Annotated in this window: 36 protein-coding genes, 3 tRNA genes and 4 pseudogenes (1 of these 43 running past the window's edge); 12 read left to right on the top strand and 31 right to left on the bottom strand. The window is 49.3% G+C overall.

Features of this window, described 5'->3' with window-relative positions; translation table 11 throughout:
• Nucleotides 1-5: 5 nt before the first annotated feature.
• From IO95_RS14890 to pncC, 8 genes are all read right to left on the bottom strand, one after another.
• Nucleotides 6-82 (bottom strand) — tRNA-Arg (locus IO95_RS14890).
• 67 nt (nucleotides 83-149) lie between these two features.
• A tRNA-Arg gene (locus IO95_RS14885) sits at nucleotides 150-226 on the bottom strand.
• A 3-nt stretch (nucleotides 227-229) separates the two neighbouring features.
• Nucleotides 230-322: transfer RNA gene (locus tag IO95_RS14880), tRNA-Ser, on the bottom strand.
• 293 nt (nucleotides 323-615) lie between these two features.
• Entirely contained in the window at nucleotides 616-801 is a 186-nt protein-coding gene (gene csrA / locus IO95_RS14875; protein ID WP_002209449.1) for a carbon storage regulator CsrA, read from the bottom strand.
• Between the two features lie 450 nt (nucleotides 802-1,251).
• Nucleotides 1,252-3,879, bottom strand: coding sequence for an alanine--tRNA ligase (gene alaS, locus IO95_RS14870; RefSeq protein ID WP_023492759.1), 2,628 nt, complete (start codon nucleotides 3,877-3,879; stop codon nucleotides 1,252-1,254).
• A 135-nt stretch (nucleotides 3,880-4,014) separates the two neighbouring features.
• The gene (recX, locus tag IO95_RS14865) at nucleotides 4,015-4,545 is read right to left on the bottom strand and encodes a recombination regulator RecX (RefSeq protein WP_023492758.1); all 531 of its coding nucleotides are present in this window, start codon (nucleotides 4,543-4,545) and stop codon (nucleotides 4,015-4,017) included.
• Nucleotides 4,546-4,740: 195 nt separating this feature from the next.
• Nucleotides 4,741-5,811 (bottom strand): recombinase RecA, encoded by a 1,071-nt coding sequence (gene recA / locus IO95_RS14860; RefSeq protein WP_023492757.1) that lies wholly within the window; start codon nucleotides 5,809-5,811, stop codon nucleotides 4,741-4,743.
• Nucleotides 5,812-6,010: 199 nt separating this feature from the next.
• On the bottom strand, nucleotides 6,011-6,505 hold the full coding sequence (gene pncC, locus IO95_RS14855; protein WP_023492756.1) for a nicotinamide-nucleotide amidase: 495 nt from the start codon (nucleotides 6,503-6,505) through the stop codon (nucleotides 6,011-6,013).
• Between the two features lie 309 nt (nucleotides 6,506-6,814).
• Between pncC and IO95_RS14850 the strand changes: the two genes are divergently transcribed.
• Nucleotides 6,815-8,101, top strand: coding sequence for an MFS transporter (locus IO95_RS14850; RefSeq protein ID WP_023492760.1), 1,287 nt, complete (start codon nucleotides 6,815-6,817; stop codon nucleotides 8,099-8,101).
• A gap of 44 nt (nucleotides 8,102-8,145) precedes the next feature.
• On the opposite strand, the gene mltB is transcribed toward IO95_RS14850, so the two are convergent.
• A complete protein-coding gene (gene mltB / locus IO95_RS14845) occupies nucleotides 8,146-9,231 on the bottom strand; it encodes a lytic murein transglycosylase B (protein ID WP_023492761.1) in 1,086 nt (361 codons plus the stop codon).
• A gap of 393 nt (nucleotides 9,232-9,624) precedes the next feature.
• Here mltB and IO95_RS14840 point away from each other — a divergent pair, with 393 nt between their 5' ends.
• Nucleotides 9,625-10,362 (top strand): carbonic anhydrase, encoded by a 738-nt coding sequence (locus tag IO95_RS14840; protein WP_023490584.1) that lies wholly within the window; start codon nucleotides 9,625-9,627, stop codon nucleotides 10,360-10,362.
• Nucleotides 10,363-10,483: 121 nt separating this feature from the next.
• On the opposite strand, the gene IO95_RS14835 is transcribed toward IO95_RS14840, so the two are convergent.
• Both IO95_RS14835 and IO95_RS14830 read right to left on the bottom strand, forming a co-directional pair.
• Entirely contained in the window at nucleotides 10,484-11,830 is a 1,347-nt protein-coding gene (locus IO95_RS14835; protein ID WP_037385942.1) for a sigma-54-dependent Fis family transcriptional regulator, read from the bottom strand.
• Nucleotides 11,831-11,839: 9 nt separating this feature from the next.
• Nucleotides 11,840-13,609, bottom strand: coding sequence for an ATP-binding protein (locus tag IO95_RS14830; RefSeq protein ID WP_037385967.1), 1,770 nt, complete (start codon nucleotides 13,607-13,609; stop codon nucleotides 11,840-11,842).
• Between the two features lie 323 nt (nucleotides 13,610-13,932).
• Between IO95_RS14830 and IO95_RS14825 the strand changes: the two genes are divergently transcribed.
• The 5 genes from IO95_RS14825 to mutS all read left to right on the top strand — a co-directional run bounded on the left by IO95_RS14825 (nucleotide 13,933) and on the right by mutS (nucleotide 20,492).
• Complete coding sequence (locus IO95_RS14825; RefSeq protein ID WP_023491765.1) at nucleotides 13,933-14,412, top strand: periplasmic heavy metal sensor; 480 nt, start codon at nucleotides 13,933-13,935, stop codon at nucleotides 14,410-14,412.
• A gap of 434 nt (nucleotides 14,413-14,846) precedes the next feature.
• The gene (locus IO95_RS14820) at nucleotides 14,847-15,314 is read left to right on the top strand and encodes a glycine zipper 2TM domain-containing protein (protein ID WP_023491766.1); all 468 of its coding nucleotides are present in this window, start codon (nucleotides 14,847-14,849) and stop codon (nucleotides 15,312-15,314) included.
• A gap of 267 nt (nucleotides 15,315-15,581) precedes the next feature.
• Complete coding sequence (locus tag IO95_RS14815; RefSeq protein ID WP_023491767.1) at nucleotides 15,582-17,036, top strand: carboxylesterase; 1,455 nt, start codon at nucleotides 15,582-15,584, stop codon at nucleotides 17,034-17,036.
• A gap of 152 nt (nucleotides 17,037-17,188) precedes the next feature.
• Nucleotides 17,189-17,593 carry a hypothetical protein gene (locus IO95_RS14810; protein WP_023491768.1) on the top strand — a complete coding sequence of 135 codons (405 nt, stop codon included), beginning with the start codon at nucleotides 17,189-17,191 and terminating at the stop codon, nucleotides 17,591-17,593.
• Nucleotides 17,594-17,930: 337 nt separating this feature from the next.
• Nucleotides 17,931-20,492 (top strand): DNA mismatch repair protein MutS, encoded by a 2,562-nt coding sequence (mutS, locus tag IO95_RS14805; RefSeq protein WP_023491769.1) that lies wholly within the window; start codon nucleotides 17,931-17,933, stop codon nucleotides 20,490-20,492.
• A 176-nt stretch (nucleotides 20,493-20,668) separates the two neighbouring features.
• On the opposite strand, the gene rpoS is transcribed toward mutS, so the two are convergent.
• The 4 genes from rpoS to surE form a co-directional block, all read right to left on the bottom strand.
• Complete coding sequence (gene rpoS, locus IO95_RS14800) at nucleotides 20,669-21,664, bottom strand: RNA polymerase sigma factor RpoS (protein ID WP_023491770.1); 996 nt, start codon at nucleotides 21,662-21,664, stop codon at nucleotides 20,669-20,671.
• A gap of 54 nt (nucleotides 21,665-21,718) precedes the next feature.
• Nucleotides 21,719-22,696: a murein hydrolase activator NlpD gene (gene nlpD, locus IO95_RS14795; RefSeq protein WP_023491771.1), complete on the bottom strand. Its 978-nt coding sequence runs from the start codon at nucleotides 22,694-22,696 to the stop codon at nucleotides 21,719-21,721.
• 455 nt (nucleotides 22,697-23,151) lie between these two features.
• Nucleotides 23,152-23,778 carry a protein-L-isoaspartate(D-aspartate) O-methyltransferase gene (locus IO95_RS14790; protein WP_023491284.1) on the bottom strand — a complete coding sequence of 209 codons (627 nt, stop codon included), beginning with the start codon at nucleotides 23,776-23,778 and terminating at the stop codon, nucleotides 23,152-23,154.
• Nucleotides 23,772-24,533: a 5'/3'-nucleotidase SurE gene (gene surE, locus IO95_RS14785; RefSeq protein ID WP_037385964.1), complete on the bottom strand. Its 762-nt coding sequence runs from the start codon at nucleotides 24,531-24,533 to the stop codon at nucleotides 23,772-23,774. The genes IO95_RS14790 and surE overlap by 7 nt, the downstream gene beginning before the upstream one ends.
• Before the next feature lie 258 nt (nucleotides 24,534-24,791).
• Between surE and IO95_RS14780 the strand changes: the two are divergent.
• Nucleotides 24,792-25,052, top strand: a pseudogene (locus IO95_RS14780) (transposase); the annotation flags it as partial.
• A 34-nt stretch (nucleotides 25,053-25,086) separates the two neighbouring features.
• Here IO95_RS14780 and IO95_RS24830 read toward each other — a convergent pair.
• The 5 genes and pseudogenes from IO95_RS24830 to IO95_RS25655 form a co-directional block, all read right to left on the bottom strand.
• Nucleotides 25,087-25,918, bottom strand: a pseudogene (locus IO95_RS24830) (IS66 family transposase); the annotation flags it as partial.
• A gap of 53 nt (nucleotides 25,919-25,971) precedes the next feature.
• Nucleotides 25,972-26,196, bottom strand: a pseudogene (locus IO95_RS26125) (hypothetical protein); the annotation flags it as partial.
• Nucleotides 26,197-26,242: 46 nt separating this feature from the next.
• Entirely contained in the window at nucleotides 26,243-26,611 is a 369-nt protein-coding gene (tnpB, locus tag IO95_RS14770) for an IS66 family insertion sequence element accessory protein TnpB (protein WP_023492875.1), read from the bottom strand.
• Entirely contained in the window at nucleotides 26,611-26,772 is a 162-nt protein-coding gene (locus IO95_RS25660) for a hypothetical protein (protein ID WP_160165624.1), read from the bottom strand. The genes tnpB and IO95_RS25660 overlap by 1 nt, the downstream gene beginning before the upstream one ends.
• Nucleotides 26,769-26,909 carry a hypothetical protein gene (locus IO95_RS25655; RefSeq protein ID WP_023492876.1) on the bottom strand — a complete coding sequence of 47 codons (141 nt, stop codon included), beginning with the start codon at nucleotides 26,907-26,909 and terminating at the stop codon, nucleotides 26,769-26,771. The genes IO95_RS25660 and IO95_RS25655 overlap by 4 nt, the downstream gene beginning before the upstream one ends.
• 77 nt (nucleotides 26,910-26,986) lie before the next feature.
• On the opposite strand from IO95_RS25655, the gene IO95_RS14760 reads away from it, so the two are divergent.
• Nucleotides 26,987-27,307, top strand: coding sequence for a SymE family type I addiction module toxin (locus IO95_RS14760; protein ID WP_023492877.1), 321 nt, complete (start codon nucleotides 26,987-26,989; stop codon nucleotides 27,305-27,307).
• A gap of 37 nt (nucleotides 27,308-27,344) precedes the next feature.
• Here the strand turns inward: IO95_RS14760 and IO95_RS14755 are convergent, their stop codons facing one another.
• The 10 genes and pseudogenes from IO95_RS14755 to ftsB form a co-directional block, all read right to left on the bottom strand.
• Complete coding sequence (locus IO95_RS14755; RefSeq protein WP_037385939.1) at nucleotides 27,345-27,785, bottom strand: SMI1/KNR4 family protein; 441 nt, start codon at nucleotides 27,783-27,785, stop codon at nucleotides 27,345-27,347.
• Nucleotides 27,786-27,792: 7 nt separating this feature from the next.
• Nucleotides 27,793-31,926, bottom strand: a complete 4,134-nt coding sequence (locus IO95_RS14750) for an RHS repeat-associated core domain-containing protein (RefSeq protein ID WP_051791253.1) — start codon at nucleotides 31,924-31,926, stop codon at nucleotides 27,793-27,795.
• Nucleotides 31,927-31,948: 22 nt separating this feature from the next.
• Nucleotides 31,949-32,083 carry a hypothetical protein gene (locus IO95_RS26335; protein ID WP_023492048.1) on the bottom strand — a complete coding sequence of 45 codons (135 nt, stop codon included), beginning with the start codon at nucleotides 32,081-32,083 and terminating at the stop codon, nucleotides 31,949-31,951.
• A complete protein-coding gene (locus tag IO95_RS14745) occupies nucleotides 32,080-33,669 on the bottom strand; it encodes a hypothetical protein (RefSeq protein WP_023492047.1) in 1,590 nt (529 codons plus the stop codon). The genes IO95_RS26335 and IO95_RS14745 overlap by 4 nt, the downstream gene beginning before the upstream one ends.
• 16 nt (nucleotides 33,670-33,685) lie before the next feature.
• Entirely contained in the window at nucleotides 33,686-35,935 is a 2,250-nt protein-coding gene (locus IO95_RS14740) for a type VI secretion system Vgr family protein (protein WP_037385929.1), read from the bottom strand.
• A 386-nt stretch (nucleotides 35,936-36,321) separates the two neighbouring features.
• A pseudogene (locus tag IO95_RS14735) lies at nucleotides 36,322-36,564 on the bottom strand (transposase); the annotation flags it as partial.
• 86 nt (nucleotides 36,565-36,650) lie between these two features.
• Nucleotides 36,651-37,697: a tRNA pseudouridine(13) synthase TruD gene (truD, locus tag IO95_RS14730; protein ID WP_023490920.1), complete on the bottom strand. Its 1,047-nt coding sequence runs from the start codon at nucleotides 37,695-37,697 to the stop codon at nucleotides 36,651-36,653.
• 6 nt (nucleotides 37,698-37,703) lie between these two features.
• On the bottom strand, nucleotides 37,704-38,177 hold the full coding sequence (ispF, locus tag IO95_RS14725) for a 2-C-methyl-D-erythritol 2,4-cyclodiphosphate synthase (protein ID WP_023490922.1): 474 nt from the start codon (nucleotides 38,175-38,177) through the stop codon (nucleotides 37,704-37,706).
• A gap of 10 nt (nucleotides 38,178-38,187) precedes the next feature.
• The gene (gene ispD / locus IO95_RS14720) at nucleotides 38,188-38,895 is read right to left on the bottom strand and encodes a 2-C-methyl-D-erythritol 4-phosphate cytidylyltransferase (protein WP_037385926.1); all 708 of its coding nucleotides are present in this window, start codon (nucleotides 38,893-38,895) and stop codon (nucleotides 38,188-38,190) included.
• Nucleotides 38,896-38,901: 6 nt separating this feature from the next.
• Complete coding sequence (gene ftsB, locus IO95_RS14715; RefSeq protein ID WP_023490925.1) at nucleotides 38,902-39,222, bottom strand: cell division protein FtsB; 321 nt, start codon at nucleotides 39,220-39,222, stop codon at nucleotides 38,902-38,904.
• Nucleotides 39,223-39,599: 377 nt separating this feature from the next.
• Here ftsB and IO95_RS14710 point away from each other — a divergent pair, with 377 nt between their 5' ends.
• From IO95_RS14710 to IO95_RS14700, 3 genes are all read left to right on the top strand, one after another.
• Nucleotides 39,600-40,373: a basic amino acid ABC transporter substrate-binding protein gene (locus IO95_RS14710; protein WP_023490927.1), complete on the top strand. Its 774-nt coding sequence runs from the start codon at nucleotides 39,600-39,602 to the stop codon at nucleotides 40,371-40,373.
• A gap of 174 nt (nucleotides 40,374-40,547) precedes the next feature.
• Entirely contained in the window at nucleotides 40,548-41,267 is a 720-nt protein-coding gene (locus IO95_RS14705; RefSeq protein WP_051791252.1) for an amino acid ABC transporter permease, read from the top strand.
• Nucleotides 41,251-41,973 carry an amino acid ABC transporter ATP-binding protein gene (locus IO95_RS14700; protein ID WP_023490931.1) on the top strand — a complete coding sequence of 241 codons (723 nt, stop codon included), beginning with the start codon at nucleotides 41,251-41,253 and terminating at the stop codon, nucleotides 41,971-41,973. The genes IO95_RS14705 and IO95_RS14700 overlap by 17 nt, the downstream gene beginning before the upstream one ends.
• A 51-nt stretch (nucleotides 41,974-42,024) precedes the next feature.
• Here the strand turns inward: IO95_RS14700 and IO95_RS14695 are convergent, their stop codons facing one another.
• On the bottom strand, nucleotides 42,025-42,037 hold the 3' end of the coding sequence (locus IO95_RS14695) for a DUF3561 family protein (protein ID WP_037385925.1). 311 nt of this gene lie beyond the right edge of the window; 13 of the gene's 324 nt are visible here — the last part of the coding sequence; the start codon falls outside the window, past its right edge; it ends in the stop codon at nucleotides 42,025-42,027.

The raw sequence follows: 42,037 nt of genomic DNA, 5'->3' as shown, positions 1-42,037 counted from the left end.
TAAAATGGTGCATCCAGGAGGATTCGAACCTCCGACCGCTCGGTTCGTAGCCGAGTACTCTATCCAGCTGAGCTATGGATGCATAGAACTATTACTGATACTGCTGATACCCCAGGGTCAACCTTGATAACACGACCATGTGGCTAAAATGGTGCATCCAGGAGGATTCGAACCTCCGACCGCTCGGTTCGTAGCCGAGTACTCTATCCAGCTGAGCTATGGATGCAAATGGCGGTGAGGCGGGGATTCGAACCCCGGATGCAGCTATTAACCGCATACTCCCTTAGCAGGGGAGCGCCTTCAGCCTCTCGGCCACCTCACCACTCGCTTCTTTCGAATTGTGCCTGATCTGCTTTTTAGAGAAGCACATTGGCACTGCGTGGCGCACATATTACTTTCCCCGACTTATAAGTCAAACAATTTTTCCTAACTGATGTGCGTTTGCACAAATCACAGCCAAGATGGATGATTTGACGGCAAAAAAAGCACGTATTCACCCTCTCATCAGGTGATCTCAGACAAAAAAATGAGTCAGAACGTAAAGGTTATCAGGAGAAATATTTGAAGAGGGGGGAGGGAGAGCGTCTCGCTATTTAACGAGACGCTATTGAGAAATCAATAAGTCGTCGGTTGAGACTTTTCGGCCTGGATACGCTGATAGATTTCTTCCCGGTGGACGGACACCTCTTTGGGTGCATTCACACCAATACGGACTTGGTTGCCCTTAACACCTAGCACAGTAACTGTGACCTCATCACCAATCATGAGGGTTTCACCAACTCGACGAGTCAGAATTAACATTCTTTGCTCCTTGAAAGATTAAAAGAGTCGGGTCACTCAGTTTCCCGGCTATTATCCATGATATACAGTGAAAACGTAAGTCAATGGACAACAATAAATGTAAATATACCCATTATCATGTAAGGTACCGAGAAGTTATCTGTGCTTAGTTATTAACCTCATCCATAAGTCCCAACCAGAACTATCGCAAGTCACACTCGCCTCAGCTCAAGATTGATTTAATCCAATAAATCAATAGATTACGAAAACCTACTGGGATATATACCTTTGCCTTCTACCTATAACTTAAATGAACTTGGGCATAGACTTGCTATCACACCAGACTAATGAATAAGTTTAGCCAACCTAAAAAACTTTGTGCCGATAATTATAACAACATTGCGTTAGCACGCTAATAAATGCCATATCATACAATACGTTATGGCATTTATTGATACTAATTTTTTATAGTCACAGTTTTGAAACCACCCAGGCTTCTATACTGTTTAAAGCCGCAGGAAGGCCACTGATATCGCTTCCCCCTGCCATTGCCATATCCGGGCGGCCACCACCTTTACCACCGACTTGTTGAGCAACATGACCCACTAGGTCACCCGCTTTAACCCGGTCCGTCAGATCTTTGGTTACGCCCGCGATTAGGCTGACTTTACCTTCGTCATGCGTTGCCAATACGATGATCGCCGAACCCAGTTGATTTTTAAGGTCGTCGACCATAGTACGTAATATCTTCGGCTCAACATTATCCAACTGGCTAACCAGCAACTTGACGCCACTAACCAGTTTCGCTTTGCTCGACAGAGAAGCACTTTCTAAGGCGGCTTGTTGATCTTTCAACTGCTGCAGTTCTTTTTCCAAAGCACGGGTACGATCAAGCACTGCACGAACTTTATCGCTCAGGTTATTACTATCACCTTTCACCAGATTTGCAATATTTTGTAACAAATCACTTTGCTGGTGTAGGGTAGCTATCGCCCTTTCCCCGGACACCGCTTCGATACGGCGAATGCCTGCGGCAGTACCAGACTCACTCTGAATCCGGAATAAGCCAATGTCCCCCGTACGACTCGCATGGGTGCCACCACACAGCTCAGTAGAGAAATCCCCCATGGTTAGCACGCGAACATGCTCATCGTACTTCTCGCCAAACAGCGCCATCGCACCCTTTTGCTTGGCATCATCCAGCGCCATGACTTCGGTCTGTATAAGTAAATTACCGCGAACTTGCTGGTTAACCAGATCTTCTACCGCACGAATTTCTTCTGGCTTCATGGCTTCAGAATGTGAAAAATCGAAACGTAGATACTTATCATTAACCAATGAACCTTTCTGCGCCACGTGCTCACCCAAGACCTGGCGCAAGGCCGCATGTAACAGATGAGTTGCCGAATGGTTCAGACGAATGCAATTGCGGCGTGCGCTATCGACCAGCGCATCAACCCCCTGATTCAATTTCAGCGAGCCGGAGAGCAATTTGCCCAGATGCCCAATAGCTTGACCATATTTCTGTGTGTCACTCACGACAAATTCAAGACCCGCTGCTTTCAGCACGCCCTTGTCGCCAACCTGACCACCTGACTCTGCGTAGAATGGCGTTTCATCTAATACCACGACCGCTTCTTCACCGGCCTTAAGCTCATCGACGGGTTTACCATCACGGAATAGTGCCGTTACTTTCGCCAGTTGCTCTACATGCTCATAGCCATTAAATTTACTGGCACCGTCAATGCGGATCATACTGTTGTAGTCCGCACCAAAACCGCTCGATTCACGAGCACGGCGGCGCTGAGCTTCCATCGCCAGTTCAAAACCAGCTTCGTCAATCTTCAGACCACGCTCCCGGCAAACATCAGCAGTAAGATCTGCTGGGAAGCCGTAAGTATCATACAAACGGAATACCGTTTCGCCATCCAGGGTATCCCCTTGCAGCTTAGCCAACTCATCATCCAACAGCGTCAAACCACGTTCCAAAGTACGAGCAAATTGCTCCTCTTCGGTTTTCAAAACCTGCTCGACTTGTGCCTGCTGTCGCTTCAACTCATCAGCGGCAGGCCCCATGACTTCAATCAACGGAGCAACAAGTTTATAGAAGAAGGTCTCTTTCGCACCCAGCATATTACCGTGACGGATCGCGCGACGAATGATACGGCGCAGCACATAACCCCGATTTTCATTTGAAGGAATGACACCATCGGCAATCAGAAATGCACATGAACGGATATGATCAGCGATAACCCGCAAGGATTTGTTGCCAAGATCAGTGGCGTCAGTCAGTTTGGCTACCGCCGCAATCAGGGTACTGAACAAATCAATATCGTAGTTAGAATTCACATGCTGCAATACCGCGGCAATACGCTCGAGCCCCATGCCCGTATCCACAGAAGGCTTAGGCAGCGGCAGCATGGTGCCATCGGACTGGCGATTGAACTGCATGAACACGACATTCCAGATCTCAATATAACGATCGCCATCTTCCTCTGGGCTACCAGGAGGTCCTCCCCAGAGATGATCACCGTGATCAAAAAAGATCTCAGTACAAGGACCACATGGCCCGGTATCGCCCATCTGCCAGAAGTTGTCAGAGGCAAAAGGTGCCCCTTTATTATCACCAATACGGATAATACGCTCTGCAGGCACCCCAATCTGTTTTTGCCAGATATCGAAAGCTTCGTCATCAGTCTCATAGACTGTTACCCACAACTTCTCTTTTGGTAGGTTGAACCAGTTTTCACCCGTTAACAGTTCCCATGCATAGCTGATAGCGTCATGCTTGAAGTAATCGCCAAAGCTGAAGTTGCCCAACATCTCAAAGAAAGTGTGGTGGCGAGCGGTGTAACCCACATTTTCTAGATCGTTATGCTTACCACCAGCACGCACACAACGTTGTGACGTGGTTGCACGGGAGTAAGCTCGTTTGTCCAATCCCAGGAAAACATCCTTGAATTGGTTCATTCCGGCATTGGTAAACAGCAATGTCGGATCATTGTTAGGAACCAGAGAGCTGCTTGCTACAACCTGATGACCTTTACTATGAAAGAAATCGAGAAACGCTTGACGGATCTCAGCGGTACTCTTGCTCATAATTTTCCTGGAAAGACTAGAGAATGATGCGTGAACCAGAGGAACAACACCCAGACGCTTTCATCGGGTTCACGAACTAAATGTGGGGATAAGATAAATTTTCTTCAGTTGGAAGTAAAATACCGAGTGCGCAGATCAGACAAAATCACGGTAAATTGACTGAATTTCTTCTTGAAAGAAACCTCGATAGAGCAAATAACGCAACACTTTGGCCTTCTCTTTCCACTCTACTGGTAGTGGATCACCAAATTTATGCAGCGCAACCTTCCTGGCCAATTCACACCAGTCGATTGGGCATTCAGCCAATGCAGCTTGCACAATTTCCTTCTCAACACCTTTTTGTACAAGTTCTGAGACGATACGTTGTGCACCATATCCCTTACGGCTACGGCTGGCGATAAAGCTATCGGCAAAACGCCGATCGTCCAGCCAATTATGTTGATAACAATAGGCTATCAGCCGTTCGATCATTGCGGGGTCAATGGGAGCTGTCGGTTCAACGGGACGTTTGGCCGCACCAAACCTGAGGTTTTCTACACCTGGCGGCACCGCAAGTTTGCGACGCAGTTCAGCTTCACTGTGATCTCGCTGTGATAACCAGCGCATCACTCTGCTTATTAATATATTTTCTTTCTTATCGAAAAGTTGGGGAGTAACTTCATTCATCTACTCTCTCCCGCGACTTCAAGCAATATTGCGTCAAACAATATTGACTCAAACAACACCGCGTCAAACGACACTGAGTCAAACAATAATAATATTGTTAGCAGTTTCAGGCGCCCTGACTACGTAACGCAGTCAGGGACGAGTGAAGATCTATTGAGCAGCTATATACAACTTGAGCATAACGACCAGCCAGAATTAAAACTCTTCGCTGGTTTCTGCCTCATTGTCGTCTACCACTACCGTATTAGCATGAGCTAACACCGGCACGCCATTGTTGTGCAACAGCAAATCACGCAATCTCTTATCCAGCTCAGTAGCAATTGCAGTGTTTTCTTTCAGGAAGTTACAGGCATTAGCCTTACCCTGGCCAATCTTTTCACCGTTGTAACTGTACCAGGCACCGGCTTTTTCGATCATTTTGTGTTTAACACCCAGATCGACCAATTCGCCACAACTGTTGATCCCTTCACCATAGAGGATTTGGAATTCAGCTTGTTTAAACGGTGCGGCAACCTTGTTCTTCACTACTTTTACCCGGGTTTCGCTGCCGACCACCTCGTCACCTTCTTTGATCGCACCAATACGGCGGATATCCAGGCGGACAGAAGCATAGAATTTTAGTGCGTTACCACCGGTAGTGGTTTCCGGGTTACCAAACATCACACCAATCTTCATACGGATCTGGTTTATAAAGATCAGCAGAGTGTTGGCATTCTTTAAATTACCGGCCAACTTACGCATTGCCTGGCTCATCATACGAGCCGCCAAGCCCATATGTGAGTCACCGATTTCACCCTCAATTTCCGCTTTTGGTGTCAAGGCCGCCACCGAGTCGACAATGATGACATCAACCGCACCAGAGCGAGTCAATGCATCACAGATTTCCAGGGCTTGTTCACCGGTATCTGGCTGGGAACAAAGCAAATTGTCGATATCCACACCCAGCTTCTTGGCATAAATTGGGTCCAACGCATGCTCGGCATCAATAAACGCACAGGTTTTCCCTTCGCGCTGAGCAGAGGCAATCACTTGCAAGGTCAAGGTTGTCTTACCTGATGATTCTGGGCCATAAATCTCGACGATACGGCCCATCGGCAGACCACCTGCACCCAATGCAATATCAAGTGACAGAGAACCAGTGGAGATCGTTTCTACGTCCATAGAACGGTCTTCACCCAAACGCATGATGGAGCCTTTGCCGAACTGTTTCTCAATCTGGCCCAGTGCCGCAGCTAACGCCTTTTGTTTGTTCTCATCAATAGCCATTTTTGCTCCTTTTTTGCCATGTCGGGTTGACCCACATCGCCACAGAATGTATACCCGTCGCCATTCAAGCTGCTAGGGATTAGTTCAGTTACTGCTACCTATTACCACCTACGACTGCTAGCTGAACGTTACTACAACCAGGGAATAGGTTAAGCAGGGAATGCATCTAATTATACTGTATGCTCATACAGTATCAAGGTTAATTTTGCAAAAATTCCTCAAGTACTCTTTGCAGCGAGAAAATCGTTGCTTGCAAGCGGACCGCATCACGATCGCCAGCAAATTGTTTCCTACACGCCAGTACCCGACCACCACGTTCAGCGAAACCAAACCAGACCGTACCAACCGGTTTTTGCTCACTGCCCCCATCCGGACCAGCAATACCACTGACAGAAAGCGCAAGGTCAGCCTTGGCGGCAGATAAAGCACCCAGCGCCATCTCGCATACCACCTGTTCACTGACCGCGCCATAAACCTCTAAGGTTTCTTTTTCTACCCCTAACAATTCGTGTTTGGCCGTATTGCTATAGGTGACAAAACCACGGTCAAAATAGGCTGAGCTACCGGCAATATCAGTAATCGCCTTGGCTATGCCTCCCCCCGTGCAAGACTCGGCACAAGTGATCCACTGGCCACGGTGTTTTAATCTCTGCCCAACAGTAATACTGAGCTTATGTAGTTGGTTCTCACTCATCATCGCTCCTTGGAGAATCAGGGGATAACCCGGTCATTATTCAAGTTGCAAAGTGTTGTTCAGCGCTTGCAAAGACAGGGATATATGTGCCTGATTGTAACATTTATCAAGCACTGCTGGTGACTCTGTTAAAGAAATGCATAATGCTTCGCAGGAATGCCGTTTCAAACTACCGTTCTAAATGTCAGGCTGATATAACGCAGCCAATATCGCTGCAGCTTGAAAGGTTCCAAGGATAAATTAATGTGGAAACAGACCCGCCAGCCCACTCTATAATGGGTTGCGCTTGAGCAAAAACAGGAAGGCTGAGTGAAAAAAACATTAGGGGTATTCTTTCCACTGTATACCACCACGTTGTTAATGCTACTGGGCGCAGGGTTACTGACAACCTATATATCCTTGCGACTAGCCTCTATCAATGTCAGTGGTACTTTGATTGGTGCCATTGTTGCAGCCAACTATCTTGGCCTGGTGATCGGCGGCAAGGTGGGGCACTTTCTGATTGCCCGAGTGGGTCACATCCGAGCTTATGTTTCCTGTGCGGGTATCATTACCGCCGCCGTACTGGCCCATGGTTTGACGGAATACATTCCAGTATGGGTCGTATTGCGGCTGATTATTGGCCTATGCATGATGTGTCAGTACATGGTTTTAGAGAGCTGGCTGAATGATCAATCCGAGTCCAATCAACGTGGTATGGTATTCGGGTTTTATATGGCGGCATCTTACCTTGGCATGTCACTAGGGCAACTCGTCCTGATGCTGCAAACGAGCCTGGGCATCAGTACGCTATTGCTGATCGCGTTGTGTTTTTCCCTCTGTCTGGTCCCCATCGCGCTGACTACCCGCACTAATGCACGCCACCTGTCACCAGCCCCTATGGAACTACGCTATTTTGTCAGCGCCATCCCCAGAGTACTGGCAGCGATGTTGTTCATCGGCATGGCAGTAGGGGCCTTTTATGGGCTAGCACCGGTTTATACCAGTAAACAGGGACTGAGTACCCAACAAACCGGCCTATTTATGGCCATTGCTATTTTTGCCGGATTGGTGGCGCAGCTTCCGCTAAGTTGGTTGTCAGACCACTATAATCGAACCAGACTTATGCAGATTAACGCATTTTTATTGATTATTGCCGCCTTACCGCTAGCACTGCTACCACAAATTGATTTTCATATGCTGCTGATGCTTGGCTTTATTGTCAGCATGCTGCAATTCACGCTTTATCCATTGGCAGTGGCTCTCGCCAATGACCTAATAGAACCAAAGCGTCGTGTTTCGCTTGCTGCTTGCCTGCTGATGGCATTTGGCGTCGGAGCCAGTATTGGGCCATTAATCGTGGGGGCACTTATCCCGTTTTTGGACGGCAATATCCTCTACGCCTTTATCGCTGTATGCGGCATGTTGATTATGACCTGCGGCAAAAATACGCCAAAAGCGGGCTCTCAAGGGGTGCCGGATGCACCAGTACCCCATTGCGCGATGCCAGGCAGCCAATCCAACGCACCACTTTCTCCGTCATCACAACCAACCTTTAATGAGCCAATCATTCACGAAACAATAACGACGACAAAACAGACCCCACTTGAGCAGTGAGGCCTGCTAAAAGAGCAGGCCATTAAAGGCAAAATTCATTGGGCTCAATGCCCACGCCGCGCTCGGCCAACGGCCTCGCCTAATTGCCATACCGCCATAGCGTAGTGGACACTGTGGTTATAGCGAGTAATGGTGTAAAAATTAGGTAATCCGTACCAATATTCATATCGGTTGCCCATATCCAGACGCAACAGGCTGGCTTGCTGATTTCCTTCCAATGACCCGCGAGGCGTCAAGCCAGCCGCCGCCAATGTAGCAACCGAGTATTTTGTCTTAAACCCGAAGTCCAGCCCCGGTGCTTGGCCGCTGGCTGGAACGGCGACTGTTGCGCCATGCGTCCAACCGTGAGATTTAAAATAATTCGCTACGCTGCCAATAGCATCCACCGGATCCCAGAGGTTTATGTGACCATCGCCATTAAAATCAACCGCGTAACGTTTAAATGACGACGGCATAAATTGACCATATCCCATCGCCCCCGCGTAAGAGCCTTGCAAAGAAAGCGGATCATCACCTTCTGCACGTGCCATCAGCAAGAAAGTTTCTAACTCACCACTAAAGTATTCAGCACGACGCGGATAGTTAAACGACAATGTCGCCAAGGCATCAATAATGCGAGTTTTACCCATTACCCGGCCCCAACCGGTTTCTACTCCTATTATGCCAACAATAATTTCCGGTGATACACCATAAACTTGCTCAGCACGCTGTAGTGTTGCTTCATGCTGATTCCAGAACATGACGCCTTTTTGGATATTGTCCGGCGTTATAAATTTGCTGCGATAACGGATCCAGGCACCATTTGGACGAGTTGATGGTTGACCAACAGGCGCTTGTTTATCCATCAGAGTCACAACCCAATCCAATTGACGAGCCTGTGCCAAAACATCATGCAATTGCTGGCGCTCAAAACCATGCTCGCGCACCATTTTGTCAATAAAACGCGCCGTCGCCGGATTATCAGCAAAATCACCACTTAATGGATGTATGGCATGTTGCGGTGCTAGCACAAAACCACTTTGTGAAATCGAGTTATTAGCAGGAACAACAGGTTCTGCAACAGGCTTAGGTTGACTGCTGCAAGCAGCCAGTAAAGAAAAAAGAGGTAAAAAGGTGACCAGGCAGCGCATTGGATATCCATATAAACCAAGTAAAAGGGATACCTACTATGTTAGAACATTGTCCAACATCGACAAATAGGAATATGCACTCGACCAAGCGACTCAGCTCGCCAATTGAACGTCACAAACCCAACCTACATCACAATTCAAACTAAGGAATGATTCACTTTCCACCAATATGACATTAAATAGTGAGAAAAATAATCTTAGCGGGATATTATATTGCCATAATCCACTAAAATGATTGAGGAATTACCATACTCACCCAGTGAGCGCACTATAATTAATTCGTATTAGGGGATAAATCATCTCCTTTTTTTATCGGCAAAATCGTTACTGTTGCAGCCAAGATCACTGCTGCTTATCAGATCACCGTATACTCTAAATAACACGAGAGGCATTATGAGTAAGCATCTGTTACCTGAACCATCGCGCCGCACGCTATTAAAACGTACTGCAGCCGTTTCTGCATTAGCCATCACCGGAATTGCCGGCATTACCCTGCCGTCTGTAGCCTTTTCCGCCGCGATGACCAAAGAAGAACGCGATAAAATGACACCGGATGAAATCATTGATAGCTTTAAAAAAGGTAATATCAGATTTCGTGAGGGAAAAATGCAGCAACATGATTATGTTGCTCAAAAGCAAGCCAGCCAGCATGGGCAATTTCCCGCTGCAGTAATTTTAAGTTGTATTGACTCACGTGCTCCTGCAGAGATCCTGCTAGATGTTGGTATCGGCGAAACCTTTAATGCTCGGGTTGCCGGTAATATTCAAAATACTGATATTCTCGGAAGTATGGAGTTTGCTTGTGCCGTTGCAGGGGCCAAAGTGGTACTGGTTATGGGCCATACTGCCTGCGGTGCGGTTAAAGGCGCAATTGATCATGCCGAACTGGGTAACCTGACATCCCTGCTCCACAAGATCAAACCCGCTATCGATAAAACCGAGTATAAAGGAGAGCGTACCGGTAGCAATTATGACTTTGTCGATGCTGTCGCCAAAACCAACGTTCAAATGACCATTGAAGATATTCGCAAAAACAGCCCGGTACTGAAAAAGCTGGAAGATGAAGGGAAAATAAAGATTGTTGGCAGTATGTACCACTTAAATGGCGGCAGAGTAGAGTTTCTCGCCTAAGCGTCGCCTGATTGGTGCGGGTGCCATTATACCGCCAAACGCCATTCATCACGGAATGATATCTGCCCCAAGGATGGGACTTTATGCCCCCCAATAACTTGAGTCACATCAGGCCGCTCTCCTATTTATGCAATTTGGCTAATAATGTTTTGCGGGTAATACCCAACTGCCTGGCCGCTTCAGTTTTGTTACCTGCCGTCTTTTCCAATGCAGCTAAAATCGCCTCTTTCTCTAACTGTTCCAGTGGTTGAATTAACAGCTGTTTTTCAGACTGAATAGGCAGTGGCTCCGCGCACTGGCTAATGCTCAGCGGCAACTCTTTTTCACTAATAAAATCCCCTGTTAGCAGGATCACCCCCCGCTCAATGCTATTCTCAAGCTCACGAACATTACCTGGCCAGGGGTATTTCACCAGTAGATCCATGGCTTGCGGTGTAAAGCCTTTCACCTTCTTGCGATTACGCTCGGCAAACTTGGTCAGAAAATGCATCGCCAGCAAAGGAATATCTTCCCCACGTTGACGTAATGGTGGGAGTTCCACCGTCACCACATTCAGCCGGTAGTAAAGATCCTGGCGAAATTTACCTGCTTCCACATCAGCCAACAGGTCCCTATTAGTGGCGGCAATTAAGCGCACATCCACCGATAATGTTTGGTTACTACCCACCCGCTGGATCTCTCGTTCCTGAATGGCTCTCAGCAATTTCACCTGCATCAATGGTGAAATCTCGCCAATCTCATCCAGAAACAAAGTGCCGCCATTAGCCACCATAAAACGCCCTTCGCGACGCTTATCGGCCCCAGTGAAAGCCCCTTTCTCATGACCAAACAGCTCTGACTCCAAAAGAGATTCACTCAATGCAGCACAGTTGACACTGACTAACGGCTGTTCCTTACGCAGACTATTCGCATGCACGACTTTGGCGATTAACTCTTTACCTGTACCCGATTCACCGCTGATTAACACAGTCGCCTCAGAAGGGGCAATCATGGCAATCATCTCCATCAACTGGCGCATGGGTTTGCTGCGGCCGATCATATTCTGATCATCAAACAGTAAACGTTGCTTCAACGCGAGATTCTCAGTTTTCAGTGAGGTATGTTCCAGTGCTCGCTCAAGCGTCAACCGCAGCATGTCGAAATCCAACGGCTTGGTGAGATAATCATAAGCACCGGCTTTAATCGCCTCCACCGCAGACTCAACATTAGAATAAGCCGTCATAATCAATATGGGTATCGCAGGATTGTAAGCCTTGATGACCTTGAGTAGTGCGATTCCATCCATTTCAGCCATGCGTACATCACTCAATACCAGATCAAACGGCTGACTTTTCACTTTCTCGACCGCCTCGAGACCATGATGAGCCACACTGACTCGATATCCCCACCCCGTCATCAATGCCTGTAAAATCGTGCAATGACTGAGGTCATCCTCTACCAGAAGAATTTGTGCGCAAGGCGTTACCATATATTTTCCCTACTGTTCTTTATGTTTGAGCGGGATAATCATTTCAAAACAGGTGCCCAATTGGGGATGGCTGGTCACCGAGATCGTCCCTTGGTGCTCCTCAATCACTTTTTGCACTATCGTCAACCCTAGGCCAGTTCCCGTCGCTTTAGTGGTAAAATAGGGGTTAAAGATTTTTGCCAGTTCATCTGGTGGTATACCACGCCCTGAATCACTCACGGTAATATGTAGTTCCCTATCACCCACCGTTTCAACCCCGACTTCAAGCACACCTTCAGTTCCCATTGCCTGAATAGCATTGAGGTATAAATTCAACAACGCTTGAGTGAAATGATCAGGATCGATCTCCACACTGGGTAATGGGCTATGACAACGGTAGCGTAGAGTGATGTTTTTTTGCTGCGCATCCTGATGAATTAATAACAATGAATGCTCAATCACGGCATTAATGTCTGTCGGTTTCAGGCATAAATCGCTAGGACGTACCAATGCCAACAATTCGCTAATCACCCGATTAAGACGGTCTACTTCTTTCGCCATGACGTTGGCAAGCTCTTGCTCCTCACTTCCCGGCAATGAACGGGCGGCAAAATAACAGGCAAAGCCTTTAATCGAAGAGAGTGGATTACGGATCTCGTGAGCCACACCGGCAGCTAAATCCCCAATCGCAGCCAGTTTTTCTTTACGGCGAATTTCCTCTTGCAGTTGGCGTACTTCTCGCAAATCACGAAAGATAAAAACGTTTCCTAGAAAATGCCCCTGCTGGCTGAGGATATTGGTCACACTAACACTCAACGGCAACATCTGCCCGTCAGGCAATCGGTACTCCATTTCCTGCTCAATAACCGCTAGCCCTTGAGCATTTTTTTCCACCCACTGGTTCCACTCGATGGGCAGGGCCTGCTGGCTTTTCTGACCAACCAAACCTACTGCATCATACCCTAGCATACGCTCAGCCACCGGGTTCACTACTCGGATTTGGTGTTGTTCATTGGTGGTAATCAGGCCAATTGGTAAATTGCTGATAATCTCGCTGGCAAAAGCCTTTGAAGCCTGCAATTGCTGGTTAGAACGTTGATAACGCCGGGCCAAGAACAGCGCAAGTAGACTGACCACACTGAGTAATAATAAAATCGTCAGCAGGATAACGGTATTCCGCATCCCCCTTTCTTGAGCGGCATCCAGCGCCGCAGTATCAAAAGCAACAAAAATGATCGATTGCTGGTCATCTTTAAGTTCATTAACCTCTCTCTGCGCCAGGTGGCGCCCATTCATCATATGACCCGCACGCCCATTATTCCCCCTTAATGGTTTGAAAAAACGATAGGCCTCAAAAGCATTCTGTGGATTATGTTGCGAATTGACCAACGTCGTCATATGCCACTGTTCTGAACCCGTTACGTTAAGTGCAGCGAGCTGTTGTGGGGTATACAACTGACTACCAATGCGTTGAGGATCACTATGTGCCAGGATACGCCCGCTACCATCTGTCATCGCGATATAGAGCACCCCTGGCTGATAGGCCATCTCTTCCAGCAGAGTCTGTCGCTGATCCTGGTGCCAACGCATCCCCATCCCGGCCCGCGCTCCAGATTCAAAAGAGCGAATCAATACCGCACTTTTTTCACGCAATGTCTGCAGCTCAATATCTCGCCCACGCTGTAGATCTTTAAAAGCCAATGTGATGATGATCGCGACTAACATTAGCAGTGACCCCATCACCATCCAGCCGGGCAGCGTCGCCAATAACTTCAACTTATTTTTAAATTCTGTTGCCATTAGCGCCTCTTCCCCTAAGGGGCTCAATGGGTAAATATTACCCATGCTAGCCATATTACGAGTAAAAATTACCCACTTTCTTTGAAGTAATCGCCTGGCAAGGAGCGATTGCCCTGTGGCTCATGTTTATTCTTGCCGTCAGACTATCACTGAACTTCCCTTTATAACGCTGCTTGCCTAGCAAAACCGCCATCAATAACGACGCTATAACCATACAATTCCTATGCCAGTCTGATCATGGCACGCGTGTTGCAATACATGTTGTAACACGCATGCAAATGCATCCCTTGATAATCATTGGTACTCAACAGAAGGAATAAATCATGAAACTGAAAAAAGCTTCTTTGGCCGCTATCATTTCTATCGCCATGTTGGCAGGGTTAAGTCAGGCTGCAATGGCACAAAATGGTAACCGTGGGCAAAATATGGCCAATCAACAAGGTATGAACCAAGGTGCAGGTTATCAACCCGGCTATATGGCGAACCTGACGCCTGAGCAACAGACCATCCGTCAGAAAGCATTTAATGACTTCCAGCTTAAAACGGTTAATTTGCGCCAACAACTGATCGCCAAGAAAGCTGAATACAATGCGCTTTTAACCAGTAAGCCCCTTGATGAACAGAAAGCGTTAGCGGTCAGCAAAGAAATTTCTGCGCTACATGACCAGCTGTATCAGCAACGTGTTGCCTTAGATACTGAATTGGCCAAAGCCGGTCTCCCTGCCATGGGTCACCGAGGAGGTATGGGTGGAATGGGTGGAATGGGCGGAGGGGGTATGAATAGTGGCCGCGGATGTCGCTAAGTGCCCATTATCATTCAAGAACTAGCGTGAGTTTAAGTTGGCGGGTGAATGATCAATCGGTCTAATGAACCTTACGGATGAGGTTCATCATCCCCCCAGAGGCTGCTAACCCTAATGGCAGGCAGCTATGAACCTACTGCCTGCTACGCCAATTATTTTACCTATCGAAATCCTAGCGTGGCGCGAAAACCACCTCATCCCATCATTCCTATTTTTTATTTTATAATCAATTAATTAAGCAATAACACGCCATCAATAAAAGCGGTCAGTCCAACAAAAAAACGCCCGATAACATACGAAAAATCCGAGTCTTTATACTGACACCCTGATATAATTTTTTCTTATGCTACCTGAATAAAATCAAGTTGCTGCCATACTAACTACTAACGGAGCAATCATTGTTCCTTGGTAAAATCAACCTGTTTGGAGTTTATATGACTAAAACAATCGTTGGCATTGCTATTGCTGTTGCTGTTCTTAGTGGGTGTGCCACTAACCAGACCTCTTCTGGCGATACGTTTACTGCATCACAAGCCAGGCAGGCTCATATCGTGACTTATGGCACTTTGGTAACAGTGCGTCCTGTGACTATCCAAGGTGGCAACGGTAATAATACTGCTGGAGCTATAGGTGGTGCTGTGGTGGGTGGGCTGCTGGGTAATACCGTGGGTGGCGGTTCTGGGCGCAATCTGGCAACCGGAGCAGGAGCCGTGGGTGGTGCCATGGTAGGTTCAAATGTGCAAGGTGCCATGAATCGCAGTGCGGGTGTCGAGCTAGAAGTCCGTCGTGATGATGGCGTCAACATCGTGGTGGTTCAGGCGCAAGGTTCAACGCAGTTTCGTGTTGGCCAACGTGTCGCCCTGGTGACTAATGGCAGTACCACTACCGTATCACCGCGTTAACCGTCTGAGCTATACGCCACAATTTTGATCTGGTTGATGCAAGTTATCGCCCACAAAAATCACAAGGAGGTGATTTCCAGCCGATTCGCGCAGTAGCAGTCGTTGCGCAGGCCCATCAGCTCAATATCATGGAGCAACTCAATCCCCCTGCCGCTTGAATGATGACAGGTATATGATGGTTCAGGATAGCAAAGTGATCCTGCCTTACGGAATAATCGCGAGTGATCCGGCTCGTTCATTACAATAAAAAAACGGAGTTAGCGTTAAATGTTTATCAAATGGATTAAACGAATTGTCCTGCTGATGGTGCTGTTACTCATCGGGGCACTAGCCGGGCGTATTTATGACACCCAACGTGGGCCATCGCTGCAACTTTGGCACACCTTCGTTCCACATGAAATGCGCGCCAGTGAAATCGACAAAGCCAGTTGGGCTGACTACCTTAAGGTTGAAGACAATCTATTCAAAGAAGTAAAACTGAATGTGACTGACAAACTGGACAGCAGTAAACAAACACCACTGAATCGCTACTATTCTGGTAGCCCAATCTACCCCGAAAAATTTGCCACTAACTGGAACCGTTCCTACACCATGATGCCGGAAGGCAAACCAAAGGGTGTGGTGGTGTTGTTGCATGGCTTGACCGATACCCCTTATAGCCTGCGGCATATTGCTAATAATTACCGTCAGTATGGCTATGCAGCAGTGGGTATTCGTTTACCGGCCCATGGCACCGTGCCTGGAGCCCTGACTGATGTCGCGTGGGAGGACTGGCTGGCCGCGACCCGCCTAGCCGTCCGTGAAGCTAAACGTCTTGCTGGTGATGATGTCCCGCTACATATCGTTGGATTTTCCAACGGTGGTGCACTGGCGATGAAATATACCCTGGATACCCTTGACGATCCGACGCTGGCAAAACCGCAACGTGTGGTACTGATCTCCCCGATGATTGGTGTAACCAGTTTTGCCCGTTTTGCTGGATTTGCTGGTTGGCCTGCCATTTTCCCCGCTTTTGCCAAGGCAGCCTGGTTAGGGATTGTGCCTGAGTTCAACCCATTCAAGTTCAACTCGTTTCCGGTGAATGCTGCACGTCAATCTTTCCAACTGACTCAAGTATTGCAAAATCAGATCGCCACCGATTCACGCAATAACAAGATGAATGAATTACCACCGATACTGACATTCCAATCCGTGATGGACTCGACGGTCAGTACCCGCGCGGTAATTACTTCACTGTACAACCACCTGCCAGCCAATGGTAGCGAAGTGGTCCTGTTCGATTTGAACCAGGCCGTGGCTTTCGGTCCGCTGCTCAGAACCACTTCCTATACTGCACTGCCTCGGTTGTTACCTGCACCACCACGCAACTATAAGGCGACCATTGTCACTAACGTGACCTCAGAGACCACCGATACGGAAGCCCGTACCGTGGCAGCAGGGCAAACCGCAGAAACCAGAGAAGCGCTGGGTATCACCTATTTGCCAGATATTTTCTCACTGTCACACGTGGCGCTCCCCTTCCCTCTAAGTGATTCGCTATATGGGCGCTACCCGGATCCGCGCAATCAATATGGTATCAGCTTGGGTACTTTTGCTGCTCGAGGGGAACGTGCCGTTCTGGTGGTCGGGCTGGATTCGCTAATGCGTCTCTCCTCTAACCCCTTCTTCCCTTATATGATCCAACGCATTGATGAGAACATAGGCACCATGCCGGAGAAGTAAGGCTGTCAGTGATAATGACCCGTTCACAAACGGGTCATTATCCGGTGCTCGACCCCACTTGATATCCCCAAATGGATAAATTTTTGCCAAGAATGGCGTTAAAACTCACAAACTAAAAAAATTTCATTAGCAATTAACCTTGGGGCCATAACATGAATTTTTATCATCTGCGAATTGCCCGCCCTGTCACCAATCTGGATAAAAGTTGTGAAATGTATTGCCGTGGATTGAACCTGCAAAAAATAGGGGGGTTTGAAAATCACAGCGGGTTCAGCGGCTATATGCTAGGACGCGCCGATATTCCATGGCATCTGGAATTTACCGCTTGTCTTGACCATCCGACCTCCCCCATCCCTTCCGTAGAAGATCTTTTGGTTTTGTATATCCCCGATGACATTGAGTGGCAAACAGTTTGCGATAACATGATTGAAGCAGGGTTTTTATGCATTCCCGCTTTTAACCCTTATTGGGATAATCATGGCCGAACATTTGTTGACCACGATGGCTACAGAACTGTTATTCAGCATCAAACATGGCAATCATATATGCAGGTCTAACTCCAGCTTGAATGAAAATGGCCATCTCATCTGCTCTGGACAAAACTGCGGGTTGCCTCGCGGGGTTGGGCAATAATTTCAAAATCAGGCACATAACCTCGTGTTGTTCTGATAACCTCAAGCGGTGAACAATCAAGACAGAGATTGCGGTAGTAAACCTGTGGGTGAATGACGATGATTATCAGTGATAAGATTCGCCTTTGGTTGCGGATTGGGTATAAAACATGCCCTAACACGGTTTAGCATGAGATATCACTGATTGATTCAAATCTACGCCGCCATGTTCACCCGACCTAGCTGAGAACACAACAGACTGATTAAGCGAGTTTCCTCAAATATGAAAGAGTCATTTGATACGGACTTCACCGGCCATACACCAATGATGCAGCAGTATTTGCGTCTTAAAGCACAGCATCCGGAGATCCTGCTGTTTTACCGCATGGGGGATTTCTACGAGCTGTTTTATGACGATGCCAAACGCGCTTCTCAGTTGTTGGATATCTCACTAACCAAGCGAGGTGCTTCAGCAGGTGAGCCCATTCCCATGGCCGGTGTCCCCTACCACGCGGTAGAAAATTATCTTGCCAAGCTGGTTCAGCAAGGGGAATCAGTAGCAATCTGTGAACAGATTGGCGACCCTGCCACCAGTAAAGGCCCGGTTGAACGCAAAGTGGTGCGCATCGTTACCCCGGGCACCATCACTGACGAGGCCTTGTTGCAGGAGCGGCAAGATAACTTGCTGGCGGCTATCTGGCAAGATGGCCGCGGTTTTGGTTATGCCACCCTGGACCTCAGTTCTGGGCGTTTCCGCATTGCCGAACCTGAAGACCTGGAAACGATGGCTGCCGAATTACAGCGCACCAATCCTGCTGAACTGCTCTACCCAGAAACCTTTGAGCAGATGGCGCTAATTGAATCACGTCATGGTCTGCGCCGCCGCCCACTGTGGGAATTTGAACTAGAAACGGCGCGCCAGCAATTAAATCTGCAATTTGGCACCCGCGATCTAAGTGGTTTTGGTGTGGAGCAAGCGCACCAAGCACTGCGTGCCGCTGGTTGTCTGCTGCAATATGTTAAAGATACCCAGCGAACTTCACTGCCCCATATTCGTACTATTACCATGGAGCGCCAGCAAGATGGGATCATTATGGATGCAGCGACCCGCCGCAATCTGGAGATCACCCAAAGCCTTTCTGGTAGCAGTGAAAATACCCTGGCGGCCATTCTTGACCGTACCGTCACGCCAATGGGTAGCCGCATGCTAAAACGTTGGTTACATATGCCAACGCGCGATAGTGTCGTGCTTCACCAACGCCAGCAAGCCATCGCCGCACTGCAGGATCTCTATGCAGATTTGCAGCCACCACTACGGCAAGTGGGTGATCAGGAGCGTATTCTTGCTCGCCTGGCACTGCGAACCGCCCGTCCGCGGGATTTGGCCCGTATGCGCCATGCGTTTCAACAGTTACCCAGTATCCGCGCAGTGCTGGAAAACTCGGCAACACCTTATGTGCAGCAGCTGTTGTCACAAATTGGTCAGTTTGACGAATTACAAGCGCTACTGGAACGCGCCATTGTTGAAACGCCACCGGTGTTGGTACGTGATGGCGGTGTGATCGCCAGCGGCTATAACACCGAGTTGGATGAATGGCGTGCCTTGGCAGATGGCGCCAGTGACTATTTGGATCGGTTAGAGGTGCGTGAACGTGAGAAGCTGGGCTTGGATACGCTGAAAGTCGGCTTTAATGGCGTTCACGGTTATTATATCCAGGTGAGTCGAGGGCAAAGTCACTTGGTGCCCATCCACTATGTTCGTCGCCAAACACTGAAAAATGCTGAGCGCTACATCATCCCTGAGCTGAAAGAGTACGAAGACAAAGTGCTCACTTCGAAGGGGAAAGCACTAGCTATCGAGAAAGGGCTCTATGAAGAGCTGTTTGACCTGCTGTTACCCCATCTTGAAACATTGCAACAAAGCGCTGGCGCGCTAGCTGAACTGGATGTTTTGGCTAACCTGGCAGAGCGGGCTGAAACAATGAACTATGCTTGCCCGACCATTAGCGAACAACCGGGTATTCACCTTACCGAGGGGCGTCACCCGGTGGTAGAGCAAGTCTTGAGTGAACCCTTTATAGCCAACCCGGTTTCACTCTCGCCGCAACGCCGCATGTTAATCATTACTGGCCCGAATATGGGGGGTAAAAGTACCTATATGCGCCAAACAGCATTGATTGTCCTGATGGCACATATCGGTAGTTTTGTACCGGCAACCAAAGCGATTATCGGCCCAGTCGATCGCATTTTTACCCGGGTTGGGGCCGCTGATGATCTGGCCTCTGGCCGATCCACGTTTATGGTGGAAATGACTGAAACCGCCAATATTCTGCACAACGCGACCGAAAACAGCCTGGTACTAATGGACGAAATTGGCCGAGGCACTTCCACTTACGACGGTCTTTCTCTGGCTTGGGCTTGCGCTGAAAACCTGGCTAACCGAATCAAAGCCATGACACTGTTTGCTACCCACTATTTTGAGCTAACCACCCTGCCAGAGAAAATGGAAGGTGTGGTCAATGTTCACCTGGATGCACTGGAACACGGCGATACCATCGCCTTTATGCACAGTGTGCAAGAGGGGGCAGCCAGTAAAAGCTACGGCTTGGCCGTGGCTGCATTGGCGGGAGTTCCCCGGGATGTGATCAAACGCGCTCGTCAGAAATTGCGCGAATTGGAGATGATTTCTAGCCAAACAGCGACTGGGACGATAGACGCCACCCAAATGACGTTACTGAATGAAGAGGTCTCTCCCGCCGTCGAGGCATTGGAAAAGTTAGACCCGGATACCCTGTCACCTCGCCAGGCGTTGGAATGGATCTATCAGTTAAAAAAACTGGTCTGAGCCCAGCTTTTCACTATGACGCTTTAACTATGGTGCTTTCACTGATGGCGTATAGAGCATCACGGCCCCGAACACCTTTCTAGCGCCCCAAAGACCTTGCTAGTGCTTAGTGTGTTAAGAGCCCAAAAAAAACGGTGAGCATCATACTCACCGTTTCTATTTTGATGTCACTGTATTTATTCGCGGAACAGAGCTTCAATACTCAAGCCCTGCATCTGCAGGATTTCACGTAAGCGCCGTAAACCCTCAACTTGGATTTGACGAACACGCTCACGGGTTAAACCAATTTCATGCCCCACGTCTTCCAGCGTTGCCGCTTCATAACCTAACAAACCGAAACGACGAGCCAACACCTCACGCTGTTTAGCGTTCAATTCAAACAACCACTTAACGATACTTTGTTTAATATCATCGTTTTGCGTGGTGTCTTCTGGCCCATTCTCTTTCTCATCTGCCAAGATATCCAGCAGAGCTTTTTCAGAATCACCACCCAGCGGCGTATCGACCGAAGTTATACGTTCATTTAAGCGCAACATACGGTTAACATCATCAACCGATCTGTCAAGCTGCTGTGCAATCTCTTCAGCACTGGGCTCATGGTCCAGTTTATGAGAGAGCTCACGTGCAGTACGCAAATAAACATTCAACTCTTTTACGATGTGGATCGGCAAACGGATCGTACGGGTTTGATTCATAATCGCCCGTTCAATCGTCTGACGGATCCACCAAGTCGCATAGGTGGAAAAACGGAAACCGCGTTCTGGATCAAACTTCTCCACTGCACGGATCAGACCGAGGTTCCCCTCTTCAATCAGATCCAACAGTGCCAGGCCACGATTGCTATAACGACGAGCAATTTTCACGACCAGCCTCAAGTTACTTTCTATCATGCGGCGGCGCGCGGGTACATCTCCGCGCAGTGCCCGCCGTGCAAAATAGACCTCCTCTTCTGCGGTCAGCAGCGGAGAGTAACCGATTTCGCCCAGATAGAGCTGCGTTGCATCCAATACGCGTTGGGTAACACCTTGAGACAAGAGTTCATCTTCTGCCAAGTCATCCTCACTGGTCTCTTCCTCCAGCTCAGGTTCATCAAATGACTCAGCCTCCGTGGCATTCTCATCGAAATCTACTTCATCGTGTAACTCATTAACTTTCAGCGTATTTTGGCTCATAAGGCGGCTCCTACCCGTGATAACACGAGCAGAACAGAGTGCATTCTGCCCAATCTATCGCTGCGGAAGATAACGCAGCGGGTTTACGGACTTCCCCTTGTAACGAATTTCAAAATGTAAGCGTACTGAACTGGTTCCGGTGCTTCCCATTGTTGCTATTTTTTGTCCTGCTTTCACTTCTTGTTGTTCCCGGACCAGCATTGTGTCGTTATGAGCATAAGCACTCAAGTAATCATCATTATGCTTAATGATTATCAGATTACCATAACCCCGTAAAGCGTTGCCCGCATAAACTACGCGGCCATCGGCGGTAGCAAAGATAGGCTGCCCCCGGGTACCACCAATATCGATACCTTTATTTCCCCCTTCCGCTGAGGAAAAGTTATCGATAATTTTACCGTTAGTCGGCCATTTCCAAGTACTTACTGGTGCACTATTACTGGCGGTACTGCTTGGCACTGTCGCAGTTGGTGCGATAACAGGAGCAGTGCTGGTAGCGACCGCCACAGCCCCTGATGCTGGTAACATTTTACCTACATTCTGTTTACTTGAGTTGTCAGAATACGCGCTCGTCGACTGAGAATCAACAGCTGTTGTTTGTATCTGGCTGCTCGAAGGTGGCTTCGGTACGCCGCCTCTTGTTGCATCAGTGGCGGCCAGCATGCCACCACTACTCTTGGCAGAACCATTACCAAGCTGAATGGTTTGGCCAACCTCTAAATTATAGGGTTGCGGGATATTATTACGCTCGGCCAGATCACGATAATCACTCCCGGTGATCCAGGCAATATAGAACAGCGTATCACCCCGTTTTACAGTATAAGTACTGCCGCTGTAGCTCCCTTTGGGGATGGCGTTATAACTGCGATTGTAAGCAATACGCCCTTGTGATCCACTCCCCTGACTAGCAGATGTGACAGAGCCACTGCCATCTACGCTACTAATCGGCGCTGAATTTGGATTATTACTCGAACAACCCGCCAACCCCAAACTTAACATCATACAGATCGCCGCTCGGCGCAAAGTAATCATTGGGCTTCCCGTGCTCATGCTCCCCCCACGACAGCAATATAAACGTTATACTCTTCAACCTGCATGTTACCAGCAGACGTTGTCCCCCTGTTGCTTACTTAAGTGAGCTAACACGGCTTCATTACATCACTGTCCCAGTGCAATTGGTTATATAACGTTCTCTCAGTTTTAAACAAGTATTTCCCCAGACGAACTTAAATACCCACAATTTCTCTACCAGGGAACTAAAAATTAACACTCACAATGCAATACCCAATCCCACTTCCACGACTATCTTTACCGTTTGAGTGATGCAGGATATAACGACATGAGCATTGCTATACAATAAAAAAGCCATTTTATTGAAAATTAATATTATTGAAACTCTCTATCCACGTTCTTTCAAGTGGTCAGCAGATTGATTTCGTGCACGACACAACAACCACTTAACAGTCTAAATGAACAGATAGGCTCAATTACACCAATTCACCTTGCACTAAAGGAACAAATCTTACTGCTTCAACCGTATCAATGGTAAATCCATCGCCACGCCGATGAATACACTGCAACATCTGTTGTGTCTGCCCCACAGGTAACACTAGAATCCCGCCGTCGTCTAACTGTTGCACCAGTGCTTGGGGAATTTCTGGTGGTGCGGCGGTCACAATAATGGCATCAAATGGCCCGCGAGCGGCCCAGCCCTGCCAGCCGTCACCATGGCGCGTGGAGACATTATGTAAATCGAGTTGTTTCAAACGACGCTTGGCTTGCCACTGTAATCCTTTGATTCGCTCAACAGAATAAACATGCTGTACCAAATGTGCCAAGACGGCGGTCTGGTAACCAGAACCGGTACCAATTTCCAGTACACGGGAAGTCGGCCGTAAATTCAGCAGTTCAGTCATACGTGCGACGATGTAAGGCTGAGAGATGGTCTGCCCGGAACCAATCGGCAGTGCGGTATTCTCATAAGCTTTATGTGCAAACGCTTCGTCAACAAAACGCTCACGCGGGACGTTTTCGATGGCACTGAGCAACCGTTCATCCCTGATGCCTTGCTGGCGTAATTGCTTCAGCAATGTTTGTATGCGCTTGTTCACCATTGCTCACGAAACCCTGCTCTGGTTAACCATGTTGTCAGCACCTCTTGTGCCCTATAAGCGGTCAAATCGACCTGCAACGGAGTAATTGCCACATAACCTTGATCGACTGCGGCAAAATCGGTATCGGGTCCAGCATCGAATTTATCACCTGGGGGCCCGATCCAATATAATTTTTCACCATAGGGATCCTGCTGACAAAACACTTTATCGGCAGGGTGTCGGCTACCACAACGCGTTACGCGTATTCCTTTGATTTCTGCCAGAGGTAAATCAGGGACATTAATATTGAGAATTTTGCCAGTGCGCAACGGTTCGCCTAGCAATGCACGTAACAAACGACAAGTGATGGCCGCAGCGGTGTCATAATGCTGGTGCCCATTCAGCGACACCGCTAACGCAGGCAAGCCCAAATGACGCCCCTCCATCGCTGCTGCAACGGTGCCTGAATAGATAACATCATCCCCTAAATTAGGGCCAGCATTAATACCTGAAACCACTATATCTGGCGCTGGATGCATCAAGGCATTAACCCCAAGATACACACAATCCGTCGGCGTTCCCTGCTGAACGGCAATATCACCATTAGGTAATGTGTGCGTGCGCAAAGGCACCCCTAACGTTAACGCATTAGAAGAACCACTACGGTTACGATCCGGAGCCACTACCTGTACTTGGGCAAACTCGCGCAGCGCTGCCGCCAGCACCTGGATGCCCGGCGCACTGACACCATCATCATTACTCAATAGTATTTTCATATTGAATTTAAAAGACTTTTTTAGGATAAAAAAACAAACCTGCATTTTGACCTGCATTTTTGCATATGTCTGTTATTGTTGATTTTTCCAAGAGTAAGTCCACTGTGTTGTTTTTTCATATTGTGATGAGGTTCAAGCAGCAAGGCAAGTATTGCAGCTATTATGGCATTTAAGCAATGCAGCCAACATAATTGAGTCTATACCCGTGATCATTGAAGATGCTTGATTTTCTTTAAAATGAGGATCAAGCTAGCAGCAATGAAACTGATTCTCACGCCCGACCAAAAACAAGCACTCGAAACCTTGCATGATCAAACTCGTGACGGACGCGTTCGTGATCGCATTAAAGCCGTTCTTCTTACATCGGAAGGCTGGACCACCGCGATGATTTCTCAAGCGTTGCGTATCCATGAATCAACGGTTCGCAGCCATCTCGCAGATTACACAATGTCTGAGAAACTTAAGCCTGAAAATGGTGGTTCACAAAGTCGTTTATCTGCTGAACAAACGTTGGAGTTAAGTATCCGCCGTTAAATCGACGTATTTGCCCTATTCATATTGCGACACATTTTTTTGAAAAAGGGGCAAGGCCAACGTTCCACGGTAACAGTGCTTCTATCTTGTCCACCGTATCTGCTTCACCAATGCGTTCCAGCACATTTTGGATATAGGCTGCTGGCTCCAGATTGTTGGCTTTCGCTGTTTCAATCAGGGAATAACAGCAGGCACTGGCTCGGGCCCCTTGAGAACTGTCGGCAAACAACCACGCTTTTCTGCCCACCGCAAACGGGCGTATCGCATTCTCCGCCAACACATTGCTGATATTCAGATAACCGTGTTCGCAGTAGCCGATCAGCGATGCCCAATGGTTGAGCATGTACTCCATCGCCCAGCGTGTCAGTGAGCCCTTCATCACTGAACCAACATTTTTCTCCAGCCTGTTCTTGATCCGCCATCTCCTGCCACGCTTTGAAGGTGGCAAGCATGGGTACGCTGTGCTGCTGGCGAGCCTGATACTTATCCTGTTCGGCAAGCCCCTGAATGGCCCGTTCTATCCCATACAGTTTGCCAATGTACCCTAATGCCACATCGGCCTTGGTGGGCGCAGTGTTTGATGTCTTTTTCCCTTTAGGTACCGCCTTGCCAGCTTCAACATATTTACGCCGAGCATGGCCCCAACAGCCGATACGCACTAGGTGGTTTTCACGGCACACTTCGGCATAGCCAGCATAACCATCGGTTTGCAAAATACCTGTAAAGTCCTGCAACAGAAGCACAGGAACGCTGCCGGCACGACTCGGGTCCTAATCAAACAAGACCGACGGTTTATCCGCTGGCCCACCGCGTACCACCCACATCCATTTGTCCGATTGGGCAGTTGTGCCGATAAAGCCTCAATCGCCACTCCCAGTTCAGCTTCATCGAATAGAGAAATCTGGTCGGCGTGGCGCTCGCTGCTGGCAGCAAACTGTTGGGCTCTTTTGAGCCGGAGTTGTTCTTCCAACAACGCGACATAATGTTCCAGATGCTGGATAGCGTCATCTTTTGATTGGATGAGTTCATCTTTAGACTGAAGCTGTTGACGTAATTCCACCACCAACTCAACCGCAGATAAACTACGTTTTTCAGGGGTTTTTCTTGATGGGGGAATAGGCTTTTTCATGAGGGAAATGATAGCAAAAACAGCCGGGTAATTCACGTTTTACGGCTCAACTCACCCTGTCATAATGCAGTTTTTTATGCCCATTGAGCAGGCTGATATCATACGCATCCAACAACCAGTTAATCTGTTCACCGGTCAGGGGTAACAGGTCATCGGCCAAGCTGAGCCACTTGAATTTCTCCTCGGCCAGCGCTTTGTAATAGAGGACAAAGCCATTGTCTTCCCACATCAGGCATTTAATTTTCTTGCGCTGGCGGTTGGTGAAGGCATACAGCGCCCCGGTAAAGGGATTATGTCCCAGTTCCTGCTCAAGCAGTGCCGCCAGACCATTTACCTGCTTACGAAAATCAATCGGGGCACGATAAAGGTAAATCTGCAGCATCGCCAGCGCAGGGAGTAAGTCACGGTTACGCATCAGAGTTGCCTGAGAATAGCACTTAATAACGTCACATTGCGGTCATTAAGCCCGGTGCTCACCAGGCCATTGGGTAACGAGATCGTTAGCTCGGCAGAATTGACGGGGGCCGTGGTGGTGACTTTGGTAAACCCAGGTGAAATTTTCTCTTCAGGTGTCAACGATATTTTTGCCGCCAATAAACAAACTGGTGGTAAGTGAGTTGATGTTGCTGGCAAAAAATCTGACCAGAAAGGTCGGATGCCTGCCAGAGAATAATTTGTTCACGCCAATAGTCGGCACGCTGTTGAGACTTCATGATGGCACCTCTGTATTAAATAAATGCAGAGGTAGTGTTACGCAGTCAGTGGTTAAAAAACAGATGCTGATTTAAGGGTGCTTACTATTCCTGAGCTGATTATCAATAGCGAGGATGTTACCAGTGCAGGATTTATACCGGGTGCTGTATTTAAAATAGAGCAATATCAGGATGGGCTGGTAATAACGTTAGTTTCAGATGAGGTAGAGATTGAGCGGTTGTTATTGGAGGTGGATGTTCCTCCCGATCTCGGCGTGGACTGGGTACGGGATAACGGCGAGTTATATCTGGCGGGGGAGTGGCTCACGCAGACCAGTCTTGCCGGGCAACCGCTGGCGATCAGCATGATGACCGGCAAGGTAGTGATTAGGGTGCAGCAGAGTAATATGCTGGCGTAGCAACCAATAAAATAGCCGGAGCACCCCCGGCTACTTCTCAAGAAAGATAGTTATTTATTTCAGCCTTCATAAACTGACTAAATGTCATATTAATATCAATTATATCATCTCCTTCAGTGTAACAATAAACCGCAGGATCATCATTAATCACATCAAGAAATAATAATGATGTGTAGCCTTGATGCATTAAAAATGCAAACATATTAGAAGGATGGGGCACATTATTATCTTTCATTAAATTACGAGTTTCTTCATTTATATCATCCAACTCATTAAAGAAAAACCAAGTACCCTCTTTAAAATCACCAGCGGAAACCCCCATTTTCTTTAAGAAAACTTTATAAAAACAAGGTAAAACCCCGTATTCCCCCTCTAAATCCATGACTTGTTTTTCAGTACACCCTATAACAGGCATACCTTTCTTAGTTATTATATTTGAAATTTTATCAATTTCCTCAACATACAATTCTTTATTCATCTCGCACCTATTGAAGAATATTTATTTTAACACCTGGGAACATATCCCCAAACTGCCTAATGACCCCTTGACATGAATCACATATTGGCAACTCAGAAAAAATATTAATAGTACCTTTAGAGTCAGTCGTTATTTCACTCCCAATATGCTCTAATATTTTCGCTTCTGAATCAAAATCTCGGGGATGGGAAACAGTCGTTGTTGTGAATAAACGGTTACTTGGATCAGGAATATCAACAAACCCTGGAATAGACCCTCTCCCACTGACAGCATCAGCAACTCCTGATACTCCATCAATATCATAATTAGAAGTTGCTATATTCCTTCCTTTTCCAATTCCTCCAGGTTTTCCGCCAAAATTACTGCGATGTTCCGCCGCTCTTGTAACAGCACAACTTGATAACCCTAGAGGATCGATCCACGTCAACGGATTCGGTACATACGCATAAAGATTCAGCCCCCCCGCCAGCCCTATCGGGTCCTGACTGATAAAGGCCGCTGTCTGCGGATCATAATACCGATAACGGTTATAATGTAAACCGCTCTCTTTATCGTAATACTGCCCCTGGAATCGCAGTGGGTTCTCGACGGTATTCGCGCGTTGTGGGCCGGGCTCTCCCCAGACACCGTGCTGCTGATGCCAGACCAACCGGCCCTGCACGTCGAGCAGCCTTATCGGTGCACCGTTCGGGTCGCATTCATACCAGTAACTGACTCGGTCAGCCGTTTCCTCGGTCATCAGCGCTAACGGCTGATAACTGCCCGGCAGGTAAACATACTCCCTGACGGCAGGCAGCAGCCGCTTTATCTGCTGTTTACGCTGCTGCGGGGCCTGGAGGTCATACACCGATGCTGATTCAGGTAATGGGGTTTCAGCCCGGGCTTCGGCTATCAGGTGGTTACCCTGCCAGAAAAATACCTGGCTCTCTTCCGGCCCCTGTTTGGTGACACGCCTTCCCAGGCCATCGTACCCGTAGTGGGTCACCGTATCCTGCTGGTGTACCTGGATAAGCTGATTCTCCACATCCCAAACCAGGTCCTGTCGACTTGCTGGCAAGGTCAGGTTCCGGCGCTGGCGAAGGTTGCCCGCCCGATCATAAACATAACGGGTCGTCCCGCGTCTCCCCTCCCGGAACCAACCGCCGGGCGCCTCACTGACCGCCCTGACGGTGGTCGCCATGTGGTTGCCTGCAGCGTCGGTGATAAAGTGCAAAACATGGCCATCAGGTTGTGTTGCCGCCAGCAGTTTCCCCATCGGGTCATACGTGAAGTGGCTGGAGCCGTCCAGGCTGTCCTGCCGTTCGGTTATATTACCCTCCCTGTCCCAGCGGTACTGGGTATTGAACAGGGTATGTTCACCATGCATCAACGTTTGCGACGTCAACCGGTGGTGAGCGTCATAATGAAACTCTTTGACCAGCGAATCACTCAACCCCTGCCGGGCCAATCGGCCACAGGCATCCCACCCGAGCGTGACCGGTTCATCCTGATTCAACTGAAGTTGTACCGGTTGCCCCAGAGCGTTGTAGCCCCAACTGACCTGATGACCGGCGCTGCTGGCCCTTTGGAGGTACTGGCCCAGGGCGTTGTACCGGTGCTCCAGCCGGAAACCATCCTGAATCTCCGCCAGTACACGCCCGGCGGCATCGTACTCCCATGACAATTTGCGGTGAGCATTGTCACATTGTGTCAGTCGCCCTCGACGATCATAACGATACAAGGTTAAGGGGATGTCGCCAGTTTCGGGCAGTTTTTCCGTCAATGCACCATCCTGATTGTAGCGATAGCGCAACACCTGACCGAGTGGATCGGTGCGTCTGGTCAGCAGACCATCGGAGGAATAGGCGTAATGGGTGCTTTGCCCCCAGTAATCTTGTTCCTCCACAATCAATCCGAGGGCGTTACGTACCAGCGTCCAGCGTTGCCCGACAGGGTTGCTTACCCCGACAAGCTGCTCTTCGGTGTCATAGTGATAGCGAACTTCATGGCCGTCTGGCGTAACGCAACGCGACAGCATCCCGGTGCCGCTGTATTCCAGACGGGTTTCCCGGCCACTGTCGTCCTGATATAGCACTGGCTGGTCTTCCCGGTCCCAACTGATACGCAGGGCCATCCCCCCCTGGCGCTGCTGTGCCACCAGGCGGTTTTTCCGATCGTGGAAAGAACGGGTGACAACGCCGTTACTGTCCGTTGCAGTGATAAGATTCCCCATCCCGTCATGCTCAAACAGTTGGGGTGTGACGCCCGGCGAAGCGAAGGAGCGGACAAACCCGAAGGCATCATAACGGGCCTGCGAACCTGGCAGATCCGCCGTGTGGCTTTCCGTCAACTGGCCGTAATCATCGTAACGATAGTGCTTTTCGAGACCGGTCGGGTCGGTTGCCTTCAGCAGATTGCCGTGACCATCATATTCATACTGCCAGACCGCCCCTTCTCCGTCCGTCCGGTGGGTCAACCGGCCTGCCGGGTCACGGACGAAGGTGTCACGGTGGCCGGAAGGGGCAATCTCTGCGGTGATCTGGCCGCAATCATCATATTCCCACCGCCAGGCGGCACCGGAGGAGAGAGACACCTGAACGGGCAGGCCAGTCTCGTTGTACTGGAAGGTAGTAATGTGGCCTTGCGGGTCGGTTTCGCTGACTGGCAGGCCATCGCTGCTGAAACGGACACGGGATGTATGGCCCAGTGAGTCCGTGACCTCAACCTCATTGAGGAGGTCATGCCAGACAAAGCGGTAGTCATACAGCCCCTGGTCTCCCCAGGCATGGACAACACGCCCCTGCTCATCGTAATCGTAATAAAACGACAGCCCGAGCCGGTCGGTATGCGCGGTCATAGCCCCTTGACGGTAGCGGTAATGCCGCGGGCATCCTTCCGCATCGATTTCCTTCGTCAGGTAACCCGTGTCGTCGTAATCGTACTGGGTCAGTGGGCGATAACGTTTATCATGCGGATCAAGGAAGGCCAGGGCATGCAGCCTCCCCTGGGCGGTTTCGGCATGTATCTCCCGACCAGTGGGACCACGGTGAGTGACCTCCCGGATGCAGACGAGTTCCCCTTGATCACGGATAAATTGCCAGCCATTGCCTGCGCCATCACCGAGAGTACTGATGGGGTATTCCTGACGCGAGGCCGCAAAGGTGGACGGTGTAGTGAAGTGGTGACGAACCTCATCATCATCGCTAACAGTCCAGGTAACGGTCCCGCCGTGATGCTCCGTATACCAGAGACGGCCCGCAGGGAAAACGGGCACCGCCTGCGTTTCACCGGGGAGAACCGGTAATTCGGCGAACACACTCAGCCCCTCCGCAGAACGGAAAAAACCAACGCCTTCGTCAGCATGCCAACTGAGGGTGGTGTCTGCCGGAGTCTGCCAACCTAGCCCGCACACCCCCAATGCTTCTTCATCGGATGAACGGTAAACGCGCGTCCATGCCAGGGGGAATCGCCCCGGCAGGGAAAAATCCTGGTGCTGCACATAAACGCTGCCGTCACGGATATCCACCGGCTCGGCACGGAACACCTGACATTTCCAGAACCCAGAATCCATGTTTTTAAACAGCTTTTTCCGGACCGCCTTGAATTTGTCCATTCCCTTTTTATAGAGATTGCTTTTTTTAAAACGCTTAAAACCTTTAAAAAAGGCTTTCACCCCCAGCGCTACCCAGTTGACGGTCAACGGGCCGCCAACAATAACATTATTGGGAATGGCGATGTTAAAGGTCAGGGGCATTTCCAGCGATTTGGGTTTGATTTTAAAGGGTTTGCGTACGCGAAACGGCGGGAACATCCCCACCACATTGCAGCTCAGGGCCGGAACGCCGATGCGGCTAAAAGGGTCACCATCGGCAGAAACGGTCTGGCTGCCCATGAACAGCTCATCATCCCCCATAGGCCCCATAGGGAACCCCTGCGGAGGCAACCACGCTCCTGCTACAGGGATATGCAGGCATTTTCCGCCAGTACCTGCGGTAGTTCGTCTTCGCCCGTTCACATCAATACTGCCACCGATAATCGGCAGGTAATCAATGACATCGAAGACAAGGCCGATATGCGGCGTTGGCACGGGAACCGGGGTGGTCAGATAGAAATGCAGATCAATACCCAGTTGCGGATCAAAATGTGAACTGGCATGTGCCATCAGCACGTCTCCCTTCGCCTGCTCAGAACAGCGCTCTTAACAATTCGCGCATGAACGCCCGCGCGGCTGAGGTGTTTTCACTGTCGGTAAAGCAAAACCACAGGATAAGCACCAGCGCAGCGATAATGGCGATAAGGTATTTCGATGAAGATTTCATATGGCTCCGGCGTTTTGGTGGCGGGTAACAAAAGTGTTCACGGACTCTTCTTCGCCTGGAGGTAAATAATCGGGCAACGTCTCCCAATTTCCAGGGGCAGCATCAAGCGGATGTGCAATATCAGGGACACCAGCCCAGTAGGGATGCAGCAGTTGACGGGCCAGCATGACCACTTCCTGAAATGAGGCATTCCCTTGCCGGATAAGCTGCTCCCGGCCAAGGCGTATCTGGTCAAATGCAGCAGTCAGCTTCTTATTAAGCAACGCATCCAAAGCATCAATCTCATCGGCATTGGCAGGTGACGACAGTTTTTCTGCCAGGCTCTCTGTTTCCTGAATTATGGTGCTTTTTGTCTTCAGCCACGTATCAGCACTGTCGCTCAATGCCTGAGCACGAGCGTTATCGTGAAAGAGCAGGAGATCATGAAACAAAAAGGGCAACGAAGTCATCTGCCGGGAATCTGCCGTCAGAGTCCGGGCAAGTTTTATCGCCTGTGCAAAATAGTGAGAGGCATTGTCGATGTGTTTTACCATCAGTTGACAATGTCCGGCCATCCGCCAACCTTCGATAGTCAGCCAACAGTTACCAGCCTCTTCCGCATGCCTTGCTCCCGTCACATATTGGATCGTGGCTTCGGGGTAATCGCTGTCGGTATAATGCGCCCCGGCAAGACTGAATTCGGCCTGAGTCAATTGCGTGAGGCGCAACGTTTTTTCCGGAATGAGCTCCGCCGCTGTGATCGCTTCCCGGTAAGCACATATAGCCTGTTTTGGAGCGCCATGTTTGAGATGGCTACCCGCAATCATGTTGTGGACCACTGTACACTGCGCATGCCACCGTTTTTCGGTCGCCAAAGACAGTGCGCGGTGCGCACGCTCTGTCACCTGTTTTACGGTGCCCCGTTCAAGCAAAATAAACATGTCCAACAGCAGTGAACGAAACCGTTGGCTGTCCGGGTCACCGCCCCCTGGCTGCTGATGCAACGTGTCTTTCATCAAGCTGAATGTGTCGGCAGGGGAAGTGATGAGCAGACTCCGCGCGGTGTGACTGTCAATAAGGGGTTGCCAAGCCAGATCCTCATGCGTATCGCAAAGTACCAGTAACAGCCTGTCGGGGAGCAATGAAATTGCCTGTTGTAGCCAGCGTCGCCAGGCAGCGTCATCACTGACAGACTCTGGCCTGAGCACTAGGACAAAGCGACCAAAAAGTGCCTGATGATGCCGGATAAAGTCGGCAAAAACAGCAAACAGCGCCGGGCTGTGAGCGGTCGTTTTCTGTTTGGGTATCCAGGGGGGAACCGGAAGCTCGCTGGCCCTTGCCCGACTGATCAGCTCTGTGTACAGACTGAGGCAGTAATCGTACCCGGTCAGGAATGGTGACGAAAAAGTGGCAAACAGGTCATTGATGCCGTGAGCACCAGGCTGTTCTTCCTGAAAAACCAATAAGGCGTGAGTCAGATCTGTTGCATCTGCACGGCTTCTGAACACGACCAGGTTGCCGTTTTCACGTTTATCTGTGGCAGTGAGCCACAATTCGGCAAGTTCTGAAACCTGTCGCATCACTGGATTGTCTGCTGTTACGCCCACTCTGCTCTCCTTGCACTCAGGCATTCAGTTTGATTTTTGCACCGTTAACCGCAACTCCAGAAGCATCAATTTTTATCACAGAGCCTCCGGCCTGGATCTCTATACTGCTACCGTCAATAACAATGGTGCTGCCGTTCACTGAAAACGTGATTTTTTCTGAGGCCGAATCCGTCATGCTACCCACGGTGATACGTTCATCATTTCCGGTGACATGGAGGTTTCGTCCTGCAGAGATGATGGTTTCCTGATGACCGATAACTGAAGTCTCCTGCCCCGCGTGGTATTTCTCGGTAAGTTTCCCGTTGACGGTGACGGACTGTTTCCCGATCACACTGGTGGTCTGGTCGCTCTCAATGATGAGTTTCTGTTGACCAGTGACATGCAGGGTTTCGTTTGCCTGGACCGTGTGCTTCCGGTTCTGCATCACGGTTTGTGTCTGTTGACCCTCGACCGTGATGAGCTGATTACTTTTTGTCGTCAGGGTGTGAACACCGGTAATAGTTTCGGTACGTGTCCCTGTGATGCTCAAGGTTTCGTTGCCTTTGATGGTTTCCGCACGGTTACCGTCTACGGAAACCGTCTCGTCACCCTTGATGGTCTCCGTCCGGTTACCGTTAATGGTGACCGTTTCATTCCCCTTCACCCGGTGGTCACGATCAGCCTCAACAGTGTGACTTTCGTTGGCACCGACGGTAGCAGTGAGGTTATTCCCGACTGCATGGGTAGCGTCGTTTTTCACCTCAGTATCCATGTTGCGGTGGGCGTTAATCCACACCTGTTCGCCACCGGCCTTGTCCTCAAAACGCAGGCCGTTACCGGTATCCTTTCCGCCTCCCTTGGAACGACTGAAGAATCCCATCTGCGTGGCTGCCGCAGGCAGTTCCCACGGGGGCATATTAGCCTCATTGTAGACTCTGCCCAACACGACAGGGCGGTCAGGATCACCGTTAATGAAGTCGACTATCACCTCATCATTCACCCGAGGTATCTGTATACCTCCGTAGCCCTGTCCGGCCCACGGCGACGCGACCCGTATCCAGCACGACCCGGTATCATCCCCCGGCCCATCAGTGTCCCAATGGAATCGAACCTTGATGCGACCATATTTGTCAGTCCAGATAGACTCCCCCGCCGGCCCGACCACCCGGGCCGTTTGTGGACCCTGGGTACGAGGCCATAAGGCCATACGCGCCGGTCGAAATGGCACACTTGCAGGAATGACCGTAAACGTAACGGACTGCAAACGACCTTCACCTCCCGTGGTATAAGCGTTTTCCTGAATCCTCAATACGGACGAGATGACAAAATACGCTTTATTCTGCTCTGGTGAAGGATGTGCATTCAGGGTAAAGGTGTAGCCCGTGGTGATCCCCCCGGCGCTTCCCGTGCCCGTTATCATCTCATGCTCAATCTGCCAGCGTTCCTGACGAAGATGGGCATAATGTTCAGCATCATTTTTCTCCACCAGACGTCCTGGCCATTCATAAACAGGGATGCTGCCAGGCTGATGCGCAGCAGGATTCTGTACAGCCTGAAGCAGTTGTGCATAAGGTTTGCGGAAATCGTAATCATCAATAATGCTGATACCCGGCGTGGCCTGGCAATTGACGGTCCAGTCACGGATACCTTCCTGTTTCGTGGTACTGCCTGAAGGGGTAGGAACCCACGAAAGGGTTTCATAACCCGAAACCGGTTGTGAACATGGGCTATCCGACAATACCAGCGTATGGCTGTTCTTTTCATGGCTAAACCACCAGAATATCCCTTCATGTTCCAGCATGCGGCAAATAAAGTTAAAAGAAGATTCCCCGTACTGCACGCAGTAACCCCATGAACGATAACTGCCCGACAAACGAATATCTGGCGTGATACCGAAGCGCCCACACACGTCTTTGACAATTTCCGGAACGGTTTTTTCCTGATAGATACGGAATGCCCGGTCCAGCTTCATTGGCCACAAAACGGATTCAGCGGTGAGAGTGTATTGCTGATACTGTGTGCCTTTCAGCTCCGTGGTGGTCTGGCTGATATGGGTGATAAACCCGTTGATATACCGCGGCTCCCTACTGTGTTGAAGCGGGATTTCCAGTGTGATGGTTTTGCCGAGAAGTATTTTCGAGGTTGCTATCGGTATCTGACTCAGCAGTATGATGGTGTAGAGGAAGGATGAGGAAAGGGATTCGGTGCCTTCGACAGCGTAAAACAATAAACCCTGCCCTTCCTCGGGAAGGTGGGCAATGACCCTGGATTGAGAAAAGTCGTCCATGAAATCCTCTGTCAGTTGTATTCATAAAATACCGTGCCCCTCTGACGACACAATTGTATCACGCCCACACGGACAGGAAATGCCGATGAAGCAAGTCAGAGAAATCGAGATTGGCAGTATTTCCTTCTGCGGGACTCATTATTCACCCTACGAAGTCTGGCAAAAAGTTCCCCGTGGCCACTATATGATGTCACATTGATTCAGGTTTACGTGACCATACAGGATCCTTTATCACTTATGAATGACTATTTCAAAAGAAATATGTAACTATCACAGTGATAAACATACTCTTCCCTCTTTTAACCTGGTAGAAGTCACGCAACACTCGATCTATACGCAATCAATGGTTACTTTAGTACCTTATCACCACGCAAAACGAAACGAAATTCGGCTTCATTCAAACTGGCAGTTTCAAGTACAGTGGCGAACTTAGCCTCTGCTGACCATTGGTCAGGTGTTGATTTATTTCCTGGCACAGGACGACCTTGTTGTTTGGCTTTATGCCGCCAATTATACAAGGTTTGCAGTCCAATCCCTTCAATGCGGGAAACTTCTGCCACGGTCATATTTAATGGTGGCAATAACTTGCTTAATATCTCTTGCTTACGTTCTTCGCTGTAATTCGGCACATTCAAGCCTTAACCCCCAACTGATTAAATTTTAAAGGGTGACAACTATCCTGCCAGAGGGGGGAAATTACGAGTGAAAATATTTATTACTCAGCAATATCCGCATCACTGTTATCCTGCTGTATCATTTCACGGACTACGCTGGTCGCAAAACTCCCTGCGGGTAACCAGAAGCGTAACTCAACGGTGGCATCATCCCACCAGTTCCACTGTAACTTCTGTGGGTATAACAGTAAGGCCCGACGGGCAGGCTCAACGCGTTCACGCCTTAAAAGTGTCAGCAACTCCGGCTGTTGTGCTAAACAATGCTGTTCAAATGCCAAGACTTCGTTGGCAGTACCAGGTTCACCGTCGCCCGGTAATGGCGCGGTAACCATCAGTTCACCCGCGTCCAGACGTTGTTGCAAGGTTGGCAGCTCTTCCTCTTTGGCGACAAACCAACTCCCTCGCCCGGCAAGCTGCAATGCATCCCCGGCCAGCACTTTGCGCTGCTGTTGGTTAGCCAAACGCTGGCTGGTCACTAAGTTGAATAGCGCGCTCCGGCTGGCGGAAAGATAGAAACTACGCTTATTACGCTCTTTAACCCGTATTTCATCGTTGGCCCAACGGCGTGCCATAACCAGGTTATTGCCACCATGGCCAAAACGTTGGAGACCAAAGTAATTGGGGACGCCATGGACGGCGATAGCTTGCAGACGCTGCTCCACCTCTTGGCGATCACTAATATGGCGAAGCACTAGTGTAAAATCATTCCCTTTCAGCGTACCAATGCGCAACTTACGTAAATGGCGAGCGGTCTGCAGTACCTGGCACCCTTCAAGCATAAACTGGCTAAAATCCGGCGAGGCTTTACCCGGTAGATGCAGGCAAAACCACTGTTCAGTCACCGCATGGCGATCTTTCAACCCGGCATAACTGACTGAACGGGCATGAATACCGGCAAATTTTGCCAGATAGTCAGCGACAAACTGAGTATTACAGCCATTTTTGCGAATATTCACCAGCAGGTGCTCACCTTCACCATCAGGTGTAAAACCTAAATCTTCCACGACCACAAAGTCTTCCGAATTAGCCTTTAAAAGACCGGTTGCCCGTGGTTGACCGTGCTGCCAAGTCAGATTTGCCATATCCATCTTGACCTACTCCTTGACCAACAAGACAACCGCCTCACAGGCAATACCTTCACCACGCCCTGTAAAACCTAGTTGCTCGGTGGTGGTCGCTTTCACATTAACGTCATCCATATGACATTGCAGATCTTCCGCCAGAAAGACACGCATCTGCGGAATATGTGGTGCCATCTTGGGAGCCTGAGCAATGATCGTGACATCCAGATTACCCAGGCGATACCCTTTGGCACAGACGCGCCGCCAAGCTTCCCGCAACAACTCGCGGCTATCGGCCCCTTTAAATTGAGGATCCGTATCCGGGAACAACTTGCCAATATCACCCAATGCGACGGCACCTAATAAGGCATCGGTCACCGCATGCAGCGCGACATCACCATCGGAGTGAGCCAACAGCCCCTGAGTAAAAGGAATGCGAACACCACCGATCACCAACGGCCCTTCACCGCCAAATTTATGTACATCAAAACCGTGACCGATACGCATCATGCGCTCCTTAGTTGTTCAACTGTGTCAAATAGAATGCGGCCAATGCTAAATCTTCTGGTCGCGTGACTTTAATATTGTCTGAACGCCCGGCCACCAGCAAGGGGTGGTAACCACTATGCTCCATCGCTGATGCTTCATCGGTGACCTCCACCCCCTCATCCAGTGCACGTTGCAGGCAGAGTTTGAGTAATTCCAGTGGAAATAACTGCGGGGTCAGCGCGTGCCATAAATCCTGACGTTCAACGGTATGTGCGATGGCCGGTTGCCCCACCACGGCACGTTTCATGGTATCACGCACCGGGGTAGCCAGAATGCCACCGACCTGGCTGTGTTCAGTGATCGCCAACAGTCGTTCCAGGTCATCAGCATGCAGACAAGGGCGAGCAGCATCATGCACCAGCACCCATCGCGTATTACCCGCCAATTGTAACCCAGCCATGACCGAATCTGCACGCAGTCGGCCCCCCAAGGTAACCTGTACGCGGGGATCCTGGGCAATCGGCAATGTTTGAAATTGATGGTCTTCGGGGCTGATAACCACAATCACCTGGCTAATTCGCCGATGGCGTAACAAAGCCTGGATGGCGTGCTCAAGAATCGTCTGATGACCAATGGTTAAATACTGTTTCGGGCAATCGGCTTGCATACGGCTGCCGATCCCGGCGGCGGGTAAAATGGCAATTACCGGAGAAAAAGGGTCTGAAAAAGGATTCATTTACTGTTATTTTTGTGGGTTATTTGGCGTGGAAGATACCGCACTACGCTTAGCGGGCTCAGAGATCAGACGATAGAAAGTCTCACCAGGCTTGATCATACCCAGTTCATTACGCGCACGCTCCTCGATTGCTTCCTGACCGCCATTCAAATCGGCGATCTCGGCAAACAACTGATCATTACGCGCTTTTAATTTAGCATTGTTGCTTTGCTGAGCAGTGACGTCTTCCTTGAGCCGCACATAATCGTGCACACCATTCTTCCCCAGCCACAGCGAGTACTGTAACCAGCCGAGTAATGCCAGCAATAGCAGCGTAAGTTTTCCCATCTCTGCCCCCTAAAAAACCGACTAATCATCGCACAACTTTTGGTTTGACTCCACATCGAGAGCGGCTTTTCCCTCACTGAGAGAGGCCGCAGCAATCACCCCTATTGGCTTTAATAATGCTGTTTACTCCGCATTTTAAGTAACCTGTCCTCCGTTTAACCACCACCAGGGGTTGTGTTTTTATTCAGGTAAGTATATTTTTATGCATCTAAAGTGCATAAAAAATTCAATCTATACCCGCATTGCTTCAAGGCAGGTAAGAGGGAAAGGGAAGCCAATTACGTGCTCAACCAGGTAAATTGGCCGTTCAAAGCCCCCTTCCATCACTTGCATGGCAACAGATAGATAATTTTACTACTCATTATCGGGGATGACTCATGTTAAAACGTTTAGTTCTGATTGGCGCTTGCCTGGCGGCGACCTTTTCTGTTTCCTCCTATGCGGCGACTGAACCAACCTATGTGGTCGGCTCAGGGGGGACTTACCGCCCATTCGAATTCGAAAACAGCAAAAAGCAGTTAGAAGGCTTCGATATTGATATCATCAAAGCCATCGCCAAGGTGGAAGGGTTTCAGGTGAAGCTGGTCAATACACCGTGGGAAGGGATCTTTGCCACATTAAACTCCGGTGATCGCGATATGATCATTTCTGGTATTACCATCACGGATAAACGTAAACAAATGGTGGATTTTTCCCTCCCCTATTTCCCGGCAGAGCAGGCTATCGTAGTGCCAAAAGGTTCTACCGTCGACTCCATCGCGGCACTGAAAACACTCAACGTTGGCGTCGTTAACTCCAGCACCGCAGACATTGTGGTTTCCGATACCTTGGGCAAGAACAGCACCGCTATCAAGCGTTTCGATAACACACCACTGATGTTGCAAGAGCTGTATGAAGACGGCATTGGTGCTGCGGTTGGCGACGTGGGCGTTGCCAAGTTCTACATAAAAACCCACCCAGAAAAAGAGTTCAAACTGGTCTCTGATGCCAAATTCGAGCGCCAGTATTTTGGTATCGCCGTCGCTAAAGGCAATGATGAGTTACGCAACAAGATCAACAGCGGGTTGAAGAAAATTATCGCTGATGGTTCCTATGCAAAAATTTACCAGACCTGGTTCGACGGTAACGTACCCACTTTACCTGCTGAATAAGCGACCTTAGGTTATCAGCTGTAATTATACCGGCCATCATTCAAGCCACTGCAACTTGATTGATAGTCGGTATCGTCCCGCAAGCACGACATACCCTAATCAGAATATTTTTTTAAAAAGGACGTCACCTTGAATTTCCGTTGGGAGATCATTCAGGAATACGCACCATTATTTATGGAAGGTGCCTGGATGACCATCAAATGCACCATTATCTGTGTGCTGCTAGGTACCACCTGGGGTCTGCTGTTGGGGTTGGGCCGTTTAGCTCAGGCGTCACATGGTATCTGGAAACCCGTCCTGCATTATTGCATTCAATGGCCGGTGCGTATTTATATCAGCGCTTTTCGCGGTACACCGCTGTTTGTGCAGATTATGGTGGTTCACTTCGCACTGGTACCGCTATTTATTAACCCGCGTGATGGCTTACTGATCAACAGTGGCCTGATGAGCGCCGACTTCGCCCGTATGTTACGTTCCGAGTATGGTGCTTTCCTCTCGTGCGTGGTGGCAATCACGCTCAATGCTGGCGCATATGTTTCTGAAATCTTCCGTGCCGGTATTCAGTCAATTGATCGCGGTCAGATGGAGGCTTCCCGCTCCCTGGGAATGAGCTATGGTAAAACCATGCGCAAAGTCATCCTGCCGCAGGCATTCCGCCGTATGCTCCCCCCATTGGGTAACAACGCGATTGCCATTGTGAAGGACTCCTCTCTGGCTTCCGCCATTGGTTTGGCGGACCTGGCTTATGCGGCACGCACCGTTTCTGGTGCCTACGCAACCTACTGGGAGCCCTACCTGACCATTTCACTGATTTATTGGGTCATCACCTTTCTGCTGTCATTAATGGTGCAACACATGGAAAAAAGGTTCGGTAAAAGTGATTCGCGTACATAACCTGCAAAAACAATTTGGCGAAAGCCATGTGCTGCGCGGTATCTCCTGTGAGATCGCGCCCAATGAAGTGGTGTGTATTATCGGCCCTTCAGGCTCAGGTAAAAGCACCTTTCTGCGCTGCATTAATGCACTGGACACGCTCTCAGGTGGTGAGATCGATGTGAATGGTTTTGCCATTCACAGCCATAAAACCAACCTGAACAAAATGCGTGAAAGTGTCGGCATGGTATTCCAACGTTTTAATCTGTTCCCTCATATGACGGTGTTGGAAAATATCATTATGGCGCCAATGGAGGTGAAAAAGCTGTCCCGTGAACAAGCAATAGAACGGGCTGAAGTGCTGCTGCGTAAGGTGGGTCTGCTGGATAAAATTGATGCCTACCCCAGTAGCCTCTCTGGCGGACAACAACAGCGTGTCGCCATTGCTCGCGCCTTAGCGATGGAACCGAAAATCATGCTGTTCGATGAACCCACCTCCGCTCTCGATCCTGAGTTAGTCGGCGAGGTATTAGCCGTAATGAAATCTTTGGCCCATGAAGGCATGACCATGGTCGTGGTGACTCATGAGATGGGTTTTGCCCGTGAGGTTGCTGACCGTGTACTGTTTATCGACCAGGGAATTATTCAGGAAGAGGGTTCACCACAGCATATTTTTGGCAACCCGACCAATGCACGGACTCAAGCATTTTTAAGCAAGGTTTTGTAATCTTTAACACTATGCTGTCATCTCAGGGGCGCGCACTAAGCGCCCTTTCTCTTACCAGCCACTC

It is taken from the genome of Serratia sp. DD3, assembly GCF_000496755.2.
The sequence above is the reverse complement of the archived record's forward strand: the minus strand, read 5'-3'. Positions and strand labels throughout refer to the sequence as shown.

Bases quoted from the DNA above. Each gene is read 5' to 3' on its own strand.
- ispF (WP_023490922.1), bottom strand. From the start codon at position 38,177: ATGCGTATCGGTCACGGTTTTGATGTACATAAATTTGGCGGTGAAGGG.
- IO95_RS14830 (WP_037385967.1), bottom strand. From the start codon at position 13,609: ATGGCAACAGAATTTAAAAATAAGTTGAAGTTATTGGCGACGCTGCCC.
- IO95_RS26335 (WP_023492048.1), bottom strand. From the start codon at position 32,083: ATGAAATCTTCATCGAAATACCTTATCGCCATTATCGCTGCGCTGGTG.
- rpoS (WP_023491770.1), bottom strand. From the start codon at position 21,664: ATGAGCCAAAATACGCTGAAAGTTAATGAGTTACACGATGAAGTAGAT.
- csrA (WP_002209449.1), bottom strand. From the start codon at position 801: ATGTTAATTCTGACTCGTCGAGTTGGTGAAACCCTCATGATTGGTGAT.
- mltB (WP_023492761.1), bottom strand. From the start codon at position 9,231: ATGCGCTGCCTGGTCACCTTTTTACCTCTTTTTTCTTTACTGGCTGCT.
- recX (WP_023492758.1), bottom strand. From the start codon at position 4,545: ATGAATGAAGTTACTCCCCAACTTTTCGATAAGAAAGAAAATATATTA.
- IO95_RS14810 (WP_023491768.1), top strand. From the start codon at position 17,189: ATGAATTTTTATCATCTGCGAATTGCCCGCCCTGTCACCAATCTGGAT.
- IO95_RS25655 (WP_023492876.1), bottom strand. From the start codon at position 26,909: ATGAAGTCTCAACAGCGTGCCGACTATTGGCGTGAACAAATTATTCTC.
- IO95_RS14755 (WP_037385939.1), bottom strand. From the start codon at position 27,785: ATGAATAAAGAATTGTATGTTGAGGAAATTGATAAAATTTCAAATATA.
- alaS (WP_023492759.1), bottom strand. From the start codon at position 3,879: ATGAGCAAGAGTACCGCTGAGATCCGTCAAGCGTTTCTCGATTTCTTT.
- IO95_RS14825 (WP_023491765.1), top strand. From the start codon at position 13,933: ATGAAACTGAAAAAAGCTTCTTTGGCCGCTATCATTTCTATCGCCATG.
- nlpD (WP_023491771.1), bottom strand. From the start codon at position 22,696: ATGATTACTTTGCGCCGAGCGGCGATCTGTATGATGTTAAGTTTGGGG.
- ftsB (WP_023490925.1), bottom strand. From the start codon at position 39,222: ATGGGAAAACTTACGCTGCTATTGCTGGCATTACTCGGCTGGTTACAG.
- IO95_RS14740 (WP_037385929.1), bottom strand. From the start codon at position 35,935: ATGGACGACTTTTCTCAATCCAGGGTCATTGCCCACCTTCCCGAGGAA.
- mutS (WP_023491769.1), top strand. From the start codon at position 17,931: ATGAAAGAGTCATTTGATACGGACTTCACCGGCCATACACCAATGATG.
- IO95_RS14790 (WP_023491284.1), bottom strand. From the start codon at position 23,778: ATGGTGAACAAGCGCATACAAACATTGCTGAAGCAATTACGCCAGCAA.
- truD (WP_023490920.1), bottom strand. From the start codon at position 37,697: ATGGATATGGCAAATCTGACTTGGCAGCACGGTCAACCACGGGCAACC.
- IO95_RS14835 (WP_037385942.1), bottom strand. From the start codon at position 11,830: ATGGTAACGCCTTGCGCACAAATTCTTCTGGTAGAGGATGACCTCAGT.
- IO95_RS14815 (WP_023491767.1), top strand. From the start codon at position 15,582: ATGTTTATCAAATGGATTAAACGAATTGTCCTGCTGATGGTGCTGTTA.
- IO95_RS14840 (WP_023490584.1), top strand. From the start codon at position 9,625: ATGAGTAAGCATCTGTTACCTGAACCATCGCGCCGCACGCTATTAAAA.
- pncC (WP_023492756.1), bottom strand. From the start codon at position 6,505: ATGAGTGAGAACCAACTACATAAGCTCAGTATTACTGTTGGGCAGAGA.
- recA (WP_023492757.1), bottom strand. From the start codon at position 5,811: ATGGCTATTGATGAGAACAAACAAAAGGCGTTAGCTGCGGCACTGGGC.
- surE (WP_037385964.1), bottom strand. From the start codon at position 24,533: ATGAAAATACTATTGAGTAATGATGATGGTGTCAGTGCGCCGGGCATC.
- tnpB (WP_023492875.1), bottom strand. From the start codon at position 26,611: ATGCGTAACCGTGACTTACTCCCTGCGCTGGCGATGCTGCAGATTTAC.
- ispD (WP_037385926.1), bottom strand. From the start codon at position 38,895: ATGAATCCTTTTTCAGACCCTTTTTCTCCGGTAATTGCCATTTTACCC.
- IO95_RS14705 (WP_051791252.1), top strand. From the start codon at position 40,548: ATGGAAGGTGCCTGGATGACCATCAAATGCACCATTATCTGTGTGCTG.
- IO95_RS14710 (WP_023490927.1), top strand. From the start codon at position 39,600: ATGTTAAAACGTTTAGTTCTGATTGGCGCTTGCCTGGCGGCGACCTTT.
- IO95_RS14820 (WP_023491766.1), top strand. From the start codon at position 14,847: ATGACTAAAACAATCGTTGGCATTGCTATTGCTGTTGCTGTTCTTAGT.
- IO95_RS14750 (WP_051791253.1), bottom strand. From the start codon at position 31,926: ATGGCACATGCCAGTTCACATTTTGATCCGCAACTGGGTATTGATCTG.